We start from the raw sequence: 47,980 nt of genomic DNA on the forward strand, positions 1-47,980 counted from the left end.
GGTGAGGGCCGTATCGTCGGCGGAGCTTGATGTTTCCCTGCTGAGCGCGGTGTTGGACTGGACATGCGGGGTTCTGACAGACGAAACGTTCGAGTGGGAGCTCTTTTGACACGTCCGGGGATACGCCCCGGACGCTCCCATTTCAGTGGTGTCGGGCATAGTTCGACTTTGTTGGCGAATTCAGGTGATGGCCCCCGGACTCCGCATTTCTTGTTGCCGAGTCGTGATGATCCGCCTCACCCAACAGCGGTTTTCGAATTCGCCAACAGAGTCTAGTTCCAGCCAACTACCCGGAGTCGCTGGTCATCTTCTTCCGAAATCTCAATGCGCCGATGGGAACGGGCCATGCCCAAGTCTACTTCTTTGGTGCGTTGTACTTAGTAGCCGCTAAGGTTCAGCATGGGCTTTGCGCCTGGCTGCACGAAGGAGTTAGTACGTGCCGGGTCGAGCATGAACGCCCTGACAGTGATGGTCTGTGTCACGCTGGGCAGGGTGACACCGCCGCCCTGGGTGCCCATGCGGACGTTCAGGTTTGCCCCCTTGACCCGCGCGGCAGCCCCGGCGACCAGCGGCGCGGCGAACGAGGTGCCGCTGTACAGGTACGGGTGTCCGATGTCCAGCGCCTCGCCGGGCGCGCTGATGTTCAGGTAGTTGCCCTGCGTGCTGAAGGTCGAGCGTTCCCACGTCTGGGCGACCCTGATGGTGGGTGAGGAGCGGACGGCTGTGGGCGTCACCGATTCCACGGCCAGCAGCTCCAAGCCGAGCTGCGTGCCGGCGGTCTGGGTGAACGCGGCTGGGTACTCCCTGGGGTTGCCGTTCAGGCCCTGGTTACCACCTGCCGCGACTATTACGGCACCCTGTGATTCTGCCCATTTCAGGGTGGCATGAATGGCGTCGGTGGGTACGGCCCCGCCCAGGCTGAGGTTCATGACCAGTTGCGAGGGCGGCACCTGGTTCAGTGCGAAGCAGATGCCGCGTAGCACGTCCTTGGTGCGGCAGGTGGCGCGGCCCGCGACGTCCGCGCAGACCTTGATGGGCAGCACCTTTGCCTGCGGGGCCGTGCCGTGCTGCCCCCCGGCGGCGAGGATGGCGACCTGTGTGCCGTGGCCCTCCCAGAAGTCGTCATAGCCAGTGAAGCTGGCGGTCTGGTGAAACGGTGCCAGGGCGTTCATAGGGGGCAGCAGGCGCCGGGGCGGGAGTTCGTTCAGGGTGTCCAGGCTTCTGGAGTACCCGGTGTCCAGCACGGCGATGGTCACGCCCGCGCCGCCCTGCCCGTTCGCTCCGGCTCCCAGGGCTGGAAGGGCGGAAATGCCGCTGGACACCAGTTTTGCCGGGTAGAAGAAGCGGGGACGCTGCAAGGCAGCCGGAGTTCTGGGGGCGGGCGGGGCTGGAAGGGCCTGGGCGAGCCCCTGCGGGTGCCCGGCCACGCTGATCGGATCTGGGTACCAGATCACGTCTGTATCCTCGGCCAGCAGTCTGTTCAGGGCGTCTTCCAGGCTCATCTTGCCGCTTAGGGTGATCTCGACCAGGGTGCCGCTGCAGGGTGACGGTGGAATCACTGCGCGCGTATTGATGGGAGCCTGGCTGGAGGCGGGGGCGGGCAGGGTCTCCCACGTGACCCGTCCGTACGTGCCCAGGTGACGCAGGGCCCGGGCAAGGGCATCCGGATTCAGACCCGGATTCAGCAGCACCTGTACCCGGTCGGGCAGGACACTCGTGCGGGGTTGCTGCACACCCGGCTGCGTGATATTTGCCAGGACGACTCCGCCTGCAACGGGCGGCAGGACAGATACCTCGACCCTGCCTCCTGTGAAGATGCCACCCCGGACGGGCAGCACGGCGCGGCCGGGCGGAAGGTCAGGAATCCTGATCGGCCGCGCGCCCGGCAACGTCAGGGTCTGGCCTGGGCGGGCGAACGCGTCCGGACGTCCGGAACCCGTTACCGGGTAACGAACAGTACCAGTGCTGCCCGCCCAGCCCAGGGTCAGTGCGAGAAGGGAAGTCAGGGTTCGCTTGTTCATGGGTGTCCTCCGGCCCGAGCGTTCCGTCGATGATGTAGGCGCTGCGTGGCATGCGCGCAGCGTGTCATCCGCCCCCTGAACGCTCCCTGAACGTGGCCCTCTGCTCGCGGAAGTACGCGGCCAGGTCGTCCTGCCCGGCTCCTTCCAGGATGTTCAGGGCTTCCTCGATCAGGGGCAGGCTTTCCTGTAACTCTGCCAAATTGCCCAGTGACGTGGCGAGCATGCGGATCTCGCCGCTCTGGCGCGCGATGCAGATGGCCTGACTGTAGGCAGCCGCTGCCAGGGCCGCGCGGCCCTGCTTGTGGTGGATGACCCCCACGTTATTCCAGGCGGTGCTGGCGGTGGACAGGTTGCAGGTCTGTTCCGCTGAGGTGGCGGCCCGCTCGGCGTAGCCGAGAGCATCGTCCAGCAGGCCCTGTTCTTCCAGTACCCAGCCGATGTTCAGAAGCATGTTGGGTGGTAGCTGTTCCAGGGGAGCGTCCAACATCTCGCGCAGCAGGGCTGAGGCGTCCAGGCCGAGGGTCTGCGTGGTGATCGTCTGCATGCAGATCATTTTCAGGCGCATGAGTTCGTCGCCCAGCAGCAGGAACAGCCCGGCCGAGCGCTGGGCGTAATCGAGTGCCCGCGCGTTCTCCCTGGACGACAGGGCCAGTGAGGACAGCAGGTTGTAGGCCTGCGCCCGGGCTTCCAGATCACCGTTCAGACCGGCGGTCGCCAGGGCGGTCGCCTGTTCCCGGTCGCCCAGCCGCCACACGGCGCGGCCCCGGTACACCTGCACCAGCGGTGTATCCGGCAGGTCACCCAGGATGCCCAGAGCTTCGCGGTGATGTCCCATGGCGTCCAGGGCGCGCGCCAGCAGCAGGCGGGTGCCGGGTGACCGGGCGTGTGGGCGCAGCAGGTCGTGCGCTTCAACCTGCCGGTCTTCGGCCAGCAGCGCGCGGGCACGTCCGGCCAGCGCCGCCTGAAAACCGGGAAAGTCGCTGGAGCCGGTCAGGGCGTGCGCGCGCAGGTAGTGATCCAGGGCGTCGGCGGGCGGTAATTGCGCCGCCAGCAGGGTCAGGACCTCGGTTTCCAGGCTGGGTTGCGTATCCAGCCACGCGCGCAGCGCCGCAGGCGCGGCCGGGCGGGTGCCCTCCAGCAGGTAGGCCTGACGCAACCGCTCCAGCGCGGCGGCCATATCGTCACCGCCGAATTCCAGCGCCGCCTGCGTGGCGCGCAGGTCCGGGTTGTCCTGCACGCCCAGGCACGCCAGCAGCTGCCGCGCGCGGGGTGCGTGCGGGGCCAGCAGCGCGGCGTAGGCGTCCGCCAGGGACAGGCCGCCGCGCCCGGCGGGCCGCAACGCCGGAAGGCCACCGGTTTCCGCGCGCTCCTGCGCGTTGTCGGCCGGCAGTGGCCGCAGGATCAGTTGCGGCAGCAGCGTGGGTGGCCCTTCGCGGCTGGCCAGGATCAGCGGCGGTCCCGAGCGGGTGGCGCTCAGGCCCAGCAGGGCGCGGCGGGACTCCGGGTCGCAGGTCTCCCAGTCGTCGATCAGCAGGGGGCCGGGCTGCGCGCTGAGGTGCCGCGCCCAGCCCGGCCCGTCCGCCGGCGGGGGGTGAGGCAGGTCTGGCAGGCCCAGCAGCGTGGCGTAGGGTCGCCCCGCCCGGGCGCGCAGCAGCGTTCCGGCTGGAACGGCGCGCAGCAGTGCGCTCTTGCCGATCCCGGCCGGTCCGCGTACCCACAGCGTCTCGCCGGCCGACAGGTGCGTCAACTGCTGAAGTTCGGCCTGCCGGCCCGGCAGCGGCGGAGCCGGCGCGCTGAGCGTGACGTTCAGGCTGGCCGCGTCGCGTTCCAGCAGCGGGGCGTCCGGGTGTCCGGCGGCGCGCAGCAGGGCGTGCAGTTCCCGGAACAGCGGCGGGGCGGGCGGCGCAGCCCCGGCCACGGCGTAGGCCTGGGCGGCCCACTCCCCGGCCCGCAGGGCATCGGTTTCTGCCGCCTGACGGGCCTGACCGAGCAGCAGGTCGCGGTATGTGGCCGCGCAGTGTTCGCGGGTCGCGGTGACCCACCCGGCCAGTTCATCGGACAGGTCCGCGTCCGGCAGGCCCGCCGCGAAAGCCCCCCGGTACAGGGTCTGCGCGCCGCTCAGGTCGGTGTCGGCGCAGGCGCGCAGCAGGGCGGGTACGTCGCAGGTCAGGGTGGTGCTCACCTGCGTGTCGGTCGTGTGGACCAGCACCAGCGTGCCGGACGCGCGGCGCAGTTGCCCCAGCGCCACGGACAGGCTGTTCATGGGATCGGTCGCGTCCGGCCAGAACAGGCGCGCGACGGCCCGGCGCTCCTGCGGGCCGCGCAGGCTCAGGTACGCCAGCAGCAGCAGTGGTTTCTCCCGCCTGAACGGCACCTGCGCCGCCCGCAGGGAACCGAGGGTCAGCAGTTCGGGCGGGGCCGTCATGAGGTCATCTTATGCCCCGTGTGAAGGCCGGGTGGTCTGGCCTCCGCTTCAGTCCGGCTGCGTATTCGGTCCGACTGCGCAGCGCCGCGATCCTACCCCCGGTTCAGAATTCCGGCCCGGTTAGGTCGTCCCAGGTGTCTGCCGTACTGCCGGTCATGCCCGGCACCTGCCGCCCGTCCAGGTCGTCGAAGGGGAGGCCCAGCAGTTGCCCGGCGCCGTTCCAGCCGCTGAGGATGCTCAGGGGCACGCCGCCGCCGGGGTGGACGGTGCCGCCCACCTGCGCGAGGTTCCGGGCGTGCGGGAGCGTCCAGCTGGGGCGCAGGCTGCCGCTCAGGCCGTGCGGGGCGCGGCCGTACAGCGCGCCGGCGCGGGCGGTGCGGGCGTACTCGGCGGGCGACAGCGCCTGCCATTCCTGCACGGGCAGCGGCCCACCTTCACTGGTCCGCAGGCGGTCCTGAAGGCGTGCCAGCAGCCACGCGCCGTACTCGCGCGGGTCGCCCGCCACGGCGGGGTCCGGGGGGGCATTCACGAGCAGGAAGGCGCGCGTGCCGTCCAGGTGCAGGTACAGCGTCGGGTCGCGCGGGAGCCGTCCGGCGCGGATGTCCCGCCACTCGCGGGCGTACTCGGCGGGCCAGTGGATGTGGTGCGCCTGCCCCCGGTCCTCCGAGAGGCGCAGTTGCAGCGCGAAGCCGCTCACGCCGCGCGGCGTGGGTTTCTCGCTCTCGCCCAGCCAGGAGAGCGTCAGGGCGCGGTCGGCGGCGCTGACCCAGGCGTCGGCCGCGAACGCCCCCTGACTGGTGTGCGCGCCCAGCACCTGCCCGCCGTGCGTGCTGAGGCTGGTGACGCGCGTCCCGAACTCGAAGCGCACGCCCAGCCCCACCGCCTGCGCGTGCAGCGTCCGGGCCAGGTCCAGCAGGCCGCCGCGCAGGTGCCACACGCCGTACCCGAGTTCCACCCACGCGATGTTGTGCAGCACGGCGGGCGCGCGGTACGGGTCGGCGCCCAGGTACGTGGCGAAGCGCAGCCAGAACGGCGTCATGAACGACCCCGAGCGCACGAAGCGGTGCAGCGGCACCAGCGGCGCGGCCCGCCGACCGCGCGTCAGGGCGTACCGGGCCAGCCGGGCCGGGCCGGGCGGCGGCGCGAACAGGAACGTGTCCTGCGCGTCCAGGTACATGCGCCGCGACGAGGCCAGCAGCGCCGCGTACCGCCGCCCCTCGGCGGGCGACAGTTGCGCCAGCGTGGAGTCCAGACTGCCCGCCACGTGCAGCGCCTCGGGCGCGAAGATCCGGCCGCCCGCGCCGTGGTAGGTGGTCGTGGGCCGCGCGGCCGTCAGGGTGGGTGTCGGGAGGTCCAGCCGCGCGTGCAGCGCCCGGAACACCTGCGGCATGGTCACGACCGTCGGGCCGCTCGAGAACTCCGGGAAGCCCAGCGCCGCCTTGCCGCCCGGCCCGTCCAGCGCGTCCAGCACCGTTACCCGCGCTCCGGCCCGCGCCAGCCGCAGCGCCGCCGCCAGCCCCGCGAACCCCGCGCCGATCACCGCGACATGTCCCGGTTGCCGCCTCACGCCCACACACTCCCACCTGTGCTCACGCTGCCGAGCATAGAGCAGCGGACCCCGCCCGGAAGGTACGGGCGCACCCGGCCCTCAGCGGGCGCGGCTGACGGTGTACGCCAGCAGCGGCTCGCGGCTCAGGACCCGCCCGGCCCGTTCGACCCGCAACTCGCCGCCCGGATACTGAGCGGTGCCGACCACCAGCACGTACCCGTACCCCCCCCGGTTCCAGCGGTACTCGTCCCGCCCCCCGCCCGTGACGTGCGCGCCGCCGGTCAGTTGCACGCCCGGCGTGCCGTCGCGGTTGCGGCTGGCGTACGTGACCCGCCCACCCGCCTCCCACACGGTCACGCTGTGCCGCGCGGTGGCCGCCACGACCGCCGCCTGTGGCACGTAACGGCACCTGAACGACCCGGCAGGCACCCGGAACTCACTGACGTGCGTCATGCGGTATGCGGGGTCCTGCACGTTCTGCACGTTGCTGCTGTGCACGAAGAACCCCGGCGCCGGTGCGCTGCGGCCCGCGAAGGTCAGCGGCGTGTACACCTGACCCGCCCCCGGATCATCCGCGCCGACCGTCACGGGCACCTGCGAGCGCACGCCGCCCACCCACTCCGTCAGCGTGCCCGCCCCGGCCCCCGCCCCGGACAGCGCCAGCACCCGCCCCGGCGTGTCGCACCAGAAGCGCACCGGCTTCCACACGCCCGCGCCCACCTGCGCGAACGACGCCTCGGTGAAGCCCGCCCCAGACGCCACAGGCAGGAACGACAGGAGCAGAGCGGCAGCCAGACGGACCCGGTTGGACGACATACCCCGAGCCTCCTCCCCACACCTGAGGCGCCCATGAAGCCCAGCCTGCCGGGCGTTCAGGGAAGTTCCCCTCTCTCCTGGGGAGAGGGCCCTGCCACCGGCAGGGGGTGAGGCGTCACTGCCGGTACTGCGTCACTGTCTGTACTGGCGGCCCTTCCAGGTGACGGTGCGGCGCAGGGCGCGGCGGTACACGGGCAGCGCCAGCAGCGGCGTGAGGGGGCCCAGCAGCCCCTCGGCCAGGTCGGCGGGGGCGCGGCGACCGGCGACCACGCTGACCAGCGTGCGTTCCACCAGCCCGGCCACGCGCAGGGCCGTCCAGCCGGGGCCGCGCAGCCAGGGGCGCAGCAACCACGGCAGGGTGTACGCGCCCAGGTGCGCGGCGGCCGCCAGCAGCAGCAGCGGCCGCGAGTGAAAGTGCAGCGGCAGGACGTTCTTGCTGAAGCCCGCCACCGACTCCGGGTACGTGCGGTACATGCGCACCCCGATGCACGCGCGGCCCAGCGCCGTGGACACCAGGAAGCCCTGCGCGCCCAGGTGCTGCGCGAGGCGGGTGTCCTCCAGCACCTCGGCCCGGACGGGCGCGTACCCGCCCACGCGGCTCAGGGCGGCGCGGCGGAACGCCATGACCTGCCCGTTGGCGATCGAGGTCATGGGGTGGCGCAGACGCGTCAGCGGAAACGGGAAGTACGACAGCACGGCCGCGTCCACCAGCGGCGTCAGCAGGCGGGCGCCCAGGCCCGCGTTCGCCTGCCGGGGATGAACGCTCAGCAGGTCCGCGCCGGAACGGGTCAGTTCGCTCAGCAGGCCGCCCAGTGCGCCCGCGTGCCAGTCCACGTCCGCGTCCGTGAAGATCAGGACCTCGCCGCGCGCCGCGCGCAGCAGTTGCTGGCAGGCCCAGGGTTTCCCGTTCCAGCCGTCCGGTCTGGGCTCGCCCGTCAGGACCCGCGCGCCCAGGCGGCGGGCCACGTCGGCGGTCCCGTCGCCGCTGCCGTCGTCCAGCACCAGCACCTCGAACGCCCCCTGGGCCAGCACGCCGGGCAGGGTGCGCGGCAGGTTGTGCGCCTCGTCCCGCGCCGGAATCAGGATGGACACGCGTGGCCCCCCACGTGGGGTGGGTGCCGGGCGCAGGCGGGGGAAGGTCACGGCGTTCACGGCCAGCACCGCCGCCTTGGTCGCCAGCCAGCCCAGCAGCAGCGCCTGCACGGGCCGCTGCGCCCGCCCCCACGCGGCAGTCCACGCGGCGCGGCGCATCAGCGGTCTCCGGTGATCAGGGTCAGCAGCCTTGAGGGCAGGTCCACCCGCTCCGAACGGCTCGCGCGGCCCGGCACGGCCCGCAGGTACCCGGCAGGCGGGGCCTCCGGGTCGCTGTCCAGCAGCCCGGCGTCCAGCGCGGCCAGTTCGCGTTGCAAGGCGCCCTCCAGATCTGGCCCCGCCACCGGCCACCCGAAGCGCACGAAGGCCTCGGGTGCCTGCGCGCCGCGCATCACGACCCGTAGCGCCACCGGCACCAGCGGCACGCCCGCCGCGCCCGCAATCCACGCCGCGCCCGGCTGCACGGCCCGCAGCGGCCCGGCCGGCTGCACCGCGCCCTCCGGGAACACCACCAGCCACCCCACCCGCGCCCGCCGCACGCCCGCCCGGACCTCATCGGCTCTCACCGCGCCCACGCGCCGCAGGAACGGAAAGCGCGACAGCTGCCGCGCGCCCATCAGCACCGTGAACTCGCTGCCCGCCCACAGGGCCGCCTCGCGCAGCACGTACCCGTCCCACCAGGAGTGATGATTCGGGGCCAGGACCGCGCCGCCCGCCGGGACCGGCCCGCGCACCCACACGCCGCCCAGAGCGCCGCGCACGCTGCGGCTCACGCTGCGCGACAGCAGCCACGTCGCCCAGGCGTGACGGTCCTCCCCAGCCTGCCCGGACCTGGGCTTACCGGGCACGGGCCACCGCACGCCGACCCGGACGCAGCGCCCGCGCCAGCCCCAACCCCAGCCCCATGGCCGCCAGCGTCACCGCCGCCTCCGCGTAGCGGCCCACCAGTACCAGCCCGCCCGGCAGGAAGAACGCCTCGGTCGCGTACACCACCCGGAAATCCAGGCCCTCACCGGCCCGGCGCGCACCGGGCAGCAGGCTCAGGGACGGCACGCGGCTCGCCTGCACGTTCCCGTCCACCCGCTCCAGCCAGCCGGGCAGCGCCCAGCCCGCCCCGGCCCGCCCGAACAGCCCCGGCGCCAGCCCCGTGAACACCCACGACAGGCCCCACCCGACCGCCCACCACCCCAGGAAGTTCTGCACGGGCGCGCCCGCCCACAGCGGCAGCGGGTCCGTCCACGTCCAGTACCCCTGCGCGGTCATCAGGGGTTCCAGGCCCACGTCCCACAGCATCATCAGCGCGCCCGCCAGCCACGGCCGTCCGCGCGACAGGCTCGTGGCCGTCAGCGTCAACGCGAACCACCCCAGCGGCACGATCAACGGCACGGTCAGCAGCGTCGGCGCGGGCGCCCCCGCGTACGTGTAATCCCCGAACGGAATGCCCGTCCGGCTCCCCAGCAACTCCACGCCCAGCCCCACCCCGAACGACACGACCAGCATCAGCGCCGCCCGCAGCCACCCTGCGCGCTCCCACACGAACGCCAGCGCCGCCGCGCACAGCGCCGCCGTACTCGCCAGCCCCAGCACCGGGAACCCCTCCGGCCACAACGGCACCGGAATCTTCAGCGCCACGTACAGCGCCACCAGCGCCATCCACGGCCGCGTCGCCGCCAGCAGGCCCGCCAGCCGCTCGCCCAGCACCTCCGGGAACTCCGGACCCAGCGCGTCCCCCGCCAGCGCCAGCACGCCCGACAACGGCAGGCCCAGCGCAATCAGAACCCAACCCACGGGATTCCTGCCCATGACCAGCAACGCCCCGAGGAACGCCACGCCCAGCGCCGCGAACGCCAGTCCGGCACGCCACACGGTGGGGGAGAGGGACACCCTCACGCCCGCACCGCCGTCAACGCCGCGAAGTACGTGCCGGTCGCCTCCGACACGTCGTCGGGGAGGGCTGCCAGCGGCCACCAGCGCACCTGGGCCGCGTCATCCGAGGCGCGCGGCTCCCCACCTCCAAAGTCGGCCGTGAACACGTGCGTCTCCCACGCCACCACGTTCCCGTCCGGGTACGTGTGCCGGTGGGGAAACACGCCCAGTGAGCGCAGCGCGCCCACGCTCAGGCCCGTTTCCTCGCGCAGTTCCCGCCGAGCAGTGTCCTCCGGCGACTCCCCGGCGTCCGAACCACCACCCGGCACGTCCCACAGGGCGTTATCGCCCCGGCGCACCAGCAGGACGGACTCAGCGTGCAGTACAGCAATACCTGCACCCACACGGCGGATCAAGGATGCCTCCGGTGAATCAGGCGGGAGCGCGGCGGACACGCCCCCTCACCCCGACCCTCTCCCACGAGGGAAGAGGGAGCAGGACAGCACCCTTTTCTGCTCACAGCCCACAGCTCAGAGCCCACAGCCCCACTCACCGCCATCGGCGCCGCGTCAGGTCTTTCACGAGGACCTGCGCGGCGTTGCGGCCCGAGGCGCCCATGATGCCGCCGCCGGGGTGGGTGCTGGCGCCGGTCAGGTAGAGGCCCTGCACGCCGGGCCAGCGGTACTGGCTGGCTTTCATCCAGGGGCGGAAGGAGAACATCTGGTCGAAGCTCATTTCTAGGTGCATGACGTTGCCGCGGTGCAGGCCGAGGTTCGTCTCTAACCACTGCGGGGTCTGGACGAGTTCGCCGACGATGGTGTCGCGGGTGCCGGGCGCGTAGTGTTCGAAGGCGTTCAGGATGTTCTCGCGGGCTTCGGCGGTTCTGGTTTCCCAGGAGCCGCTGCTGAGTTCGTAGGGGTAGTACTGCGCCCAGAGCCACAGGGCCTCGCCGCCGGGCGGGGCGAGCGAGTCGTCCACGGCGCTGAAGCTCATGGCGATCAGGGGCGGGTCCTTGGTGGGTTCGCCTGCGAGGTACTCGCCGTAGCCTTTCATGAGTTGCTGTTCGTTCTTGATCAGCAGGCCCAGGCCGACGCGGCTGTCGGGTTCCCGGTGGTGGCGGTACTTGACCTTCTCGCTCAGGGCGAGGCGCAGGACCATGCCGAAGCCGTTGCCCACGCGGACCTGCCGGGCGGCGGCGGGCACATGCTCGTCCGGCAGGGCGCCGGCCGTGGTCAGGATGTGCGCGCCGGACACGACGGCGCGGGCGGTGTACGTCTCGCCGTTCTCCAGCCGGACGCCCTGCGCCTTCCCATCCTTGACGAGGATGTCCTTCACCGGCGCGTTCACGAACACCTGCCCGCCGTCCGCCTCGATGGCGCGTTTCAGGGCTTTCGTCAGGCCGCCGCTGCCGCCCTTGGGCCGCGCCACACCACCCTCGTGGTACAGCGGGTGCCACAGCAGGAACGGCGCACTCAGGGGGTCACTGGGGGGCGGGCCGCTCTGCGCCGCCATCCACACCAGCGGGGCGCGCACCCGCTCCTCGGTGAAGTACTCCCGCGCCACGTCCCCGTACGGACGCAGAATCCGGGGCAGCTGCTCCATCCAGTCCTTGCCCTTCCCACTGCTGACCACCATCTTCCCCATGTCGAGCGGTCCCGGCGCGGAGTTGAACAGGTCCGCCACGGAGCGCGCAAAAGGCGTCCAGTCATCCAGGAATTTCGTGTACGCCTCACCCTGACCGGGAAACAGCGCCTCCAGTTCCCGCGCCGTGCGCCCCGCGTCCCGGTGGATGAACCAGGGCGTCTCGCCATCCGACGCGTGGAACATCGGGTCCACGTCCAGGTAGTGCAGGCCGTGCCGCGTCAGTTCCAGTTCCCGCACCACGGGCGTCATGCGGATCAGGATGTGCGCGCTGCCGCCGTAATCGAAGCGGTACCCCGGCACCAGTTCCTCGGTACTCACGGCGCCCCCCACGATGTGCCGCCGCTCGAACACGCCCACCTTCAGGCCCGCCTTCGCGGCGTACGCGGCGGTCACCAGCGCGTTGTGGCCCGCCCCCATCACGATCACGTCGAAATCCGGCATCCCGCGCAGTCTGCCACGCCCGCGCCAGGGCAGAGCGTCAGCCCGCACGCAGAAGCGCTGGCTCACTCCCCCCGTCGCGGCCGGTGCATCATGACCCATGACTCCCTTCCGCATCCGCCGCCTGGGACCCGGCGACGAGGCCGCCCTGGAACGCCTCGCGCACGACGAGACCGACTTCACGGACGAACCGCCCAGCCCACCCCTGACCCCGGACGCCGCCCGCGCGTACCTCAGCGACCCTGGCGTGTGTCACTGGCACGCCGAGGACGACAGCGGCCACCCGGTGGGGTTCCTGATGGCGTACCGGCACCGCCGCCGCAACGGCGACCCGCTGGACGTGATGTTCGAGGAGATCGGCGTCCGCCAGGACTGGCGGGGGCGTGGCGTGGGCCGCGCCCTGGTCTCGGCCCTGCACGCCCACATGCGCGAACAGGGCGTCCGCAGCGTGTGGGTGGCCGCCGACAGCGAGGAGGCGCAGACCTTCTACCGCGCCTGCGGGTACGACACCGACGAGTTGCAGGGCGTGATCCTCAGCCGGACCCTGGACCTCTGAACCTGCGCGACAGAGGCGAGTAAGAGTGCGGGGGGTACGCTGCGTGGCATGTTCGGTCGTCGCGTGCCCCCCCATATCGTGTTCGCCTCTAGCGTTGCGCTGGCCGTGCTGTGTGCGGTCCTGGCGTTCCTGTCCGCGCAGTCCCAGAGCTGGGTGTGGGCGGGCGTGGGGGCGGTCCTGGCGGTGTGGTTCGCGGTGGATGCGTTCCGGTCGTTCTCGTGGGCGCAGGCGAAGAAACGCCAGGATGCCGAGAAGGCCGCCCAGAACGGTCACCGCTGAGGTGGTGGCCGCTGAGTGTTCGGCCCGGTCCTGTCACGGGGCCGTGACTATCCCCCGGTCTGGGTTTTCCTGATCCAGTAGCGCATGGGTTTGGGCGTTTCGTGGTGGTCGCCCAGGTCCTTCCAGCTCAGGGTGGTGGTCAGGTCCGGGCGTTCCGTGTAGCCGCGCGCGGCCCAGAAGGCGTGGTGCGTGCGGTACGGGGTGGGCCGCGCCGGGTGGTCGTCCGGGCGCTGCACGGCGCAGAACGCGGTGGTGCGCAGGCCCAGGCGGGCGGCGTGCGCCTCGCGGTGGTCGAAGAAGGCGTGACCCAGGCCGCGCCCGCGGTACTCGGCGGTCAGGACGCTCTCGCCCAGGTACAGCACGTCAGCCGGGTCGAATTCCGGGGCGTGCAGGGGCGCGCGGATGTCGTCGGTCTCCTGCGTGAGCGGCAGGGCGCTGCTGGCCCCCACGATGGCCTCGCCGTCACGGGCCAGCACGATGATCGCGTCCGGGGCGTTCAGGTACGTCTGCAGGTAGCGTTCCTCGTAGGCGGGGTCGCCGTCGTACAGGTACGGGTACGCGCGGAACACCAGGGTTCGCAGGCGGGCCAGTTCGGGAATGAACGGGGCGAGTTCCGGCCCGCCGACGGTGGTGACGCTCAGGTTCAAGCGCTGCCCTGCCCGACCTGCCGGGTCCAGTCCGCGAGGTTGTAGTAGTTGGTGACGCGGGCGATCTTTCCGCCGCGCAGGTCGAAGAACGCGCCGACCGGCAGCACGTACCGCTGCCCGGCCGCTTCGGGCAGGCCGGGGTCGGTTTTCAGGTACTCGCCGTGAATGACGAACTCGGCGCTGGCGCGCGTGCCGTCCGGGGTGGCCATGACGACCAGGTCCTCGGCGCGCTCGCGGTAGTGGGCGTCCATCTTGGCCAGGAAGGCGCGGAAGGCGTCCAGGCCGGTCTGCGTGTCGCCCTCGTTGATGTCGTGGCGGACGTCGTCGGTCAGCAGGGCCAGCATGCCGGGCGCGTCGCCGCGGTTGAAGGCGTCGTAGTAGGCCTGCACGAGTTGAACGGCGCCGGGTGTCGTGGGGTCGGTCATGCGGGTCAGGATACGGCAGGGGCCGGGTCGGGCGGCACGCGGGTCCCAGCCTGCCCTCATGAGGGCCGGTCATGCTGCCGTGCGGGAAAATCTGCGGTTGCGCGCGAGTATTTCTGCTACTTTAGGAACAATTTACCCACACCCGACGCGCCCCGAGTGCCCAGGGACGCTCGCAACGGAGGAGTCATCGCGTGAAATCAATCCGGTACATCGTTACCCGTCCCTGCCTTCAGGAAGGCAGTCTGCGTCTCCTCAAGTACCTGGAAAGCACCTTCCCGAACGCGGGACCGGCCGTGCTGGTCGACGAGAAAGGCGATGAGCACCCGGTGCAGGTGGACCTGGACCGCATGCGGGTGTGGGGGCTGGGCGGGCTGTACCACGCGCAGCACCTGGGCGTGAACGACGTACTGATCCTCACGACGCTCGCGCCGGGCCGGTATCAGGTCGAGTCGGTCGTGAAACCGCACGCCCCGGCCCCGCAGCCGCGCCGTGAGGTGCCGCGCCCGCCCGAGACGCGCCGCGTGGTGGTGTCGTCCACGCCGCACGTCCGTGAGATCCGCACGCAGACCGTCACCCCGCCCGTCCCGCAGGCGAAGGCCGACGCGCAGAGACCAGAAACGCAGAGACCAGACGCGCAGAAATCCGACGTGCAGAAATCCGAGGTGCGCAAACCGGACGCCTCCACCCTGGACGCACCCAGGCCGGAGGCGCAGAAGTCCGCCGCGCCGCAGGCCGTGACGCCCGAGGCGCGTCCGGCCGAGGTGCGTGTCACGGAGGTCCGCACGGCCCGCGTGCAGTCCGGCACTGCCCAGCCCGGCGCTGCCCAGTCCGCGCCTGCCCAGCGGGGCACGGTGCGACAGGGCACGGTGCAACAGGGCACGGTGCAGCCCAGCGGGGCCGCCTCGGCCAGCGTGCGGGCGGTACCCTCCGGCGGGTCCAGTGCGCCCCTGCGCACGCTGGACGTGAACTTCGACGCCCCGGCCGCCGTCCTGACCGCGCCGGTCGCCCCGGCCCCCGCCGTGCCTGCCCCCGCCGCGTCCAGTCCCGCCGCACCCGATACCAGGGCGCTGGACGCCGGGGCGCAACTGGCGGAACTGGCGGCCCTGACCGGCTACCGCCTGGAGCACCTGGGCGGCGGTGTGCTGCGCCTGAACGCCGAACTGGGCACGCACGGGTACTCGGTGCTGGTCGCCACCAGCGAGGACGCCCTTCAGACACCCGCCTGGAAGGAGAACGCCGATTACTGCGTGCTGCTGACCTCCGAGACCAGCCGCCCGGCGAACACGCCCTGCCTGACCCGCGAGGCGCTGGCCGCGCTGATCGAGCACGCGCAACTGGCGCCGCTGTCCCCGGTGGACCTGCGCGGGTACTGGAAGGCCGGGAGCATCGACCTGGAATCGGCGGCCAGCGTGGCGGAACTGGTCAGTTCTCACCTCGCGCAGCGCGGCGCGTTCAGTTTCGTGCTGCTCACGCTCGCGCAGCAGCCGGCGCACTCGGTGGTCAGCGTGCCGCGCCTCGCCGAGCGGCTGGGCAGCGGCGTGAACTACGCCGAACTGGGCAGCATCCTCGACACCCTGACCCGCGCGCCCTTCCTGGCCCTGACGCCCCTGCCCGGCGGGCAGTACCTGCTGCGGGTGGGCGTGCCGGAACTGCTGGCCGACCTGTCCGAGTACGCCGAGGGTGTGCGCCGCCGCGTCCGCACGCCCGCCCGTGAGGTCGCGCGCGCCTGAACGCCACCCGCCCGTCCTGCACCCCGGAAAGCCGAAGCGCCGGGGTGTTTTCCTGTGCTGCGGCAGGTGCGGTGGGCCGTTTCGGGATGGTGTCGGACGCGCCCGTCGCGCGGTCCGGGCGGCCCTAGACTGCCCGCGTGACCCGTACCGCATCACCCGCCTCCGCGCTGCCCGCCGCTGCCCCGGCCCTGGCTGATCTGGCCCCGGTTGATCTGTCGGCGGTGCGCGCGGCGCTGCTGGCGTGGTTCGACCGGACCGGCCGCACCCTGCCCTGGCGTGCCGGGCCGGAGGGCGCGCGGGACCCGTACCGCGTGTGGGTCGCGGAAATTCTGCTTCAGCAGACGCAGGTGGCGCGTGGAACGGTCTACTATGACCGTTTTCTGACAGCCTTCCCGACCGTGCAGGATCTCGCGGCCGCGCCGCAGGAAGCAGTCCTGAAAGCCTGGGAGGGTTGCGGGTACTACGCCCGCGCGCGGAACCTGCACCGGGCCGCGCAGCAGGTCGCGCAGGACGGCTTTCCCGGTTCGTATGACGGGTGGCTGGCCCTGCCGGGCGTGGGGCCGTACACGGCGGCGGCTGTCAGCAGCCTCGCGCTGAACGAGGCCCGCGCCGTGAACGACGGCAACGTGCGCCGCGTCCTGGCCCGCCTGCACGCCGAGGCGCAGCCCACGCCCGCCTGGGTGCAGGCCCGCGCCGACGCGCTGCTGGACCCGGCGCGGCCCGGCGCGTGGAACGAGGCGGTCATGGACCTGGGCGCGACCGTCTGCACGCCCGCCGCGCCCCGCTGCGGCGCGTGCCCGTTGCAGGGCTGGTGCGCGGCGTTCGCGTCCGGGGCGCCCGCCGCCTACCCCGCCCCGAAGGTGCGCGCCGCCGTGCCGGACGTACCGGTGGTGGCCGTCCTGATCGGCACGCCGCAACGGGCGGCACTGGAACGCCGCGCGGGCACGCTGCTGGGCGGCCTGATGGGCCTGCCGGCCGAACCGCTCGCCAGCGGCGAGACCCCGCAGGCGGCCCTGGAGCGCCTGTGCGCCCGCCTGAACGCCAGCCCCGGCGCGTTCCTGGGCACCCTGACGCACGTCATGACGCACCGCCGCGTCACGCTGCACCTGTACGCCGCGCAGGCCGACCTGCCGCGCCACGTGGTGGCCGACGAGGCCCTGTCGCGGCTGGATCAGAAGGCGCTGGCCCTGGCCGCGCAGCCCGCGCTGCTGTGAAGGTGGGGCTGTGACCGCGCGGGCGCACGGGGCCGCCTCGTCCGTTCGGGGGGCGTGAACGCCGCCCGGCGCGTTAGACTGCGTGCATGTCGCGTGAGCCGCTTAAAGTCGCCGTCCGGTCCATCCAGAAAACGCGGAACGCGGCCCGCGGCGCCCTGCTGTGGGGCTATGAACAACGTCTGGCGCGTGAGGTCACGGATCACGGGCACCTGCCCCGCCACCTGGGCCTGATTCTCGACGGGAACCGCCGGTTCGCCCGTGCCAGCGGCATCCAGCGTGAAATGGGCCACTCGTTCGGAGCGGACAAGGCGCACGAGGTGCTGCAGTGGTGCCTGGAACTCGGGATTCCCGCCGCGACCATCTGGGTGCTGTCCACCGACAACGCCAGCCGCGACCCGGCCGAACTGGCGCACATCCTGGGTCTGCTGGAAAAGGAAGCCCGCAACCTCGCCACCGACCCGCGCATTCACGCCAACCGCGTGCGGGTGCGCGCCATCGGGCAGCACGACGGGTTCCCGCCGCAGGTACTGGCCGCCCTGAAAGACCTCGAAGAGAAGACCGCGCAGTACGACGGCATGCGTCTGAACATCGCCGTCGGCTACGGGGGCCGCGAGGAGATCGTGGACGCCGTCAAACGTCACCTGCACGAGCAGCAGCAGGCCGGGCTGAGCCTCGCGCAGGCCGCCGCCGACCTGAGCCCCGAGCACATCAGCGCGCACCTGTACGCCGCCGACATCCCCGACCCGGATTTCATCATCCGCACCAGCGGCGAGATCCGCCTGTCCGGGTTCATGCTGTGGCAGAGCGTGTACTCCGAGTACTACTTCTGTGACGTGTACTGGCCCGGTTTCCGCCGCGTGGATTTCCTGCGCGCCCTGCGGGACTTCCAGGGCCGCGACCGCCGCTTCGGCCGGTAGCCCTGGCCCTGCTCCCCCCGCGCGCTGGTCCCGTGCACCGGTAAGGCCGCTCCCTGTTCTCGGGGGCGGTCTTCTGTCTGGCGGCGGCGGTCAGCAGGGTGCCGCCGCAGTACCCCCAGAGGGGGCCATGCCAGGACCGCTTGACGGGCCCTGCCCGGCCCATTACCCCGAAAATGTCGGCCTCATGGGTTGTTTCGGGTTTTCGTGAGACGTGCGCCGCAGCGGGTTGCCCGGTCAGTTGTGCGGCTATTCCAGCCATGCCGGAATTCTCACAAATTCTGTAAGTCACCCGTAAGACCGTGATTCCTACGCTGCCTTCAGTTAGACGAGCGGTCTGCTCAGAACAGCCCGACCCGCCGCCCTCAAGGAGAACGCATGAACATCCGCATCCCCATCATCCTGAGCACCCTGCTGATCGGCACGGCCCTGGCGCAGAACGCCAGTCCGCTGAGCCTGGACCTGAGCACCGCTCTGGTCCGCAGCGTCAAGGTCGACGGCAAGGTCACCGAGCAGCTGTCCCCCAACCCCAGGACCGTGCTGCCGGGCGACGTCATCAGCCAGATCGTCACGGTCCGCAACACCTCCAAGAACCCCCTGGCCAGCGTGCCCGTCACGCTGCCCGTCCCCAAGGCCACCATGTACGTCGCCCCCGAGAAGGGCATGAACGTGGCCCTCACCGAGTACTCCATCGACGGCGGCAAGACCTTTGCCGTTGCTCCGCTGAAAAAGAAGATCACGGTCACCGAGAACGGCAAAAGCGTGATCAAGGAGGTGGAAGTGAAACCCAGCGAGTACACGACCGTCCGCTGGACGATCCGTGAAATCAGCGCCAATCAGGCACTGAAATTCGGTTACCGCGCCCAGGTCCGCTGAACTTCAGCAGGTTCACCCCGCCCCCCCCGACCCGCCCACTTTCTTTTCCCGGAGGAAAACCATGAAACGTAGCACCCAACTGATCGCCCTGATGGCCGCCCTGGCCGCCGGTTCCGCAGGCGCCGCTGGCACCCTGGCCGGCACCACCATCGAGAACACCGCGACCGCCAGCTTCGAGGATCCCGCCAACGCCGGCAGCACCCTGAGCAGCACCTCGAACACCGTGCAGACCGTCGTGCTGCCCAAGCCCGACTTTGACATCGTTTACACCGACGGCACCACCGACGGCAACACCATCACCACCACCCCGGTCCTCACCACCGGCGCGGTCCCCGGTCAGGTCATCACCACCCCCTACTCGCTGGTCAACAAGGGCAACACCCCCCTGGACATCGTCGTGAACGCCGACACCACCGGCAGCGCCGCAGGTTCGACCGTCAAGTACTACCGCGTGAACCCCGACGGCAGCCTGGGCGCCGAGATTCCGGCCGGCACCGCCGTGACCGTCACCCCCGACGATCCCTCCACCCCCGCCGACGAGGGCATCGTGAAGATCGCGCAGGTCATCACCCTGCCCACCGACCCGGCCCTGATCACCCCCACCAGCGTGTTCGGTGCGTCCCCCGAGGGCACCGTGGTCGGTACCGCCGGCGCCGATCCCCTGGTCACCCCCGGCAACGGCTACGCCAGCGGCACCACCATCCAGGAAGAGAACAAGGCCGTCAACACCGACCTGCAGTTCACGCGCATCACGGTGTACGCCCCCGCGCTGGACAACAACCCCAACACCAACCCCGGCACGCCCGTCGACAGCGCCGGGAACCCCCTGCCCCCGGCCAGCGTGCCGCCCGTCACCAGCGTCAGCGTGCCCACCGAAGTGGTCGGCAAGGTCGGCGACAACACCCCGGTCGTCAGCGCGCCCGGTTACATCACGCCCGCCCCCACCACGCCCCCCGCCACGCCCAGCCCCGTGCCCGGCGGCGCGACCGACCCCACCCCCGGCGGCACGCCCATCGCCACGAACGTCGCCGGTGACGAGCAGATCGCCTACCCGGCCGCCGATACGAACACCACGCCCGACAAGGTCGTGTTCACGAACACCCTGACCAACACCGGCGGCGCGACCGACAAGGTGCAGCTGTTCCCGGCGCTGGCCGACGGCACGCCCGACCCCGCCTACACCTTCGACCCGGCCACCGGCGTGTTCACGAACACCGCGACCGGCGTGACCATCCGCTTCCTGGACCCCGTGACCGGCGAGCCCATCAAGGTGTCCGTCGACCCGACCAACCCGACCGTCGCGCAGTACCCCACCGTGACTGTCCCGGACGGCAGCACCGTCGTGTACCGCACGGAAGTCACCTACCCCGACGCGAACGACTCGGCTCCCATCGCCCCGATCAGCGTGGTCATCGGTGCGGACTCTCTGAAGGACGCCGGTCTGGTGTCGAACAGCAACACCAAGAACACCATCCTGCCGCCCGCCGCGCAGTTCGGTGACGCCACCGGCACGCTGGGTGCCGCCGCGACCCCCGCGCCCGTCCAGACCGTGAACCCCAACGGCGTGAACAGCGGCATCAGCAGCCCGGACTTCAGCGACGCGACCGCCACCTTCCCGATGGACGTCGTGAACAACGGCCAGTACAACGACAGCTACACCCTGAGCGGCACCGTCACCCTGACCGACGCCGTGACCGGTAACCCCGTGGTCGTCCCGGTCCTGTACTACGCGCCGGACGGCTCCCTGCTGCCCCGCGTCAGCACCGACCCGGCCAGCCCCGACTACAACAAGTTCATCACGCCCGTCGTGGCCCCCGGCACCGAGTACAAGCCCGTGGCGGTCATCCAGGTGCCGGCCGGCACGCTGACCGGCGACTACACCGTCACGCAGAACGCCGTGGGGAACTACAGCACCATCCCCATGACCGACACGAACAACATCATCCGCGTGGCGCCCGCCGGGTCCGTGGCCGTCGCCAAGTTCATCGCCAAGGCTGGCGTGGTCGCCGGAACCGACCCCAAGAACGGCATCGACAACCCCACCGACTACACCGCCAGCGGCGCGAACGGCGCCAAGCCCGGCGACACCCTGAGCTACAGGATCATCGGTAAGAACACCTACAACACCGATGTGAACGCGTTCTTCCTGAGCGATACCGTGCCCGCCAACACCTCCTTCGTCAGCGTGGCCCTGAGCCCCGCGCCCGTCAAGACCATCTACCGCGTGGACGGCGGCGCCTGGAGTGCCACCGCCCCCGCCGCCGGACTGGCCGCCGGCACCGTGATCGACGTGGCCGTGGACGCCGACGGCAACAACCTGCCCGACGCCCTGGCCCCCGGCGCCACCCTGACCGCCGACTTCACCGTCACCGTCAACTGATCTGCCCGAGACGCGCCCTGCACTGACGCGGGGCGCGTCTCTTCACAACACCAGAATCTTCACAACACCAGAAACCGATATTGAATTCCGCACATTTGAGTGCGCCACCCCTTTTCACCTGCGCGCCCTGCCCGGCGCGCCCCGCAAGGAGACTCCCGTGACCCGCTTCCCCCTGACCCCCAATCTGATGCTGACCGGCCTGCTGATCCTGGCGGGTCAGGCTGCCGCCGCCCGCACCCCCGCCGGGACCGAGATCACCAACCAGGCGCAGGCGGAATTCATCCCGCCGACCTCGCCGGACCCGGTCCGGGCGGTGTCGAACACCATCGTCACGGTCGTGCAGGCGGTCTGCTCGGTCAGCGTCACGCCGGACGGCACGGTGCCGCAGCCGGGGCAGTCGGCCACGCTGCTGCCCGGCGAGCAGGCCGCGTTCCAGTACACGGTCGTGAACACCGGGAACACCACCGGGGACTTCCCGGTCCTGGCGCGCGGCGAGGCGGGCAGCACCATCAGCCCGGCGCTGCGCGTGATCCGCGACCTGAACGGCAACGGCCGTCCCGACACGAACGAACCCGAAGTGGACCGCGTGACCCTGGCCCCCGACGACAGCGCCGCGCTGCTGCTGGTCGTGGACACCAGTGACGCGCAGGGCGACGCGTACGTGAACCTGATCGCCAGTTGCGCCGGTGGCGAGAGCGCCGACAGCAACAACGTGAGCCGCGTGCAGGTCGGGCCGCCCCCGGTGCTGGGCGTGCAGAAGTCCTTCACGCCTGCGCTGGTGCGGCCCGGCAGCGAGACGACCGTGACGGTCAGCACCAGCAACACCGGCCAGGGCGAGAGCCGCGAGGTGATCCTGACCGACCTGCTGGCCGAGCAGGCCGCGCAGGGCCTGACCTTCGTGGCTGGCAGCGCCCGCACGAACACCGGCACGCTGGAGTACACCCAGGACGGCGTGACCTGGACGGCGCAGGAGGTCGCGCCGGTGCGCGGCGTGCGCGTGCGCGCCGAACGCCTCGCGCCGGGCGCCAGCATCGTCCTGACCTTCCGGATGCTGGCCGGCGCGGCCGCCGAGAACCAGGTCATTCCGAACACCGCGACCGCGCAGACCGGCGGCAAGAGCAGCAGCGGCAGCGCCAGCGCCGACGTGCGGTACCTGCCGGCCGTGGCGATCGGCCCGGTCGGGGTGCCCGAAGCGCCCGAGAACACGCCGGCCGACTCGCAGAGCCGCGCGTTCGCGGTGGTGGGGCAGCAGGTGTGCTTCGATCACACCGTCAAGAACACCGGGGACGTGCGCGACAACTTCCGCATCACCGTCACGTACCCGCAGGGCGGCGCGACCAGCGTGCTGTACGGCGAGAACGGGCAGCCGCTGGCGCAACCGCTGGTGCTGGACCCCGGTCAGACGGCGCTGGTCCGCATCTGCTACGACGCGCAGCAGGCCGGGCCGCTGGAATCCCTGATCACCGTCAACGGTGACCGTGGCACCAGCAACACCACCCGCGACCTCGTGGGCGTGGTCGAGGCCGGACTGCCGGAACTCACCAAGTCCTTCGAGGCGACCACGCAGGGTGATGCGGGGCAGACCGTGGTCATCCCGGCGGGCGGCACCGTCGCGCAGGGCGACACCATCACGTACACCCTGACGGTCCGTAACCCCTACACCCGCGCCCTGACGAACGCGGTCGTGACCGACCCGATCCCCGCGCACGTGGACTTCACGAGCGCCAGTGACGGCGGCGTGGTCAGCGGGCAGCCGGGCGCGCAGTCGGTTCAGTGGAACCTGGGCACCCTGGCGCCCGGCGAGAGCCGCAGCCTGACGGTCGTGACGCAGGTCTCGACCCGCGCGCAGGACGGCGAGGCCCTGAAGAACATCTTCAACCTCGTGACCACCGAACTGACCCAGCCGCTGCCCAGCAACGAGGTGCAGACCCCGGTCTGGACGGCCAAACTGATCATCGAGAAGACCGTCAGTGCCAAGGAAGCCACCTTCGGCGACCGCCTGACGTACACCCTGAAGATCACCAACGAGTCCCGCACGACCGCCATCATCGACGCGGTCGTGAACGACACCCCCGCGCGCGGACTGGAGTACATTCCCGGCACCAGCACCCTGGGCGGCCAGCCGCTGGCGGACCCGGCCATCGCGGCGGGCGTCCTCACCTGGAACGGCGGGATCATCCCGGCCGGCGGTTCGATCCTGATCACGTACCAGACGCGCGTGACCCCGGAAGCGACCGGCGACCTGATCAACACCGTGGAGGTCAGCGGGAAGGGAGCGGGCGGCGTGGCCCGCGCCATCGCCAGTAACCGCGCCACCGCCACCACCAAACTGAACCCCCTGAAGTTTGCGCCGATCGCCGACATCGTGGGGACCGTGTTCGTGGACCGCAACCGCAACGGCCTGTTCGACCCGCTGCTGGACACCCCCGTCGAGCGTGCCCGCGTGCTGCTGGCCGGGGGGCGGCAGGTTGTGACAGATCCGAAAGGTCGTTACTCGTTCCCGAACGTTCCGACCGGCACGCACGCCCTGCGCCTGGACCCCGGCACCACGCCGTACCCGCCGCTGAACGTCCCGCAGGACGGCGCGCTGAGCGGCACGCAGACGGTGTTCGTGCGCGGCCTGACCAGCGTTGACTTCCCGCTGGCCCCGCTGGGCGGCGATATCAGCGCCGTGCGCCGCACCACCCTGACCGTGGGTGACGTGACGGTCGAGAAGGCCGTGTACGCCACGGAAGGCGGGTACGTGGTCACGCTGCGCGTCGTCACACCCCGCGCCCTGAAAGGCGTGCAGCTGAACGACCCGCTGCCTACAGGTGCCGTTTTGAAAGAAGGCGGAAATACCTACGCCGGTACTCTGGACGCAGGTGAGAGAAACTTCACCTACCGCTTTGACTGGACAGGCGAGCCACGGGCCGCCACCACCGACCCGGTCATCAGCTGGAGGTACTGAACGTGCAACCCGACTTCAAACGCTTCGCGACTGCCCTCTCGGCCCTGCTGGCCGTCAGCGTCAGTGCCAGCGCCCAGGAAATCAGCACCAGCCTGCCGCTCACCACGGTCGGTGACCGTCTCACCTGGTCGGTCGGGGATCAGGACCTCACGCTGAATGTGCCGCTCGACGGTCCCGTCCGCCTGGAGCTGTACAGCCCCCGCCTGGACCAGAGCGACTACCGCAGCGACACCTACTACGGTGACGAGCAGTACGACGCCAACCGCAGCGACGTCACGACCACCTTCACCCTGATCGGCGAGGACGGCGCGGCTGTCCTGACCCGCACCTTCACGCCCGGCGCGCACGACTGGGAAACCCTGCTCGACCAGACCCTCCCGGCCGGACGTTACCGCCTGAAGGCCGTCACGCAGGGCAACGGCAAGAACACCTTCGCCGTGCGCCTCGCCGGGATCAGCGCGTCGGTCAGCGCCGACCGCCTGAACGTGAACGTGCACTCGCAGGACTGGGTGCCCGCCGTGAACGTCAGCACCGACGGGCAGGCCCACGTGCTGCGCATGTACGACGGCGACGGCCCCCAGGAACTCCAGGCCCGCCTGCGCGACGGGCAGGGCAACGTCACGCCCCTGACCGTCAGCGCCGACCTGGCCTTCACGGACCTGACCCTGCCCGCGCAGGCCGGGAACTACACCGTGGAACTGCGCCAGCCGCCCACGGCCCGCCAGTTCAGCAACACCGTCGGCTTCAGCCTGACCCGCGCCGGGGTGCCCGAACCCATCACCATCAGCCGCGTCGACCAGACCGGACTGCTGCGCGTGACCGCCGAACTGATCCTGCCCGGCGGCGCGCAACCCACCGCCGCGTCGGCCATTGTCGGCAAGACCCCGGTCACGGTGGACGGTATCTTCGCGCAGCGCGTCGCGCCCGGCCAGTACGCCGTGGTGCCCGACCCGGTGCCCGGCGCGGACGTCAGCGTGGACACCGGCAGCGTCACCGTCCCGAAAAACGGCGAGGGCGAGGCGCACATCAAGATCCGCCCGACCGTCGCCCTGACCCTGAGCAGCGACAAACCCGACGTGTGCGTGGGCGACACCGTCACCCTGACCGCCCGCGCCAGCACCGCCTACGCCGGCGACCTGCCGCTGGACCTGAGCCTCGACACGGCCGGCCTGAACGTGCAGGGCCTGAACTCCGTGCAGGGCACCCTGAGTGCGGCCCGCCCCGGCGAACTGCGCCTGACCGGCACTGCCACCCAGAGCGGCCCGCTGACCGTCACGGCCCGCCTGGCCCCCTGGGCGCAGGAGCAGAGCGTCACCCTGAACGTCCGCCCGGACGTCACGACCCTGCAACTGAGCCGCGACCCGCTGAGCGACGCGACCGTCGGCGACGAGATCACCGTCACGCTGCGCGTCACGAACACCGGCACGCGCGCCGCGCCGTACCTGCTGGCCGACATGGTCCCCGCCGGACTGGAAGCCCTGAGCGCCGCCCAGTTCAGCGGCACGCTGCAACCCGGCGAGACCCGCGAACTCAGCTACCGCGCCCGCGTGACCGCCGCCGGAACGCAGTCCATGCAGGCGCACCTGCGCACCCCGGACTGCGCCGCCACCCAGACGGTCAGCGGCGCCCTGACCGCGCAGCCCGTCCCGGTCGCCGCGCCCGCCCCGGCCCCCGAGCAGCGCCGCGCCAGCACCGTCACCCTGCCCTTCGACGCACCCCGGCAGGCGACCGAACTGATCGTCGCGCACAGCGTGCCCGAAACCGCCACGCTGGTGCCCGGCAGCAGCCGCCTGGACGGCCAGCCCATCCCGGACCCCGTGCGCGGCCCCAGCGGCACGCTGTACTGGGTGCTGCCCGAACCCTCCAGCAGCCCCGCCACGGCGGGCGGCGCGGCCCTGCGCGGCGCCGTCACCTACGACCTCGCGCACGCCGGACCGCTGGCCGAACTGCCCGCACCCGCCCTGCTGGCCCGCTACCGCGGTGGCCGCAGCGAGAACCTCGAAGGCCGCGTGGACCTGGCCGACCTGAGCGCCGCGCGCAGCGTCACGGCCGCCACTGCCGTCACCGAGAACCCCGGCGCGATCAAGTACCCCCTGGACGGCAGCCAGATCCGCATCCGCGACCGCATCAGCGTGGTCGTCGAGGTGCCCGCCACCCAGGACGCCAGCCTGCGCGTGAACGGCGCCGTCATGCCCGACAGCAGCGTCGGCGAGGTCGTCAGCGACCCGGAACGCGGCACCCGCCGCGTCACGTACGTCGGCGTGCCCCTCAAACCCGGCCCGAACGCCCTGAACGTCGGCGCGGACAGCATCCAGGTGCAACTGGTCGGCGCGACCACGCACGTCGAGGTCACGCCGGGCGAGATGACCGCCGACGGCAGCACCCCGCTGCGCGTGCACTTCCGCGCGCTGGACGCCCACGGCAACCTGACCACCCAGTCCACCCTGACCCTGCGCAGCAACCTCGAACCGCAGACCCCCGACCAGAACCCCACCGAGGCCGACTACCAGATCGCCCTGGTGGACGGCGAGGGCGACCTGATCCTGCACCCCCAGGCGTCCCCCACCACCCTGAAACTCGGCGTGCTGGTCGGCCAGGACATCAAACCCTACTCCTTTGAAGTCAAACCCGACAGCAGCCGCGTGGGCGTCGGCGTGGTCAGCGCCACCCTCGGCCTGGACGGCAGCCTCAGCCTCGCCGACGACCTGACCTGGACCGCCCGCGCCTCCTACGAAGGCCCGCTGGCCGGCGGGAAACTGTACGTCGCCGCCGACAAGGACGGCCTGCCCACCAACCGCGACACCCTCAAGCGCTTCAGCGTGTACGGGGACAGCAGCACCGAGAGCGTGCCCCTGCAGGGCATCGACCCCGTCGCCCTCAGCTACGACCACCCCACCCTGCGCGCCGAGTACCGCCAGACCAGCCTGCCCATCGACGTCCTGCCGGTCGGCGAGCAACTGACCGCCCTGACCGTCACCAGCAAGAGCAACCCCCAGGTGTCCGCCTTCGCCGCACTGGTCCCCGAGGACCGCGTCAGCGACGAACGCGTCACCCCCGAAGGCACCCGCCTGCTGCGCCTCGCCAACGGCGACATCGCCCAGGGCAGCGAAACCCTGGAAGTCCTGACCACCGAACGCGACACCGGCAAGGAACTGCGCCGCGTCACCCTGCAACGCAACGTGGATTACATCCTCGACCACCGCACCGGCATCATCACCCTGGCCCGCGCTCTGGACACCACCGACGCCCAGCTGAACACCGTGACCGTCCTCGCCAGCTACCGCCTGAACAACCCTCTCGCCCAGCGCAAGGCCGCGTTCGGCGCGCAGGTCAAGTACACCGGCAGGAACTACACGGTCGGCGCGGCCGCCATCAGCCTCGACCAGACCGTCACGACCGGCGCGCGCGCCACCTACGACAACGGCACCACCCGCGCCGACGGCCTCCTCGCGTACTCCGGCGGCATGCAGGGCAGCGCCGACCTGAGCACCACGCTCGGCCAGCACGCCATCCAGGCCCGCATCCGCTACCAGGACGGCCAGTACGACGGCCTCGCCCCCTTCAGCCCCGGCCTGACCACCAGCGCCAGCGTCGACAGCCGCCTGACCCGCAACCTCAGCAGCAGCGTCCAGGCCGAGTACCACAACACCCTGGGCACCACCGACACGGACACCAGCGGCGGCAGCGTCACCGGCCGCGCCGACTACCGCCTCGCGCCGTTCAGCGTCGGCGCCGGCCTCAAGTACGCCTTCGGTGACCAGTACGGCGTCGGCGCCGTCCTCAGCGCCGGCTACCACCAGAAACCCATCGACGTGGACGTCGTCCACACCCAGCCGCTCACCGGGAACCTCGACACCACCACTACCATCACCACCCGCTACGCCGTCACCGACACCGTCAGCATCGGCCTGAGCGACCAGATCAACTGGAAAACCGGGCACACCGCCAGCCTCAACCTCGAAAGCCGCCTCGGCAACACCAACTACCAGGTCGCGTACGACCTCCCCAACGCCGGCGGCCAGGGCAACCGCGCCCGCTTCGGCGTCAGCACCACCCTGCCCCTCACCGACCGCCTGACCGCCGGACTGCGCGGCAGCGCCACCTACGACATCAGCGCCGCCCAGACCAACCTCGGCGCCGGCGCCGACCTACGCTACGCCACCGACCGCGTCAACGCCACCCTCGGCACCGACCTCACGTACACCACCAAAGGCTTCGGCGTGGTGCTGCGCAGCGGCGTCAGCGGCAGCCTGAGCGAACACCTCAGCCTCACCGCCGACGGCCTGATGGAATTCGGCGCCGGCAAGAACGGCCAGCGCGCCGCCCTCGGCTACGCCTACCGCAACCGCACCTTCAACTCCCTGGGCACCGTCCGCTACGTGAACGGCACCCTGGCCGGCAACCAGCCCGAACTGAGCAGCAACTTCGCCGCCGAGTACCGCCAGCCCACCTGGGCCGTCCGCGCCGGACTGGACACCCGCACCCTCCTGAACGACCCCGGCAGCTTCACCGCGCAGTTCGGCGCCAGCAGCACCTACTACGTCACCGACCGCATCGGCATCGGCGCCTGGGGCCGCGCCATCACCCAGCCCGCCAGCCAGAACACCCAGTACGGCTACGGCCTCGAAGCGTCCGTGCGTGCCCTGCCCGGCACCTGGATCACCGCCGGGTACAACCCCGCCGGCTTCACCGGCCTCGGCAACACCTACACCAAACAGGGCGCCTACCTGCGCCTCGACCTGACCATCGACGAAACCCTCGGCCAGAACAAGTAACCCTTACCCGCCCAGTGGGGGAGAGCTGCGGACACCCCGCCGCCCTCCCCCGCATTTCTTCATGAGAACGCACTTTTCAGGCCTGCTTGTAAGGCCACCGCAAGATCCGAAACGCGAAAATCTCACGAAATCACCCGCCCCCACCCCACCCAACCCGGAAAGCGAGGACCACACATGACCGCACCCCCCAGCAGAAGCTCCCGATTCTCCTCCCGGCTCCGGCAGACCGCTGCGGCCCTGCTGGGACTGGCCGTGACCGGCACGGCCCTGGCCGACACTCCCCTGCCGACCACGCCCACCTACAAGTTCCAGGGCCGCCTCGACTACGTGACCACCGGCGCCAGCTTCCGTACTGCGCGGAACTCAGGGACGGCTGCCGACGCCTGTCAGGTGGGCACCACGGCCACGTCGCAGGCTGTGACTGGCGTGCCAGCGGGCGCCACCATTGTCAAGGCACTGCTGTACTGGGCGGCCTCCGCTGACCGGACGGGCGATACGACCACCACGCTGGGCACCGTCAACAACGACACGACTGTCACGTTTGACGGGCAGACCGTGAATGCGGGTACGACTTACTTCGACAGCGCTCCAATCCCGAACGCAACCGCGCCAACCCATTACAACAGCTTCTTCTCTAACGTCTCGGACATCACGGGTTACATCAGTTCTCTGGCCAATCCCAACAAGACCTACGCCATGTCTGGCCTGACCATTCAGACCGCCAACGTGAATACACCTGGAACCACCCCGGCGACACAGACGTCGGCTCATTGCACCAATGCCACGGTGCTGGGCGGTTGGGGGATGTACATCATCTATGAAACCCCGACTGAAACGTACAAGAACATGGTCATCTACGAGGGGTTCGACCGCAGCCAGAACGAACTGACCACCCGCACCGTCAACGGACTGGTCGTCCCCAGCGTCTTCGAGGCCAGAACGTCTGTCCTGGCCTGGGAAGGCGACGAAACCCTGAACATCAATACCACGACCAACGTTGCCGAGGCACTCAGCTTCGGAGCTGGACAGGCGCCCACGGCCATCAACAACATCTTCAACGTGGGTGGTGCCCTCAGTGGTCCCCGGCAGGGGATCTTCAACAGCACCATCAGCACCGGCCTCAGCTCCGGAACCACGGCCACCGCGACCGGACGGGACGACGCGTACGGCGTGGACTTCGACACCTTCGACGTGACCAGCAAGGTCACCAGCGGGGCCTCCTCGGCCACCCTGAACATCCAGGGCAGCCAGGACCTGTTCTACATCAGCAGCGTGCCCCTGCTGATCACCAGCGGCGTCGCCGACCTGTCACTCACCAAGACCGTCAGCAGCGCCGCGCCCATTCAGGGCAGCACCGTCACGTACACCGTCACGCTGCGCAACGACGGCCCGGACCCCGCCTCCGGCCCGGCCGTTCCCACTGAGGACGTGCAGGTGCGGGACGTCCTGCCTGCCGGACTGAGTTTCGTCAGTTCCTCGGCCGCCACCGGCACCTACGATTCGGCCACAGGCATCTGGAGCGTTCCAAGCCCCGTGACGGGCGGCACGACCACCCTGACGATCACCGCAACCGTCACCGGAACCGGCACGATCACGAACGTCGCGGAGATCATCTCGTCCCCCCAGCCGGACAGCGACTCGAAAACCAACAACGGCGTCACCACCGAAGACGATTACGCCAGCGTGCCGCTGGTGGCCTCGCCACCACGCCTGAACGTCAGTAAATCGTTCTCGCCGACCACGGTCGCTGCGGGCGGCGTGACGGCCCTGACCATCACGGTCGCCAACCCGTACTCCTTTGCCACGAGCGCCCTGACCATCACCGACAACATCGCGGCCACCATGGGCCTGAGCGTACCGCTGCCGCTGCGGGTCACGGCGAACACCTGCGGGGGTGCCATCGTGACCGGGACCGCCAACACGGCCATGACGACGGGTGCCAACGCCACCGAAAGCAACGACGGTGCCATCCGTCTCACGGGCGGCAGCATCCCCGCGAACGGGTCGTGCAGCGTGACCGTGAACGTCACCGTGACGGACGCCGCCGCCACCACCCGCACGAACACCATTCCCGCCGCGAACGTGACCGGCACCGTGAACGGACAGGCCGCCACGGGCGCCGCGCCCGCCACTGCCACCCTGACCACGACCACCAGCACGGCGGGCGCGCCGTTCACCTGCGACGCGCGCTTCTACCAGATCCGCCAGGACACCAGCACGCTGCTGTCGAACCTGTACCTGCTGGACCGCAATAACCTGGGAACGGGCGGCGCGGCCCAGTGGAGCACCGGATTCGGGCCTGGCCTGAACGCCCTGGCATTCAACAAGCGCGACGGGTACTTCTACGCGCTGAACATCACGCCGTTCACGACCGGAGCGCCGTTCCGCCTGTACCGCCTGGGGCAGAGCGGTGCGGTCGAGGTGTTCAACACCACCATTCCCGCCGGTAGCAGCATCGCGGCGGCCGCCGTGGATTCCACCGGCGTGATGTACGTTCACAAGCTGGCGCAGGAGACGCCTCTGTACCGCATTCAGCTGCCGACCGCACCCGGCGGGGCCATCAGCATGCTGGGCACCCTGACGCTGTCGCAGGCGCTGCCGATCTTCGATCTGGCGTTTAACCCGGTCAATAACCTGCTGTACGGTGTGTACACGCCGGGCGGCGTGATGGAAATCAACCCCACGACCGGCGCTTCCGTGCTGCGCGGCACCTTCCCGGGCTTCACGACCACCAACGCCATCGGTAGCGCGTTCTTCGACGTGAGCGGCACCCTGTACGCGTACCAGAACGGCGGCACGTACGGCACCATCAACCTCTCCACCGGGGCGTTCACGATCCTGGCGACCGGAGCAGTGGCCGCGCAGTCCGACGGCGCGTCCTGCGTGTTCCCGGACAACCGGATCGACACCGTGAAGTCCGTGGGGACTGTCACTGCCGCCAGCGCCCTGGCGTTCGACGTGCCGTACACCGTGACCGTCAAGAACACCGGGACGGTCAGCAACCCGAACGTGCAACTCACCGAGGACCTGACCCGCGTCTTCACGACCGGCGGCCCCAGCCTGACCATCGTGTCCGGCCCGACTGTCACGAGCGGCTCGGTCACGGCAAACACCGGCTTCAACGGCACCTCGAACACCGCACTGCTGACCGGCGCGAACACCATGGCGGCCGGGGCCAGCGCCACGATCACCTTCACCGTGCGCGTCACGTACCCCGACCAGGCGAGCGTGCCCGCCAGCGGCAGCGTCCTGAACAACACCGTGTACGCCAGCACGACCGGCAGCGCCCCCAACCCCGGTTACACCTTCGTGGGCGGCACGGCGATTCCCCCGGTGGACCTGCTGGCGACCGACATCTCGACGAACGGCAGCACCCCGCCCGCCACCGCGAACGGCGACACGAAGTCGCCCACGCCCGTCACGCTTCCTGACGTGGCTGATCTGGCGATCGACAAGAGCGGCCCGGTCGCGGTGGGGAGCGGCGGCAGCGTGACGTACACCATCCGCGTGTGGAACAACGGTCCCCGGAGCGTGACCGGAGCGAGCGTGACGGACGCGCTGCCCGCCGGGTTCACGGTGACGGCCCTGACCTGCGCGGCGACCGGCACGGCCACCTGCGGTTCGCAGACCTTCCCGGGCAACGTCGTGACCATCACGACCGGCACCCTGAGCGTGGACTCGGACACGGCCAACGCCACCCCGGACGGGAACTTCCTGACGTACACCCTGACCGGCACCGCACCTGCCAGCGGCACCCTGAGCAACACGGCCAGCGTGACTGTGCCTGCCGGTGCGGCCGACCCCACGCCCGGTAACAACACCAGCGCCGCCGCCGTGACCCGCGTCGTGGACGCCGTGAACGACCCGGCCGCCAGCTTCGGCTTCGGCGTGGGCGGCACTGTGACCGTGCTGGGCAACGACACCGTCGGCGGCGCGGCCGCCACCACCACCAACGCTACCGTGACCGTTCAGAACGACGGCGGGATCACCGGCCTGACCGTGAATGCCAGCGGCCAGCTGGTCGTGCCTGCCGGAACGCCCGCCGGGTCGTACACCGTCACGTACCAGATCTGCGACGCGACCGTCACGGCCGCCTGCGACACGGCGACCGTGGTGGTGTCGGTCGGTGCGGCCAGCGCGGACCTGAGCATCGCCAAGACCGGCCCCGCCTTCGCCAGACCCGGCGAGACCATCACGTACACCCTGACCGTCACGAACGGCGGCCCGAACGCCGCGTCGGCCGTCGCCGTGACCGACACGCTGCCTGCCGGTGTCACCTTCGTCAGCAGCGTGCCCGCGCCCGGCACCGTCAGCGGTCAGACCCTCACCTGGACGTTCCCGAGCGTGGCGGCCAGCGCCTCACAGGTCATCACGGTCACGGCCACCGCGCCGACCACCGCGACCCTGGAAAACACCCCGGCGGCCCGCAGCTTCACGAACACCGCGTCGGTCAGCAGCGCCACCAGTGACCCCACGCCCGGCAACAACAGCGCCACCACCGCGCCCACGGACATGGTGTACGGCAAGCTGACCAAGCAGGTGCGCAACGTCACGACCAACACCGCGTTCGGTACGTCCGGCGGCGGTCTGCCCGGCGAGATCCTGGAGTACTGCATCGCCTTCGAGAACCTGGGCGGCGCGGCCCTGCCGAACTTCGTGGTCGTGGATCACGTGCCCGGCAACACGAACGCCCTGACCACCGCCTACGACGCGGATGAACCCACCACGGCGACCGGTTTCGGCGTGAAGCTCACGCGCGGCGCGCTCACCTCGTACCTCAGCAGCAGCGCCGCCGATGCCGACGGTGGCAGCCTGACCACCACGGGCGGCACCTTCACGCGCGGCACCATGACGGTCGCGCTGGGCACCCTGGCGGCCGGCGAGTCGGGCAGCACCTGCTTCCAGACCACCATCCGCTGAGCGGTTCACCGCTCCCCGTCACCTGCTTCGCTGGACAGGCTCTCCCTTGTGGGGGGCCTGTTTCTGCTGCCGGGCTCTACAATCGCGGGCATGTCGGCTCAGGCGCGTGGTGTGGTTCTTCTGGTTCTGGTGACGTGCCTGTGGGGCAGTACGTTCGCGGTCGTCAAGACCCTGGGTGAACTGCTGCCCCCACCGGTCCTGATCGCGTGGCGGTTCCTGATCGCGGCGGTGGCGTTGCTGCCACTGGTCGCCTGGACGCGCCGCAACGCGGGCCGCGCCCCCCGCGCGCCGGACGGCTGGCGCGGCCGCAGTCTGTGGCGGGACGGCGCGCTGCTGGGCGCGTGGCTGATCGCCGGGTACGGCACGCAGACCATCGCACTTCAGACGACCACCGCGAACCGCGCGGCGTTCTTCACGGCGCTCAGCGTGGTGCTGGTGCCGGTGTGGCTGGTGTTCGCGCAGCGCCGCCGCATGCCCGCGCTGCTGTGGACGGCGCTGCCGCTGGCGGTGCTGGGGCTGGCGCTGCTGTCCTGGGAGGGCGGCGCGCTGGTGTCCGGTGACGTCTGGGCGCTGGCGTGCGCGGTCACGTACGCGGGGTTCATCGTGACGCTGGAACGCATGGCGCACCGGCACGCGGCGCTGCCGTTCACGCTGGTGCAGGTGCTGAGCGTCACGGTCCTGGCGTGGGTGTGGGCGGCCATAGCGGCGCCGGGGCAACTGTGGCCACCGGCGGGCGCGTGGGGACCGCTGCTGTATCTGGGCGTGATCGCCACGGCCGCCACGACCCTGATGCAGACGGTCGGGCAGCGCACGGTCAGTGCGGCGGGCGCCAGCCTGATCTACGCGCTGGAGCCGGTCACGGCCACGCTGTTCAGTTTCGTGCTGATCGGCGAGCAGGTGGGGCTACGCGGCGCGCTGGGCGGACTGCTGGTGGTCGCGGCGACCGTCCTGAGCCAGCGGGCCGGAGAGGGACCGCCCGAAGCGCACCCGGAAGCGCCCGCCGTGCAGGTGCAGTAGGCGGGCGGCGCGGAGCTGAAACGGATTCCGTTTGTTTCGCCCTCCACCCGGAAGGACGCCGGGTTGCCAGCTCCATGTCCGGAACCCGTTTCTCTCCTACTCGCATCCGCTCGAATTGAACGGCTTTATAAGCCATTCAATCGGAGTCCGTATGAGGAGGCCGGTTTCAGCGGGCCTGGTCGGGAATCAGCAGGGTTTTCAGGGCGGGGCCGCCGCTCCAGACGCCGCGCAGGCTGCCCTGCAACGCCGAGTCGCGCACGCCCCGGTACAGCGCGTTCGGCAGGCTGGCCGACGGGTAGGTGGCGCGCGCGCCGCTGGCGTCCACGCGCACGTCCATCGGGAAGCCCAGCGTCAGCGTGGAGATCAGCAGGCCGCCCAGCAGGAACCCGCCCAGCGCGCCCACACCCAGGTGCCAGGGCTGTTCCAGTGGCGCGGGAATCAGGCGGCCGATGGCGGCGGCCGTCCCGACGCCCAGCAGCGCGGCAAGAATCAGCGCGGCGGGCGCCCCGGCGGCCAGCGAGTTCGCCAGGAAGCACACGGCAATGCCGCCCACACCCCAGGCCAGTCCGGCGAGTCCGCGCCGGGCACCAAGCGCAGTCAGGACGGCCCAGAGGGTCACGAGCAGGGCATCGAACCAGGTGATCACGCCGGTCAGTCTAGCGGGTCGGGACTTACAGGTTTCTGCACCTGCCTGCCGGTGCCGCGTGCGGCCTGGTCCGGGCGTGGGGCGTGATACGGATTCCGTGTGTTTCGTTAACAGATCGGAACACCACCGATCCGTCAACTCCACGTCCGGAACCCGTTTCTCTCCTGCTCGCCCCGCTCGGATTGAACGGTCTTTGCAGCCCATTCAATCTGAGTCCGTATGATGGGGGGCTGGGCCGCGGTCAGGGCGGCGCGGGTGGCCTACACTGCGGTCATGATTCGCGTGTTGCTCGTGGACGATCACGCGCTGTTCCGTCAGGGACTGCGCAGCCTGCTGGAATCCGAGGGGATGCGCGTCATCGGTGAGGCCGCCAACGGCCGGGAGGCGATCCGCTACGCGGCCGACACGCACCCAGACGTCATCCTGATGGACATTCAGATGCCGGAACTCGACGGGGTCAAGGCCACGCAGAGCATCCTGGAGATCGACCCGGCGGCGCGGGTGATCATGATCACCATGTACCGCCAGGACCGCTACGTGTTCGAGGCCGTCAAGGCCGGAGCGCGCGGGTACGTGCTCAAGGACGCCGACGCGACCACCCTGCTGGATGTGATCCGGCGGGTCGCGGCGGGCGAGGCGCTGCTGGACGCCGACATGGCCCAGAACGTCCTCGACGACTTCCGTGACAAGCGCGAGGAACTGCCCAGCGAGAAGCACGCCGACCTGAACGAACGCGAGACCATGATCCTGAAACTGCTGGCGCAGGGGTTCTCTAACCAGGACATCGCGCTGCGCCTGGATATCAGTGAGAAGACCGTCCGCAACCGCCTCAGCGAGATCTTCACGAAGCTGCAACTAAACAACCGCACGCAGGCGGCGCTGTACGCCATCCGCGAGGGAATCGCGAACCTCGAATGAGCCGCCGGAAGGTGGCCGCGCCCGTGACCTTCCGCGCCGGGTGCGCGCGCGAGTGGGTGATCGAGACTGCCGAGGCCGACCTCGCGTACACCGATCAGGCGTTCCCGGAGTGCCCCACCTGTCCGCACCGCGTGGAACCGGACGGCGGGCCGCCCTTCTGCACGCTGCGTCCGGTGGGAACGGCGCACCCGTTCGCAGGGCTGGCCGGGCTGATCCTTCCGGACTGACATGATGCGGGGGAGGGGAGAGCAGGACGAAGCGCAGGCGCTGGCGGCCTTCGAGGCCCGGCTGAGTGACGCCGGGTTCGCTGGCACGGTCGGCCTGTGGGTGGGCACGCTGGACGGTAAGGCGCTGGCCACCCTGAACGGGGACCGGGTGTTCCCGGCCGCCAGTACCATCAAGGTGCCGCTGCTGGTCATGGCGCTTCAGGCTGCCCAGAGCGGCGACCTGAGCCTGGAAGACCGTGTGGTGTTGCAGGCGGCCGATCGCGTACCGGGAGCCGGGGTGCTGCACGAACTGGGCGCCGGGCTGGCACTGTCCTGGCAGGACGTGCTGACCCTGATGATCATCGTCAGTGACAACACCGCCACCAACCTGACCATCGAGCGGCTGGGCGTGGATGCCGTGAACCGCTGGCTGGGCGCGCACGGCCTGAACGGCACCCGGCTGGTCGGGAAGTTGCAACTGCCGCCCGACCAGCGCAACGAGGCCCAGCGGCGCGGCGAGCGAAACGCCACGACCGCCCGCGATCAGGCCGGGCTGCTGCGGCGCCTGCTGGCGGGCGACCTGCTCGACCCGACCCACACGGCGCTGGCCCTGGGCATCCTGGAACGCCAGCAGTACCGCGACCTGATCGGCCGTGGCGTTCCGGCCGACCCGGACGGCGAGCCGCTGTACCGCGTGGCCAGCAAGAGCGGTGAACTGGCGGGCGTGCACCACGACGTGGGCGTGATCTTCACGCCGCGCCCGCTGCTGGTGGCCCTTCTGACAGAAGGAGGCCAGGACCCGCGCGAACATCCGGACAACCGTGACGTGACACTGCTGGCGGCGGCCCTGTGGGACCTGCTGACCGTTCATGGTGCGGCGCCGGGCTGAACTGCGCAACCGGGAGCGGTTCAGGCGCCCGGCGGGAGCGAAGTGGGGGACATTTAACCGCCCGGTAAGGGGCAACATAAAGGGTGCCTGAGTCCCGCGGAAAGCTCCTTGACAGCCGGCCGAACAGCACGTCAGGCAGCCGTTTGAATATCACTTCAAAACGCGACTGGGAGCGCATTCGGTGCGTGCTATGCTGACCCGTATTAGGTCTCAAGAGTAAGGCCGAGAAGGGGTTCCATCCGCCAGGCGGCGGGGAATTACAGGCCACTTCACGCTGAGGGAGAGGGAACGTGGAAAGAAACGACGCTGTCATGCCCTGGGTCGCCATCGTGAGCGCGGCCATCATGTGGATCATCCTGCTGTTCCTGTTCAACAAGGAAACGGCACCGGAACCCGTGGTGGTCGACCCGGCGGTCGTGGCGAACATCAGTAAGGAATACCCGACGCTCGGGAAAACCGTCTACGAACAGACTGCCGGGTGCGCCGGCTGCCACGGCCTGCAGGGCCAGGGCGGCGTGGGCCCCAAACTGACCGGTGACACGAAGATCCTCACGGACCCCGTGTACGTGCACACCATCATCACCAAGGGCAAGGGCGGCATGCCGGCCTTCCCGCAGCTCAAGGACAACGAGGTCTACGCGGTCGCCAACTACGTCCTGAACTCCTGGGGCAACAAGTCCGAGGAACTCCTGACGCCCGCCCTGGTCGCCGAGGGGCAGACCAAGGTGGACCCGGCCGTCCTGAAGAACCGCAGCCGCTTCGTTCCTGAAGACCTCAAGCTGCCCGAGATCTTCCTGGGCACCTTCATCCTGGTGCTGCTCACGTACGGCCTGATCGGCCTGTACAGCGTCTGGGCCGAGGGTCTGGAACTGCACCCCGGCATTCACAAGGTCCGGTCCACCCCGCTGGCGACCCTGGGCATCCTGACCACCCTGGGCCTGAGCATCCTGTTCAGCGTGCTGTTCGTGCGTCAGATGGTCACCGATTACGCCGGCTGGGGCGCCAAGGAACCGGTCATGCCCAACGTGACCGCCGAGGGCTTCTACGCCGCGATGATCCTGCTGATGCTCGCCGCCAGCATCGGCCTGTACAAGAAGTACTTCATGGACGGCGAGGTGCTGGTCGAGGACACCAGCGGCGAATTCCCCTGGTAAGCGGCCCCCGGCTGCTCACCGCCCCAGCAGGCTTGGCCAAGAGGTTTGAATCATGACCCGTTACAAGAAACAGGACCCCGAAATCACGCGCCGGAAGTTCATCAACGTCGCCATGGGCACCACCGCCGCCGTCGGCACGGTCAGCCTCGTGAGCGCGCTGGGCACCGCCAACCCCATCTTCCGCCTGACGCCCGACAAGGCCCCGCCCGTCAAGGGTGACGTGCTCGTGCACGCCTCGGAAAGCAAGGAAGGCCAGCCCATCAAGGTCAGCGACCTCAGCGACCAGCTGGTGCGCGCCTGGCCGATGGGCAAGGACAAGGACGGCAACAACGTCATCCGCAAGGGCGACCCGAACAACATCCTGGCGCTGTACCGCTTCCCGAAAGGGCAGCTGGTGGAACCCACCAAACTGGACGCCACCGTGGACGGTGAGATCGTCGCCTACAGCGACATCTGCACGCACGCCGGCTGCTCGGTCAGCGACAGTGACCAGGGCGACGGCATGAAATGCCCCTGCCACTCCGGTCAGTACGATCCCAAACGTGGCTGCAAGGTCACCGGCGGGCCGCCCCCCCGCCCGCTGGCGCAGCTGCCCATCAAGCTCGAAGGCGAGCAGCTGGTCGTGGCGGACTTCTTCGCCACCATGCCGTACCCCTTCCTCAGTGAAACTGAGTGGGAGAAATTCAAGAAGGAAGTGGAGGAGCAGCTCGCATGAACCAGTGGCTTGACGACCGTCTGCACATCTCGCGCCTGAACGACAAGTTCCTGCGCAAAGCCTTCCCGGTGCATCACTCCTTCTTCCTGGGAGAGATCACGCTGTTCAGCCTGATCGTGCTGATCATCACCGGCATCCTGCTGGCCCTGGCGTACGAGCCCAGCAACTCGCTGGTCGTGAACTCCTTCGATCCCGGCACGGCCACCAAGCCCAACCTGGTGCCCGCCGCGTACCACTCCGCACTCAAGATCAACGCCATGCCGTTCGGGGACATGCTGCGCCGCCTGCACCACTGGATGGCGAACATCATGGTCGCGGCCGCCGTGATTCACATGATGCGCATCTACTTCACGGGCGCGTTCAAGAAACCCCGCGAGATCAACTGGTGGATCGGGATGCTGCTGATGATCTTCGCGGCGCTGACCGCCGTGACCGGCTACATCCTCCCCTACGACAACTACGCCTACAACACCGTCAAGGTCGTGTACGCCATCACCGCGTCCATTCCCTGGGTGGGCGACTGGGTCGCGCAGGCCGCCTTCGCCGGCAAGTTCCCCGGTGACGGGATCATCCCGCGCATCTACGGCTACCACATCATGCTGCTGCCCGGCATCCTGCTGGCCCTGACCGGCGCGCACATGCTGATCATGATCAAGCAGAAGCACACGCAGCCGCAGTACGCCAAGCGCCTCGCGTACAAGAAGATCGTGGGTGTGCCCCTGATCACCCAGCAGACGCCCATCATGCTGATCCTGGCCCTGATGTTCACCGGTCTGGTCATGCTGTTCGCGGCCTTCGTGCCGGTCCACCCGGTCGAGTTCTTCGGCCCGCCCAGCACCACCCCCATCAACAACATCAAACCCGACTGGTACCTGCTGTGGGTGTTCGGCGCCCTGGCGATCATCCCCAGCTTCGAATTCCACCTGTTCGGTGGGCTGATCGGCGCCGAGTTCGTGGGCGCGCTGGTCCTGCCCGGCATCGTGATGGGCGTGATGTTCGCCGTGCCCATGTTCGACCGCACCGACGAGAACCAGTACTACGCCGAGAACCCCACCAACCACCCGGTCCGGCTGGCGGCAGGCGTGGCATTTATGGCCATGATGATCGTCCTGTCGGTCGCCGGGTACAAACCCGAACTGATCAGCGCGGGCCTGCTGACCACCGCGAACGCCAACACCATCCTGTGGATCCTGACCTTCATCGTGCCCGCCGTGTCGTACTTCGCCGTGATCGGCATCGTGCGCGGCATCCGCGCCCTGCGTGAAGCCGACGAACGCGACGCACTGGCCCACGCCCACGCCGACGACTGAACCCACCCCACTGAAGTACGGTTGACTGTCTCCGCCGCCCTGATACCTGTCAGGGCGGCGGCCCTTTGCGGCCGGAGGGCCGGGCGTGCTTGACTGTCACGCATGGACGAACTGGCCCGACACCTGAGTCTGCGCGCCCGGCAACTGGGGCTGGCGGACCTGCCGCCCGCCGAGGCCCCCGCTGAGACCCTGGCCGAACTGGCCCGCGACACCCTGCACGAACTGATCGCGCGCGGCCTGCTGCCCGACCCGGACCCGCAACCGGGTTGCTGGAGTGCCCCCAGGTCCGGGCTGCACTGATCAGGCTCGGGATGACGGCATGAAGAACGCCGCCTCCTGATGGGGGCGGCGTGAAGCGTGAACGCGTTGATTCCCGGCTGGGATCACCGGACTGGGATCAGGCCTGCACGCGTGGCGTACTGGGAATGTTCGCGGCGGGCGTGTCGCCCTGGCGGGTTCCGGCGGCGTACCCGACCTGAGCCCCGAACTGCCACGCCAGTTTGATCATGAACTGGATGGCGTCCTCGTCGTTGGCGTTGATCAGGGAGCGCAGGTGTTCGGGCAGGCCGTCGGGAAGGGGCATGGCCCGGAGCTGCTCGCCGTACTCGCTGCGGAGCTGCTCGAACCACTCGGCATACGGGTTCGTCATGCCATCCATCTTAACAGCGGTACGCTCAAGGAATGTAAGCCGCACTGGAAGGGGAAGCGTTCCCCTGCCCCATACGGGATGCGGAATCCGATTTGCCTTCCAGGCACTTTTTTATTACCCGAATGGTAGTACGCTTCACGCATGACCGCGACCACCACCTCCGAACAGTCCGGCGGCGTTCCCGCCCGTGAAATCAGCATCAGCGAATTTGGCGCGCAGAAAGCCCAGGGCATCCTCGCCAGCAGTGGCAAGGAGAACGCCGGGGTGCGCGTGTTCATCAAGAGCGGCGGCTGCAGCGGCTACCAGTACGGCATGGCCATCGACGACCGCGAACTCGAAGGCGACCTGATCGTCGTGGACCGCGGCGTGAAACTGCTCGTGGACCGCATGAGTCTGCCCCTGCTGCGCGGCAGCGAGGTGGACTTCGTGGAGAACATGATGGGCGGCGGCTTCACCGTGAACAACCCCAACGCCACGTCCGCCTGCGGGTGCGGCTCCTCGTTCCGCACCGACGGAAGCCAGTCCCCGGACGGCGAAGGCTCGGGCAGCTGCTCCAGCCACTGAGTCCTTCTAGCCACTGAGTCCTTCCCGCTAGTGGGTCCTTCCCGCCTCTGCCCGCCCCGGTCACTTCAGATCGGGGCGGGTTTCTTGCTGCGGCATGGATGGGCTGTTGATCCGGCTCTGCTACGGCAGTGCTGCGTGGTAGGGCTGCGGGTCTTCACCCCATTCCCCCGGATGATGAAGACCGGGTCCGCTCCCCCCTGGCTGCAATGGTAGCGACCATCCTTGACTGAAGCTTAATGTGCCCTATACTGACGCTCATCATTCACGGAAAGGGGCAGCACCATCAGCCCAGTGTTCAGGGAGGCCAGTTATGAAAAAGACCTTTGCCCTTACCGCATTCCTGCTCGGCGCCGCGCTCGCCGGGCCTGCGAACAACAGCCTCGTGGTTGGCACCTCGCAGGAACCGCCGAACATCTACGACCCCTGGAGCACCAATAACCTCGCCATCACCAGCGAGATCAACGGCTACATGGGTGCGGGCCTGACCTACCAGGACGACAACGGCGAGACCAAGGCCGACATCGCCACCCGCGTTCCCACCCTGGGCAACGGCGACTACAAGGTCGTCAAGGACAGCAAGGGCGACGTGATCCGCAACAGCGTCACGTACACCATCCGCAAGGACGCCAAGTGGAGCGACGGGACGCCCATCAAGGTCGCGGACTTCCAGTTCTGGCTGAAGCTGGAAAACGACGACCGCGTGCCCGTGCCCGACCGTGACCCCTGGGACCGCGCGAAGATCACCGTGAACGACGCCGACACCTTCACGATCACCTTCGAGCCGCCCTACCTGTTCGCGGATCAGGTCAGCCCCGGTCTGGCCCCCAGCCACGTCATGAGCGCCGCCTGGAACGCCTTCGACGCCAAGACGAAGAACGAGAAGGACGCCAAGGTCGTCAACGAGGAGTGGAAGAAGTTCATCGCGTCCTTCACGACCGCTCGCAACCTGCCCAAGGTCGTCGCCGGGCCTTTCAAACCCACCGCGTGGCGCACCGGCAACAGCCTGACCATGACCCGCAACCCGGTGTACTGGAACCAGCCCAAGAACCCCGAGAACTACGTGCAGACCGTCACGTACCGCTTCATCCCGAACACCAACACCCTGAAAGTGAACATCCTGTCCGGGCAGCTGGACGCCGTGAGCGCCGTCGGTCTGACCTTCGACCAGGGCGTGGACCTGTCCCGCAACGAGCGCAGCAAGTACAAGACGTACTTCGTGCCCGGTGCCGTCTGGGAGCACATCGACATCAACGCCCGCGGCCAGCGCGCCAAGGACCTCGACCTGGATGACCCGCGCATGCGTCAGGCCCTGCTGTACGCCATCGACCGTGACGCGCTGACCAAGGCGCTGTTCCAGGGTAAGCAGGCCGTGTCCAACAGCTGGATTGGCCCGGTCAGCAAGCTGTACAAGAAAGACGTCAACGACTACAACCTGAACGTCGCCCGCGCCAAGCAGCTGTTCGCGGCGCTCGGCTGGACGCCCGGCAGTGACGGCATCCTGCAGAAGGCCGGGAAGAAACTCAGTCTGAACTTCTCCACCACCGCCGGGAACACCACCCGCGAACGCGTGCAGCAGATCCTGCAGGCGCAGTGGAAGGCCGTGGGCGTGCAGGTGAACATCCAGAACTACCCCGCCAGCGTCATCTTCGGGCCGGACTTCCTGAGCAAGGGCGAGAGCGGCAAGTGGGACATGGCCATGTACGCCTGGTCGAACAACCCCGTGTTCGAGGAAGGCAACCTCTGGAAGAGCGAGGGCATCCCCACCGCCGCCAACGGTTACTCCGGCCAGAACAATCCCGGCTGGAACAACGCCGAGTACGACAAGCTGTACAAGCAGGCGAAGGTTGAGTTCAACCAGGCCGACCGCATCAAGCTGTTCGACCGCATGCAGGCCATCTGGAACGCCGAGGTGCCCGCCCTGCCCCTGTACTTCCGCGTGAACGTGTACACCAAGGTCCCCGGCCTCGTGAACTACACCTTCAGCGCCATTACGCAGTACCCCAGCTGGAACGCTGCGAACATCGGCTGGGCCAGCCGCGGGGCCGCCGAGGAGTACAAGCAGAAGTAAACGCCCGCGGGCGCGGCCACCGGGCGTGGACCGCCCAGCGCCGGGCGCGGGAGGGAAGGCACACACGCTTTCCCTCCCGCGCCGTTTTTCAGGAGTTCGAACATGGGAACCTACGCACTACGACGAGTGATTCAGATGATTCCGCTGCTGCTGGTGATCAGCCTCGTGATCTTCGGCCTGACCGCCCTGCAACCCGGCGACCCGGTCGATCAGCTGGTGTTCGGCAACAGCAACATCACCCCCGAGGACATCGCCCGCCTGCGCGCCGCGTACGGCCTGGACCAGCCGTGGATCACCCGGTACTTCTTCTGGTTGCAGCAGGCCGTGACCGGGAACTTCGGGTACTCGCAGGACTTCGGGATTCCCGCGCTGGAGTACATCTTCCAGAACCGCCTGCCGAACACGCTGCTGCTGACCGTGCCCGCCCTGGTGATCAGTACCCTGATCGCCGTGCCGCTGGGCATCTTCAGTGCCGTGCGGCAGTACTCGGTGCTGGATTACCTGCTGACCTTCTTCGCGTTCGTGGCGGTCAGCGCCCCGGTGTTCTGGGTGGGCGCGCTGGCCCTGTACTTCTTCGCGATCTACCTGCCGCAACTGACGGGCGGACTGCTGTCCCTGCCGCCCGGCGGGCTGGGCGGCGACGTGCCCCCGGAAGCCGGGTGGCTGGCCGTGACGCTGGACAAACTGAAGTACCTGCTGCTGCCCCTGATGATCCTGATGCTGCGCGAGATCGCCGTGACCATGCGGTTTATGCGTGCCAACATGCTCGAAACGCTCACGCAGGATTACGTGCGCACCGCGCGCGCCAAGGGACTGGCGGACCGCCGGGTGCTGTACAAGCACGCGCTGCGGAACGCCGTGACGCCCATCGTGACCATCATGGGTCTGAGCATTCCCGGTCTGTTCGGCGGGGCCGTCATCACCGAGACCGTGTTCTCCTGGCCGGGCATGGGCAAGGCCATCCTGGACGCGCTGGTCACCAAGGACTTCAACGTGGTGATGGTCTGCCTGATGATGCTGGCCCTGCTGACCGTCGTGTTCCAGTTGCTGACCGACCTCGCCTACGCCCTCGTCGATCCCCGGATCCGGTACTCCTAAAGGACGGCTGCCATGACCTCCGCTGTAACCACCCCGGCCGCCCGGCCCGCCAAGAGCCGCTCGACCCTGCAGATCGCCATGCGCCGACTGCGCCGCCACAGGGCCGCCATGATCAGCCTCGTGGTGATCGCCGCGCTGATCCTGATGGCGATCTTCGCGCCGCTGATCGCGCCGTACGACCCGAACGCCCAGGACCTGGAAGGCATCTACTCGCCGCCCGGCGCGCAGCACCTGCTGGGGCAGGACAGCCTGGGCCGCGACATGCTGTCCCGCATCATCTACGGCAGTCGCGTCAGCCTGATCGTGGGCTTCACGGTCGCGATCTTCAGTGTCGGGCTGGGCACCATCATGGGGCTGCTGTCCGGTTTCCTGGGCGGACTGGTCGATACGGCCATCAGCCGTTTCATCGAGCTGATGCTGTCCATTCCGGAACTGCCGCTGCTGCTGACCCTCAGCGCCCTGCTGCTCGCCAGTGACGCTCCCGCCATCGTGGCGTTGCGTCAGACGCCGAACGCCAGCGTGTTCATCATCATCGGGATCTTCACGTTCTTCGGCTGGATGGGCACCGCCCGCCTGGTGCGCGGCGAGGTCCTGAAACTCAAGAACCTGGAGTACGTGGACGCCGCCCGCGCCCTGGGCGCCCGTAACGCCCGCATCATGTTCCGTCACCTCGTGCCGAACGTGGTCGCCGTCATCATCGTGAACGGCACCCTGGCCGTCGGCGGCGCGATCCTGGGCGAGGCGGCCCTGTCGTTCCTGGGCTTCGGTATCCAGCCGCCCGTCAGCACCTGGGGCAACATGCTCTCGAACGCGAACGAGGTCGTGCTGGAGCACCCGTACCTGGCGTTCTGGCCCGGACTGGCGATCCTGATCACGGTGCTGGCCTTCAACTTCCTGGGTGACGGTCTGCGCGACGCCTTCGACCCCAAGAGCCGTCTGTAACGCCCGTTTCACCCGTGTGCTTCCGGCCCCCGCACTGGCGGGGGTTTTTTCCTGCCGGGCGGCGCCGCATCGCGTATCCTGGGGGGGTGATCGTTCTTGGTATTGACCCTGGACTCGCCAACCTCGGCCTGGGGCTGGTGGAAGGAGATGTCCGCAAGGCCCGGCACCTGCACCACGTGTGCCTGACCACCGAGAGCGCCTGGATCATGCCGCGCCGCCTGCAGTACCTGCACGCCGAGGTCAGTCGCCTGATCGCGGAGTACCAGCCGGACGCCGTGGCCATCGAGGATCAGATTCTGCGCCGGCAGGCGGACGTGGCCTTCAAGGTCGGGCAGGCGTTCGGGGTGGTGCAGCTGGCCTGCGCGCAGGCGGGCGTGCCGGTCCACAGTTACGGCCCCATGCAGGTCAAGCAGTCGCTGGTCGGAACGGGCCGCGCCGACAAGGAGCAGGTGATCTACATGGTCAAGGCCAGCCTGGGCATCCGCGAACTGTTCAACAATCACGCCGCCGACGCGCTGGCCCTGGCCCTGACGCACCTGGCGAGCGCGTCCATGCAGACCCGCACGGCGCAGGCCCGCACCGCCGGTCTCGTCCGGTCCCGCTGAGGAACGCCGGGAACGCCGCGTGACCCTCTCGCTGCTGCTGTCGCTGCTGGTGTCCGTGGCGGTCACGTTCGCGTGGTTGTGGTTCTTCGTGCGGCGCGACCGGCACCCGGAACCGCTGTGGCTGCTGGCCCGCACCTTTGCGTGGGGCATGTTCGCGTGGCTGATCGCGGCGGCGCTGGAAGCCAGTCTGGGCCGCATGCTGTCGTCCACTGTGCCGCTGGCCGTCCTGACCGTGGTGATCCTGACCGCCCTGATCGAGGAGGGGTTCAAGTTCGTGGCGGCCACGACCGCCATCACGGAACTGGCTTTCGACGAACCGATGGACGGACTGGTGTACGCCGTGACGGCCGCGCTGGGCTTCGCGCTGATGGAGAACCTGACCTACACCCTGGAGTTCGGCAGTGGGGCCGGCGCGTGGCATTCCCTGCTGGCGACCCTGGCGCACGCCCTGTTCAGCGCCCCGCAGGGCTACGCGCTGGGAGGCCTGCACTGGCAGCGGGGCCGGGCCTGGGTGGCGCAGGGGCTGCTGCTGAGCGTGACCCTGCACGCCGTGTTCAACAGTCTGCTGGGCAGCAGTGGCAGCTGGCAGCACCTCAGCGCCCTGATCGGTGTCACGGCCGCGATGGTCCTGCTGGCCAGCCGGTACTACCGCGCGTTCGAGGCGCACGCCCGTCAGTACGGTCCGTCGGCGTACTTCCTGCAGGAGCAGGCCCGCAACGCCCAGCACCGCCCATAAGCACAGCACCGTCCGTAGGCCCAGTACCGTCCGTGCGCGGTAGGGGGCCGTGGTTACAGCGTGTCGTGCGCGGTCTGTCCGTCCACCCAGTGCTGACCGTCCTCGTCGGCCTCGTGTTTCCAGACGGGCACATGCACTTTCAGGTGCTCGATGATGAAATCGCAGGCTTCCAGCGCGGCGCGGCGGTGCGGGCTGGCCACCCCGATCAGGATGCTCGCCTCGCCCGGCAGCAGGCGGCCCACGCGGTGCTGAAGGTACACGCGCAGTTCCCCGTGCCGCTCGCGGGCGGCGTCGGCCGCTCCCTGCATGACCCTGCGCGCCATGGGGGCGTACCCCTCGTACTCGATGAATTCCACGGTGCGGCCCTTGTTCGGGCTGCGGACCGTGCCCACAAAGTAGGCCTGCGCGCCGTATTCGGGGCGGACGAGGTAGGCGTCGGCCTGTTCCAGGCGCAGGGGTTCGGCCGTGACTTCGCAGTGCGTCTGCCCGTCGTGAGGCGGCTGGTCGTCGTGCGGCTCTGCAGGGCTGTCACCTGAGCCTCCCGCCACGGGCGGCAGGAAGGCCACCTCCGCGCCGGGCGTCAGGACCGTTTCCGGTGAGGCGTAGGTTTCGTTCACGGCGACCATGCAGCCCCGCAGGCTGATTCCGAACTGCGCCTCGACCAGTTCCGCCACGGCGCGCACGTCACTGCCCTCGGCCGCCTCCAGCACCAGGTGCTCGACGCCAGTTTCCCGCTTCAGGCGGGCAAAAAACACCACGTTCAGCTGCATGTCCAGAGGCTACCACGCACGTCATCCGGTCCTGGCGGCTGCGTACCTGACTGCGTGCCTGACAGGCCCGTGCCGCCGCTGCTACCGGAAGGTGAAGGATGGCGGGGCCGGGGGGTGTTGACAGATTCGCTGGTGGCCTGTATCTTTTCTGAGCCTCAAGCGAGGCGCGATGCATG

Annotated in this window: 38 protein-coding genes; 24 read left to right on the plus strand and 14 right to left on the minus strand. The window is 69.5% G+C overall.

All coding sequences use genetic code 11. The features are described 5' to 3' along the window. Positions 1-377: 377 nt before the first annotated feature. The 9 genes from IEY70_RS16560 to IEY70_RS16600 form a co-directional block, all read right to left on the minus strand. Entirely contained in the window at positions 378-2,021 is a 1,644-nt protein-coding gene (locus IEY70_RS16560; RefSeq protein WP_189066142.1) for a S8 family serine peptidase, read from the minus strand. Between the two features lie 64 nt (positions 2,022-2,085). Next, on the minus strand, positions 2,086-4,446 hold the full coding sequence (locus tag IEY70_RS16565; protein ID WP_189066143.1) for a tetratricopeptide repeat protein: 2,361 nt from the start codon (positions 4,444-4,446) through the stop codon (positions 2,086-2,088). 103 nt (positions 4,447-4,549) lie between these two features. After that, a complete protein-coding gene (locus tag IEY70_RS16570) occupies positions 4,550-6,013 on the minus strand; it encodes a phytoene desaturase family protein (RefSeq protein ID WP_189066144.1) in 1,464 nt (487 codons plus the stop codon). A gap of 81 nt (positions 6,014-6,094) precedes the next feature. Next, positions 6,095-6,811, minus strand: a complete 717-nt coding sequence (locus IEY70_RS16575; protein ID WP_189066145.1) for a hypothetical protein — start codon at positions 6,809-6,811, stop codon at positions 6,095-6,097. 132 nt (positions 6,812-6,943) lie between these two features. Further along, positions 6,944-8,062, minus strand: coding sequence for a glycosyltransferase family 2 protein (locus tag IEY70_RS16580; RefSeq protein WP_189066146.1), 1,119 nt, complete (start codon positions 8,060-8,062; stop codon positions 6,944-6,946). Next, positions 8,062-8,751, minus strand: coding sequence for a 1-acyl-sn-glycerol-3-phosphate acyltransferase (locus tag IEY70_RS16585; RefSeq protein ID WP_229777997.1), 690 nt, complete (start codon positions 8,749-8,751; stop codon positions 8,062-8,064). The genes IEY70_RS16580 and IEY70_RS16585 overlap by 1 nt, the downstream gene beginning before the upstream one ends. Then, positions 8,741-9,793 carry a carotenoid biosynthesis protein gene (locus IEY70_RS16590; protein ID WP_308425526.1) on the minus strand — a complete coding sequence of 351 codons (1,053 nt, stop codon included), beginning with the start codon at positions 9,791-9,793 and terminating at the stop codon, positions 8,741-8,743. Before IEY70_RS16590 ends, IEY70_RS16585 begins: the two co-directional genes overlap by 11 nt. Continuing rightward, positions 9,790-10,185, minus strand: coding sequence for an NUDIX domain-containing protein (locus IEY70_RS16595; RefSeq protein ID WP_229777998.1), 396 nt, complete (start codon positions 10,183-10,185; stop codon positions 9,790-9,792). The genes IEY70_RS16590 and IEY70_RS16595 overlap by 4 nt, the downstream gene beginning before the upstream one ends. Positions 10,186-10,318: 133 nt before the next feature. Beyond that, positions 10,319-11,854, minus strand: a complete 1,536-nt coding sequence (locus tag IEY70_RS16600) for a phytoene desaturase family protein (RefSeq protein WP_189066147.1) — start codon at positions 11,852-11,854, stop codon at positions 10,319-10,321. Between the two features lie 97 nt (positions 11,855-11,951). On the opposite strand from IEY70_RS16600, the gene IEY70_RS16605 reads away from it, so the two are divergent. Beyond that, a complete protein-coding gene (locus IEY70_RS16605) occupies positions 11,952-12,407 on the plus strand; it encodes a GNAT family N-acetyltransferase (RefSeq protein ID WP_189066148.1) in 456 nt (151 codons plus the stop codon). A gap of 48 nt (positions 12,408-12,455) precedes the next feature. After that, entirely contained in the window at positions 12,456-12,686 is a 231-nt protein-coding gene (locus tag IEY70_RS16610; RefSeq protein WP_189066149.1) for a hypothetical protein, read from the plus strand. Positions 12,687-12,733: 47 nt separating this feature from the next. Here IEY70_RS16610 and IEY70_RS16615 read toward each other — a convergent pair whose 3' ends face one another. Together IEY70_RS16615 and IEY70_RS16620 are read right to left on the minus strand one after the other, a co-directional pair. Next, positions 12,734-13,333, minus strand: a complete 600-nt coding sequence (locus IEY70_RS16615) for a GNAT family N-acetyltransferase (RefSeq protein WP_189066150.1) — start codon at positions 13,331-13,333, stop codon at positions 12,734-12,736. Beyond that, the gene (locus tag IEY70_RS16620) at positions 13,330-13,758 is read right to left on the minus strand and encodes a ketosteroid isomerase-related protein (protein WP_189066151.1); all 429 of its coding nucleotides are present in this window, start codon (positions 13,756-13,758) and stop codon (positions 13,330-13,332) included. The genes IEY70_RS16615 and IEY70_RS16620 overlap by 4 nt, the downstream gene beginning before the upstream one ends. A 191-nt stretch (positions 13,759-13,949) precedes the next feature. Between IEY70_RS16620 and IEY70_RS16625 the strand changes: the two genes are divergently transcribed. The 9 genes from IEY70_RS16625 (at position 13,950) to IEY70_RS16665 (ending at position 34,534) form a co-directional block, all read left to right on the plus strand. Continuing rightward, on the plus strand, positions 13,950-15,488 hold the full coding sequence (locus IEY70_RS16625; protein WP_229777999.1) for a hypothetical protein: 1,539 nt from the start codon (positions 13,950-13,952) through the stop codon (positions 15,486-15,488). Positions 15,489-15,676: 188 nt separating this feature from the next. Then, complete coding sequence (gene mutY, locus IEY70_RS16630) at positions 15,677-16,702, plus strand: A/G-specific adenine glycosylase (RefSeq protein WP_373290808.1); 1,026 nt, start codon at positions 15,677-15,679, stop codon at positions 16,700-16,702. Positions 16,703-16,788: 86 nt separating this feature from the next. Continuing rightward, positions 16,789-17,619, plus strand: coding sequence for an isoprenyl transferase (locus IEY70_RS16635; protein ID WP_189066152.1), 831 nt, complete (start codon positions 16,789-16,791; stop codon positions 17,617-17,619). Positions 17,620-17,994: 375 nt separating this feature from the next. Further along, the gene (locus tag IEY70_RS16640; protein WP_189066153.1) at positions 17,995-18,492 is read left to right on the plus strand and encodes a hypothetical protein; all 498 of its coding nucleotides are present in this window, start codon (positions 17,995-17,997) and stop codon (positions 18,490-18,492) included. A gap of 61 nt (positions 18,493-18,553) precedes the next feature. Next, positions 18,554-20,872: a DUF11 domain-containing protein gene (locus IEY70_RS16645; RefSeq protein WP_189066154.1), complete on the plus strand. Its 2,319-nt coding sequence runs from the start codon at positions 18,554-18,556 to the stop codon at positions 20,870-20,872. A gap of 157 nt (positions 20,873-21,029) precedes the next feature. Further along, positions 21,030-23,822: a DUF11 domain-containing protein gene (locus tag IEY70_RS16650; RefSeq protein WP_308425528.1), complete on the plus strand. Its 2,793-nt coding sequence runs from the start codon at positions 21,030-21,032 to the stop codon at positions 23,820-23,822. Between the two features lie 2 nt (positions 23,823-23,824). After that, positions 23,825-28,597: a DUF11 domain-containing protein gene (locus tag IEY70_RS16655; protein WP_189066155.1), complete on the plus strand. Its 4,773-nt coding sequence runs from the start codon at positions 23,825-23,827 to the stop codon at positions 28,595-28,597. 174 nt (positions 28,598-28,771) lie between these two features. After that, complete coding sequence (locus IEY70_RS16660; protein WP_189066156.1) at positions 28,772-33,517, plus strand: DUF11 domain-containing protein; 4,746 nt, start codon at positions 28,772-28,774, stop codon at positions 33,515-33,517. Positions 33,518-33,607: 90 nt separating this feature from the next. Next, on the plus strand, positions 33,608-34,534 hold the full coding sequence (locus tag IEY70_RS16665) for a DMT family transporter (RefSeq protein ID WP_189066157.1): 927 nt from the start codon (positions 33,608-33,610) through the stop codon (positions 34,532-34,534). 166 nt (positions 34,535-34,700) lie between these two features. Here IEY70_RS16665 and IEY70_RS16670 read toward each other — a convergent pair whose 3' ends face one another. Continuing rightward, positions 34,701-35,180: a hypothetical protein gene (locus IEY70_RS16670; protein WP_229778001.1), complete on the minus strand. Its 480-nt coding sequence runs from the start codon at positions 35,178-35,180 to the stop codon at positions 34,701-34,703. Between the two features lie 273 nt (positions 35,181-35,453). On the opposite strand from IEY70_RS16670, the gene IEY70_RS16675 reads away from it, so the two are divergent. From IEY70_RS16675 to IEY70_RS16705, 7 genes are all read left to right on the plus strand, one after another. Next, a complete protein-coding gene (locus IEY70_RS16675; protein ID WP_055362301.1) occupies positions 35,454-36,098 on the plus strand; it encodes a response regulator transcription factor in 645 nt (214 codons plus the stop codon). Further along, positions 36,095-36,325, plus strand: a complete 231-nt coding sequence (locus tag IEY70_RS16680) for a hypothetical protein (RefSeq protein WP_189066158.1) — start codon at positions 36,095-36,097, stop codon at positions 36,323-36,325. Before IEY70_RS16675 ends, IEY70_RS16680 begins: the two co-directional genes overlap by 4 nt. A 4-nt stretch (positions 36,326-36,329) precedes the next feature. Continuing rightward, on the plus strand, positions 36,330-37,193 hold the full coding sequence (locus IEY70_RS16685; RefSeq protein ID WP_189066159.1) for a serine hydrolase: 864 nt from the start codon (positions 36,330-36,332) through the stop codon (positions 37,191-37,193). 290 nt (positions 37,194-37,483) lie between these two features. Further along, complete coding sequence (locus tag IEY70_RS16690; RefSeq protein ID WP_229778003.1) at positions 37,484-38,347, plus strand: c-type cytochrome; 864 nt, start codon at positions 37,484-37,486, stop codon at positions 38,345-38,347. A 52-nt stretch (positions 38,348-38,399) separates the two neighbouring features. After that, complete coding sequence (locus tag IEY70_RS16695) at positions 38,400-39,062, plus strand: Rieske (2Fe-2S) protein (RefSeq protein WP_189066160.1); 663 nt, start codon at positions 38,400-38,402, stop codon at positions 39,060-39,062. Next, positions 39,059-40,372 (plus strand): cytochrome b, encoded by a 1,314-nt coding sequence (locus tag IEY70_RS16700; protein WP_189066161.1) that lies wholly within the window; start codon positions 39,059-39,061, stop codon positions 40,370-40,372. Before IEY70_RS16695 ends, IEY70_RS16700 begins: the two co-directional genes overlap by 4 nt. Before the next feature lie 102 nt (positions 40,373-40,474). Then, entirely contained in the window at positions 40,475-40,672 is a 198-nt protein-coding gene (locus IEY70_RS16705) for a hypothetical protein (protein ID WP_189066162.1), read from the plus strand. 97 nt (positions 40,673-40,769) lie between these two features. On the opposite strand, the gene IEY70_RS16710 is transcribed toward IEY70_RS16705, so the two are convergent. Further along, positions 40,770-41,021: a DdrH gene (locus IEY70_RS16710; protein ID WP_189066163.1), complete on the minus strand. Its 252-nt coding sequence runs from the start codon at positions 41,019-41,021 to the stop codon at positions 40,770-40,772. 141 nt (positions 41,022-41,162) lie between these two features. Here IEY70_RS16710 and IEY70_RS16715 point away from each other — a divergent pair, with 141 nt between their 5' ends. The 6 genes from IEY70_RS16715 to IEY70_RS16740 all read left to right on the plus strand — a co-directional run bounded on the left by IEY70_RS16715 (position 41,163) and on the right by IEY70_RS16740 (position 47,034). Next, positions 41,163-41,585, plus strand: coding sequence for a HesB/IscA family protein (locus tag IEY70_RS16715; RefSeq protein ID WP_189066164.1), 423 nt, complete (start codon positions 41,163-41,165; stop codon positions 41,583-41,585). Positions 41,586-41,895: 310 nt separating this feature from the next. Then, positions 41,896-43,653: a peptide ABC transporter substrate-binding protein gene (locus IEY70_RS16720; RefSeq protein WP_189066165.1), complete on the plus strand. Its 1,758-nt coding sequence runs from the start codon at positions 41,896-41,898 to the stop codon at positions 43,651-43,653. A 102-nt stretch (positions 43,654-43,755) separates the two neighbouring features. Further along, positions 43,756-44,751 (plus strand): ABC transporter permease, encoded by a 996-nt coding sequence (locus IEY70_RS16725; protein WP_189066166.1) that lies wholly within the window; start codon positions 43,756-43,758, stop codon positions 44,749-44,751. Positions 44,752-44,763: 12 nt separating this feature from the next. After that, complete coding sequence (locus IEY70_RS16730) at positions 44,764-45,693, plus strand: ABC transporter permease (RefSeq protein ID WP_189066167.1); 930 nt, start codon at positions 44,764-44,766, stop codon at positions 45,691-45,693. 86 nt (positions 45,694-45,779) lie between these two features. After that, positions 45,780-46,298, plus strand: a complete 519-nt coding sequence (ruvC, locus tag IEY70_RS16735) for a crossover junction endodeoxyribonuclease RuvC (RefSeq protein ID WP_189066168.1) — start codon at positions 45,780-45,782, stop codon at positions 46,296-46,298. 19 nt (positions 46,299-46,317) lie between these two features. Continuing rightward, positions 46,318-47,034: a PrsW family intramembrane metalloprotease gene (locus IEY70_RS16740; protein ID WP_229778004.1), complete on the plus strand. Its 717-nt coding sequence runs from the start codon at positions 46,318-46,320 to the stop codon at positions 47,032-47,034. Between the two features lie 53 nt (positions 47,035-47,087). On the opposite strand, the gene IEY70_RS16745 is transcribed toward IEY70_RS16740, so the two are convergent. Then, entirely contained in the window at positions 47,088-47,804 is a 717-nt protein-coding gene (locus IEY70_RS16745; RefSeq protein ID WP_189066169.1) for a molybdenum cofactor biosynthesis protein, read from the minus strand. Positions 47,805-47,980 lie beyond the last annotated feature (176 nt).

It is taken from the genome of Deinococcus seoulensis (genome assembly GCF_014648115.1).
Classification (GTDB): domain Bacteria; phylum Deinococcota; class Deinococci; order Deinococcales; family Deinococcaceae; genus Deinococcus; species Deinococcus seoulensis.

What these genes read in the sequence shown, in the direction of transcription:
- IEY70_RS16560 (WP_189066142.1), bottom strand. Translation starts at nt 2,021, where the DNA reads ATGAACAAGCGAACCCTGACTTCCCTTCTCGCACTGACCCTGGGCTGG.
- IEY70_RS16565 (WP_189066143.1), bottom strand. Translation starts at nt 4,446, where the DNA reads ATGACGGCCCCGCCCGAACTGCTGACCCTCGGTTCCCTGCGGGCGGCG.
- IEY70_RS16575 (WP_189066145.1), bottom strand. Translation starts at nt 6,811, where the DNA reads ATGTCGTCCAACCGGGTCCGTCTGGCTGCCGCTCTGCTCCTGTCGTTC.
- IEY70_RS16580 (WP_189066146.1), bottom strand. Translation starts at nt 8,062, where the DNA reads ATGCGCCGCGCCGCGTGGACTGCCGCGTGGGGGCGGGCGCAGCGGCCC.
- IEY70_RS16600 (WP_189066147.1), bottom strand. Translation starts at nt 11,854, where the DNA reads ATGCCGGATTTCGACGTGATCGTGATGGGGGCGGGCCACAACGCGCTG.
- IEY70_RS16605 (WP_189066148.1), top strand. Translation starts at nt 11,952, where the DNA reads ATGACTCCCTTCCGCATCCGCCGCCTGGGACCCGGCGACGAGGCCGCC.
- IEY70_RS16610 (WP_189066149.1), top strand. Translation starts at nt 12,456, where the DNA reads ATGTTCGGTCGTCGCGTGCCCCCCCATATCGTGTTCGCCTCTAGCGTT.
- IEY70_RS16620 (WP_189066151.1), bottom strand. Translation starts at nt 13,758, where the DNA reads ATGACCGACCCCACGACACCCGGCGCCGTTCAACTCGTGCAGGCCTAC.
- IEY70_RS16635 (WP_189066152.1), top strand. Translation starts at nt 16,789, where the DNA reads ATGTCGCGTGAGCCGCTTAAAGTCGCCGTCCGGTCCATCCAGAAAACG.
- IEY70_RS16640 (WP_189066153.1), top strand. Translation starts at nt 17,995, where the DNA reads ATGAACATCCGCATCCCCATCATCCTGAGCACCCTGCTGATCGGCACG.
- IEY70_RS16645 (WP_189066154.1), top strand. Translation starts at nt 18,554, where the DNA reads ATGAAACGTAGCACCCAACTGATCGCCCTGATGGCCGCCCTGGCCGCC.
- IEY70_RS16660 (WP_189066156.1), top strand. Translation starts at nt 28,772, where the DNA reads ATGACCGCACCCCCCAGCAGAAGCTCCCGATTCTCCTCCCGGCTCCGG.
- IEY70_RS16665 (WP_189066157.1), top strand. Translation starts at nt 33,608, where the DNA reads ATGTCGGCTCAGGCGCGTGGTGTGGTTCTTCTGGTTCTGGTGACGTGC.
- IEY70_RS16675 (WP_055362301.1), top strand. Translation starts at nt 35,454, where the DNA reads ATGATTCGCGTGTTGCTCGTGGACGATCACGCGCTGTTCCGTCAGGGA.
- IEY70_RS16680 (WP_189066158.1), top strand. Translation starts at nt 36,095, where the DNA reads ATGAGCCGCCGGAAGGTGGCCGCGCCCGTGACCTTCCGCGCCGGGTGC.
- IEY70_RS16685 (WP_189066159.1), top strand. Translation starts at nt 36,330, where the DNA reads ATGCGGGGGAGGGGAGAGCAGGACGAAGCGCAGGCGCTGGCGGCCTTC.
- IEY70_RS16695 (WP_189066160.1), top strand. Translation starts at nt 38,400, where the DNA reads ATGACCCGTTACAAGAAACAGGACCCCGAAATCACGCGCCGGAAGTTC.
- IEY70_RS16700 (WP_189066161.1), top strand. Translation starts at nt 39,059, where the DNA reads ATGAACCAGTGGCTTGACGACCGTCTGCACATCTCGCGCCTGAACGAC.
- IEY70_RS16705 (WP_189066162.1), top strand. Translation starts at nt 40,475, where the DNA reads ATGGACGAACTGGCCCGACACCTGAGTCTGCGCGCCCGGCAACTGGGG.
- IEY70_RS16710 (WP_189066163.1), bottom strand. Translation starts at nt 41,021, where the DNA reads ATGACGAACCCGTATGCCGAGTGGTTCGAGCAGCTCCGCAGCGAGTAC.
- IEY70_RS16715 (WP_189066164.1), top strand. Translation starts at nt 41,163, where the DNA reads ATGACCGCGACCACCACCTCCGAACAGTCCGGCGGCGTTCCCGCCCGT.
- IEY70_RS16720 (WP_189066165.1), top strand. Translation starts at nt 41,896, where the DNA reads ATGAAAAAGACCTTTGCCCTTACCGCATTCCTGCTCGGCGCCGCGCTC.
- IEY70_RS16725 (WP_189066166.1), top strand. Translation starts at nt 43,756, where the DNA reads ATGGGAACCTACGCACTACGACGAGTGATTCAGATGATTCCGCTGCTG.
- IEY70_RS16730 (WP_189066167.1), top strand. Translation starts at nt 44,764, where the DNA reads ATGACCTCCGCTGTAACCACCCCGGCCGCCCGGCCCGCCAAGAGCCGC.
- IEY70_RS16745 (WP_189066169.1), bottom strand. Translation starts at nt 47,804, where the DNA reads ATGCAGCTGAACGTGGTGTTTTTTGCCCGCCTGAAGCGGGAAACTGGC.